Annotated in this window: 49 protein-coding genes and 1 tRNA gene (2 of these 50 cut by a window edge); 28 read left to right on the top strand and 22 right to left on the bottom strand. The window is 59.7% G+C overall.

What is annotated here, in order from left to right; genetic code table 11:
• From DQN55_RS13305 to DQN55_RS13295, 3 genes are all read left to right on the top strand, one after another.
• Nucleotides 1-375 carry the 3' portion of an SDR family NAD(P)-dependent oxidoreductase gene (locus tag DQN55_RS13305; RefSeq protein ID WP_048382034.1) on the top strand. Its footprint begins 399 nt before the window's first position, so only the last 375 of its 774 coding nucleotides appear in the window; its start codon lies beyond the left edge, outside the window; the stop codon is at nucleotides 373-375.
• A 59-nt stretch (nucleotides 376-434) separates the two neighbouring features.
• Nucleotides 435-1724, top strand: coding sequence for an MFS transporter (locus DQN55_RS13300; RefSeq protein ID WP_048382236.1), 1290 nt, complete (start codon nucleotides 435-437; stop codon nucleotides 1722-1724).
• Nucleotides 1725-1822: 98 nt separating this feature from the next.
• Nucleotides 1823-2563 (top strand): FadR/GntR family transcriptional regulator, encoded by a 741-nt coding sequence (locus DQN55_RS13295; RefSeq protein ID WP_048382035.1) that lies wholly within the window; start codon nucleotides 1823-1825, stop codon nucleotides 2561-2563.
• Nucleotides 2564-2602: 39 nt separating this feature from the next.
• Here DQN55_RS13295 and DQN55_RS13290 read toward each other — a convergent pair whose 3' ends face one another.
• Nucleotides 2603-3424, bottom strand: coding sequence for an NAD-dependent epimerase/dehydratase family protein (locus DQN55_RS13290; RefSeq protein WP_048382036.1), 822 nt, complete (start codon nucleotides 3422-3424; stop codon nucleotides 2603-2605).
• 93 nt (nucleotides 3425-3517) lie between these two features.
• Nucleotides 3518-4243 (bottom strand): oligogalacturonate-specific porin KdgM family protein, encoded by a 726-nt coding sequence (locus tag DQN55_RS13285; protein WP_048382037.1) that lies wholly within the window; start codon nucleotides 4241-4243, stop codon nucleotides 3518-3520.
• Between the two features lie 358 nt (nucleotides 4244-4601).
• Here DQN55_RS13285 and DQN55_RS13280 point away from each other — a divergent pair, with 358 nt between their 5' ends.
• The 8 genes from DQN55_RS13280 to DQN55_RS13245 all read left to right on the top strand — a co-directional run bounded on the left by DQN55_RS13280 (nucleotide 4602) and on the right by DQN55_RS13245 (nucleotide 14675).
• Nucleotides 4602-5756 carry a mandelate racemase family protein gene (locus DQN55_RS13280; protein ID WP_048382038.1) on the top strand — a complete coding sequence of 385 codons (1155 nt, stop codon included), beginning with the start codon at nucleotides 4602-4604 and terminating at the stop codon, nucleotides 5754-5756.
• A gap of 71 nt (nucleotides 5757-5827) precedes the next feature.
• The gene (locus DQN55_RS13275; protein ID WP_048382039.1) at nucleotides 5828-7438 is read left to right on the top strand and encodes an ABC transporter substrate-binding protein; all 1611 of its coding nucleotides are present in this window, start codon (nucleotides 5828-5830) and stop codon (nucleotides 7436-7438) included.
• 64 nt (nucleotides 7439-7502) lie between these two features.
• The gene (locus DQN55_RS13270) at nucleotides 7503-8540 is read left to right on the top strand and encodes an ABC transporter permease (RefSeq protein WP_048382040.1); all 1038 of its coding nucleotides are present in this window, start codon (nucleotides 7503-7505) and stop codon (nucleotides 8538-8540) included.
• 44 nt (nucleotides 8541-8584) lie between these two features.
• Nucleotides 8585-10195, top strand: coding sequence for an ABC transporter substrate-binding protein (locus DQN55_RS13265; protein WP_048382041.1), 1611 nt, complete (start codon nucleotides 8585-8587; stop codon nucleotides 10193-10195).
• Between the two features lie 61 nt (nucleotides 10196-10256).
• Nucleotides 10257-11174, top strand: coding sequence for an ABC transporter permease (locus DQN55_RS13260; RefSeq protein ID WP_048382237.1), 918 nt, complete (start codon nucleotides 10257-10259; stop codon nucleotides 11172-11174).
• Between the two features lie 11 nt (nucleotides 11175-11185).
• Entirely contained in the window at nucleotides 11186-12025 is an 840-nt protein-coding gene (locus tag DQN55_RS13255; RefSeq protein ID WP_048382042.1) for an ABC transporter ATP-binding protein, read from the top strand.
• Between the two features lie 11 nt (nucleotides 12026-12036).
• Nucleotides 12037-12807 (top strand): ABC transporter ATP-binding protein, encoded by a 771-nt coding sequence (locus DQN55_RS13250; protein ID WP_048382043.1) that lies wholly within the window; start codon nucleotides 12037-12039, stop codon nucleotides 12805-12807.
• Nucleotides 12808-12872: 65 nt separating this feature from the next.
• Nucleotides 12873-14675 carry a glycosyl hydrolase family 28 protein gene (locus DQN55_RS13245; RefSeq protein ID WP_048382044.1) on the top strand — a complete coding sequence of 601 codons (1803 nt, stop codon included), beginning with the start codon at nucleotides 12873-12875 and terminating at the stop codon, nucleotides 14673-14675.
• A gap of 47 nt (nucleotides 14676-14722) precedes the next feature.
• Here the strand turns inward: DQN55_RS13245 and DQN55_RS13240 are convergent, their stop codons facing one another.
• Nucleotides 14723-16438, bottom strand: coding sequence for an amidase (locus DQN55_RS13240; protein ID WP_048382045.1), 1716 nt, complete (start codon nucleotides 16436-16438; stop codon nucleotides 14723-14725).
• A 488-nt stretch (nucleotides 16439-16926) separates the two neighbouring features.
• On the opposite strand from DQN55_RS13240, the gene DQN55_RS13235 reads away from it, so the two are divergent.
• Nucleotides 16927-17232 (top strand): NIPSNAP family protein, encoded by a 306-nt coding sequence (locus DQN55_RS13235; protein WP_048382046.1) that lies wholly within the window; start codon nucleotides 16927-16929, stop codon nucleotides 17230-17232.
• Between the two features lie 432 nt (nucleotides 17233-17664).
• Here the strand turns inward: DQN55_RS13235 and DQN55_RS13230 are convergent, their stop codons facing one another.
• Genes DQN55_RS13230 through DQN55_RS13220 form a run of 3 tightly spaced genes read right to left on the bottom strand, consistent with a single transcriptional unit; the run spans nucleotide 17665 to nucleotide 22044 of the window.
• Entirely contained in the window at nucleotides 17665-19248 is a 1584-nt protein-coding gene (locus DQN55_RS13230; RefSeq protein ID WP_048382047.1) for an aldehyde dehydrogenase (NADP(+)), read from the bottom strand.
• 54 nt (nucleotides 19249-19302) lie between these two features.
• The gene (gudD, locus tag DQN55_RS13225; protein WP_048382048.1) at nucleotides 19303-20652 is read right to left on the bottom strand and encodes a glucarate dehydratase; all 1350 of its coding nucleotides are present in this window, start codon (nucleotides 20650-20652) and stop codon (nucleotides 19303-19305) included.
• A 39-nt stretch (nucleotides 20653-20691) separates the two neighbouring features.
• Nucleotides 20692-22044: an MFS transporter gene (locus DQN55_RS13220; RefSeq protein ID WP_048382049.1), complete on the bottom strand. Its 1353-nt coding sequence runs from the start codon at nucleotides 22042-22044 to the stop codon at nucleotides 20692-20694.
• A 514-nt stretch (nucleotides 22045-22558) separates the two neighbouring features.
• Here DQN55_RS13220 and DQN55_RS13215 point away from each other — a divergent pair.
• The 3 genes from DQN55_RS13215 (at nucleotide 22559) to DQN55_RS13205 (ending at nucleotide 26111) form a co-directional block, all read left to right on the top strand.
• Nucleotides 22559-23269 carry a FadR/GntR family transcriptional regulator gene (locus DQN55_RS13215; protein ID WP_048382050.1) on the top strand — a complete coding sequence of 237 codons (711 nt, stop codon included), beginning with the start codon at nucleotides 22559-22561 and terminating at the stop codon, nucleotides 23267-23269.
• Between the two features lie 96 nt (nucleotides 23270-23365).
• Nucleotides 23366-23719 carry a hypothetical protein gene (locus tag DQN55_RS13210; protein WP_048382238.1) on the top strand — a complete coding sequence of 118 codons (354 nt, stop codon included), beginning with the start codon at nucleotides 23366-23368 and terminating at the stop codon, nucleotides 23717-23719.
• A 28-nt stretch (nucleotides 23720-23747) separates the two neighbouring features.
• Nucleotides 23748-26111, top strand: coding sequence for a DNA polymerase II (locus DQN55_RS13205; protein WP_074703016.1), 2364 nt, complete (start codon nucleotides 23748-23750; stop codon nucleotides 26109-26111).
• Here the strand turns inward: DQN55_RS13205 and DQN55_RS13200 are convergent.
• A complete protein-coding gene (locus DQN55_RS13200; protein ID WP_048382052.1) occupies nucleotides 26108-26386 on the bottom strand; it encodes a hypothetical protein in 279 nt (92 codons plus the stop codon). The genes DQN55_RS13205 and DQN55_RS13200 overlap by 4 nt on opposite strands.
• A 174-nt stretch (nucleotides 26387-26560) precedes the next feature.
• On the opposite strand from DQN55_RS13200, the gene crcB (DQN55_RS13195) reads away from it, so the two are divergent.
• Both crcB (DQN55_RS13195) and crcB (DQN55_RS13190) read left to right on the top strand, forming a co-directional pair.
• A complete protein-coding gene (gene crcB / locus DQN55_RS13195) occupies nucleotides 26561-26941 on the top strand; it encodes a fluoride efflux transporter CrcB (RefSeq protein WP_048382053.1) in 381 nt (126 codons plus the stop codon).
• 14 nt (nucleotides 26942-26955) lie between these two features.
• The gene (gene crcB / locus DQN55_RS13190) at nucleotides 26956-27360 is read left to right on the top strand and encodes a fluoride efflux transporter CrcB (protein ID WP_048382054.1); all 405 of its coding nucleotides are present in this window, start codon (nucleotides 26956-26958) and stop codon (nucleotides 27358-27360) included.
• A gap of 62 nt (nucleotides 27361-27422) precedes the next feature.
• On the opposite strand, the gene kch is transcribed toward crcB (DQN55_RS13190), so the two are convergent.
• The 10 genes from kch to DQN55_RS13140 form a co-directional block, all read right to left on the bottom strand.
• Complete coding sequence (gene kch / locus DQN55_RS13185) at nucleotides 27423-28598, bottom strand: voltage-gated potassium channel protein (RefSeq protein ID WP_048382055.1); 1176 nt, start codon at nucleotides 28596-28598, stop codon at nucleotides 27423-27425.
• 133 nt (nucleotides 28599-28731) lie between these two features.
• Entirely contained in the window at nucleotides 28732-29712 is a 981-nt protein-coding gene (gene yut, locus DQN55_RS13180) for an urea transporter (protein ID WP_048382056.1), read from the bottom strand.
• Nucleotides 29713-29875: 163 nt separating this feature from the next.
• The gene (locus DQN55_RS13175; protein ID WP_048382057.1) at nucleotides 29876-30841 is read right to left on the bottom strand and encodes an urease accessory protein UreD; all 966 of its coding nucleotides are present in this window, start codon (nucleotides 30839-30841) and stop codon (nucleotides 29876-29878) included.
• Complete coding sequence (ureG, locus tag DQN55_RS13170; protein WP_048382058.1) at nucleotides 30838-31491, bottom strand: urease accessory protein UreG; 654 nt, start codon at nucleotides 31489-31491, stop codon at nucleotides 30838-30840. The genes DQN55_RS13175 and ureG overlap by 4 nt, the downstream gene beginning before the upstream one ends.
• Nucleotides 31492-31557: 66 nt before the next feature.
• Entirely contained in the window at nucleotides 31558-32244 is a 687-nt protein-coding gene (locus DQN55_RS13165; protein ID WP_048382059.1) for an urease accessory protein UreF, read from the bottom strand.
• 22 nt (nucleotides 32245-32266) lie between these two features.
• Nucleotides 32267-32953 (bottom strand): urease accessory protein UreE, encoded by a 687-nt coding sequence (ureE, locus tag DQN55_RS13160; protein ID WP_048382060.1) that lies wholly within the window; start codon nucleotides 32951-32953, stop codon nucleotides 32267-32269.
• An 82-nt stretch (nucleotides 32954-33035) separates the two neighbouring features.
• On the bottom strand, nucleotides 33036-34754 hold the full coding sequence (locus DQN55_RS13155; protein ID WP_048382061.1) for an urease subunit alpha: 1719 nt from the start codon (nucleotides 34752-34754) through the stop codon (nucleotides 33036-33038).
• Nucleotides 34755-34828: 74 nt separating this feature from the next.
• On the bottom strand, nucleotides 34829-35341 hold the full coding sequence (locus tag DQN55_RS22730) for an urease subunit beta (RefSeq protein WP_048382062.1): 513 nt from the start codon (nucleotides 35339-35341) through the stop codon (nucleotides 34829-34831).
• Nucleotides 35342-35394: 53 nt separating this feature from the next.
• The gene (locus DQN55_RS13145; RefSeq protein WP_048382063.1) at nucleotides 35395-35697 is read right to left on the bottom strand and encodes an urease subunit gamma; all 303 of its coding nucleotides are present in this window, start codon (nucleotides 35695-35697) and stop codon (nucleotides 35395-35397) included.
• A gap of 801 nt (nucleotides 35698-36498) precedes the next feature.
• Complete coding sequence (locus tag DQN55_RS13140; RefSeq protein WP_231995585.1) at nucleotides 36499-37614, bottom strand: FUSC family protein; 1116 nt, start codon at nucleotides 37612-37614, stop codon at nucleotides 36499-36501.
• A gap of 295 nt (nucleotides 37615-37909) precedes the next feature.
• On the opposite strand from DQN55_RS13140, the gene DQN55_RS13135 reads away from it, so the two are divergent.
• From DQN55_RS13135 to DQN55_RS13100, 8 genes are all read left to right on the top strand, one after another.
• Nucleotides 37910-38818, top strand: a complete 909-nt coding sequence (locus DQN55_RS13135; RefSeq protein ID WP_048382064.1) for a LysR family transcriptional regulator — start codon at nucleotides 37910-37912, stop codon at nucleotides 38816-38818.
• 160 nt (nucleotides 38819-38978) lie between these two features.
• Nucleotides 38979-40517, top strand: coding sequence for an MFS transporter (locus DQN55_RS13130; protein WP_048382240.1), 1539 nt, complete (start codon nucleotides 38979-38981; stop codon nucleotides 40515-40517).
• 76 nt (nucleotides 40518-40593) lie between these two features.
• Nucleotides 40594-41601, top strand: coding sequence for an HlyD family secretion protein (locus DQN55_RS13125; protein WP_048382241.1), 1008 nt, complete (start codon nucleotides 40594-40596; stop codon nucleotides 41599-41601).
• Nucleotides 41598-43052, top strand: a complete 1455-nt coding sequence (locus DQN55_RS13120) for an efflux transporter outer membrane subunit (protein ID WP_048382065.1) — start codon at nucleotides 41598-41600, stop codon at nucleotides 43050-43052. Before DQN55_RS13125 ends, DQN55_RS13120 begins: the two co-directional genes overlap by 4 nt.
• A 58-nt stretch (nucleotides 43053-43110) precedes the next feature.
• On the top strand, nucleotides 43111-44430 hold the full coding sequence (locus DQN55_RS13115; protein WP_048382066.1) for an MFS transporter: 1320 nt from the start codon (nucleotides 43111-43113) through the stop codon (nucleotides 44428-44430).
• 82 nt (nucleotides 44431-44512) lie between these two features.
• On the top strand, nucleotides 44513-45007 hold the full coding sequence (locus DQN55_RS13110; protein ID WP_048382067.1) for a sigma-70 family RNA polymerase sigma factor: 495 nt from the start codon (nucleotides 44513-44515) through the stop codon (nucleotides 45005-45007).
• 73 nt (nucleotides 45008-45080) lie between these two features.
• A complete protein-coding gene (locus DQN55_RS13105) occupies nucleotides 45081-46058 on the top strand; it encodes a FecR family protein (RefSeq protein ID WP_048382068.1) in 978 nt (325 codons plus the stop codon).
• A 156-nt stretch (nucleotides 46059-46214) separates the two neighbouring features.
• A complete protein-coding gene (locus DQN55_RS13100; protein ID WP_048382242.1) occupies nucleotides 46215-48632 on the top strand; it encodes a TonB-dependent siderophore receptor in 2418 nt (805 codons plus the stop codon).
• 3 nt (nucleotides 48633-48635) lie between these two features.
• Here DQN55_RS13100 and DQN55_RS13095 read toward each other — a convergent pair whose 3' ends face one another.
• On the bottom strand, nucleotides 48636-49787 hold the full coding sequence (locus DQN55_RS13095) for an MFS transporter (protein WP_048382243.1): 1152 nt from the start codon (nucleotides 49785-49787) through the stop codon (nucleotides 48636-48638).
• Between the two features lie 143 nt (nucleotides 49788-49930).
• Here DQN55_RS13095 and DQN55_RS13090 point away from each other — a divergent pair, with 143 nt between their 5' ends.
• On the top strand, nucleotides 49931-50356 hold the full coding sequence (locus DQN55_RS13090) for a RidA family protein (RefSeq protein WP_048382069.1): 426 nt from the start codon (nucleotides 49931-49933) through the stop codon (nucleotides 50354-50356).
• Nucleotides 50357-50545: 189 nt separating this feature from the next.
• On the opposite strand, the gene uvrB is transcribed toward DQN55_RS13090, so the two are convergent.
• Nucleotides 50546-52561 carry an excinuclease ABC subunit UvrB gene (gene uvrB, locus DQN55_RS13085; RefSeq protein WP_048382070.1) on the bottom strand — a complete coding sequence of 672 codons (2016 nt, stop codon included), beginning with the start codon at nucleotides 52559-52561 and terminating at the stop codon, nucleotides 50546-50548.
• Nucleotides 52562-52892: 331 nt separating this feature from the next.
• Between uvrB and DQN55_RS13080 the strand changes: the two genes are divergently transcribed.
• Complete coding sequence (locus DQN55_RS13080) at nucleotides 52893-54089, top strand: amino acid aminotransferase (protein ID WP_048382071.1); 1197 nt, start codon at nucleotides 52893-52895, stop codon at nucleotides 54087-54089.
• A 65-nt stretch (nucleotides 54090-54154) separates the two neighbouring features.
• Nucleotides 54155-54230, top strand: a tRNA-Asn gene (locus tag DQN55_RS13075).
• A gap of 365 nt (nucleotides 54231-54595) precedes the next feature.
• Here the strand turns inward: DQN55_RS13075 and DQN55_RS13070 are convergent.
• From DQN55_RS13070 to DQN55_RS13060, 3 genes are all read right to left on the bottom strand, one after another.
• On the bottom strand, nucleotides 54596-55933 hold the full coding sequence (locus DQN55_RS13070) for an MFS transporter (protein WP_048382072.1): 1338 nt from the start codon (nucleotides 55931-55933) through the stop codon (nucleotides 54596-54598).
• 161 nt (nucleotides 55934-56094) lie between these two features.
• On the bottom strand, nucleotides 56095-57027 hold the full coding sequence (locus DQN55_RS13065; RefSeq protein ID WP_048382073.1) for a sugar ABC transporter substrate-binding protein: 933 nt from the start codon (nucleotides 57025-57027) through the stop codon (nucleotides 56095-56097).
• Between the two features lie 140 nt (nucleotides 57028-57167).
• Nucleotides 57168-57671 carry the 3' portion of a TIM barrel protein gene (locus DQN55_RS13060; RefSeq protein WP_048382074.1) on the bottom strand. The gene runs 285 nt beyond the window's last position, so only the last 504 of its 789 coding nucleotides appear in the window; the start codon falls outside the window, past its right edge; its stop codon occupies nucleotides 57168-57170.

The raw sequence follows: 57671 nt of genomic DNA, 5'->3' as shown, positions 1-57671 counted from the left end.
CACATGATCGCTCGTGGTCGCGGCAAGATCATCAATATCTGCTCCGTCCAGAGCGAACTGGCGCGTCCGACCATCGCGCCCTACGCGGCGTCCAAAGGCGCGGTCAAGATGCTCACAAAAGGCATGTGCGCCGAATGGGCGCGTCACGGCATCCAGGCCAATGGCCTGGCCCCCGGTTACTTTGCGACCGAGATGAATCGCGCCCTGGTGGATGACCAGGGGTTTTCCGAATGGCTGTGCAAGCGCACCCCGGCGGGCCGTTGGGGGCGAGTCGAGGAGCTGTGCGGCGCCGCGGTGTTCCTGGCTTCGTCTGCATCCGACTTTGTCAACGGTCAAACGCTGTTCGTGGATGGAGGATTGACCAGCGTGGTTTGAGTCGTTACCTAAAAAAACAATAACAGGGGATTCCCATGAGCACTCTCAAAGAACACACCATGGCGCTGGATGCCCTGGACGGTCAACGCACAACGGCGCAGGCAACCTCAAGGGGCTTTGCGCCCAGACGCTGGTGGTACCTGATACCGCTGATTTTCATTACCTACAGTCTCGCGTACCTGGACCGCGCCAACTATGGCTTCGCCAGCGCGGCGGGGATCGAGCAGGACCTGGGCATCACCAAGAGCACCTCGTCGCTGATCGGCGCGTTGTTTTTCCTGGGTTACTTTTTCTTCCAGGTGCCGGGCGCGATCTACGCGCAGAAGTACAGCGTGCGCAAACTGGTGTTCTGGAGCCTGATTTTGTGGGGCTTTTGCGCCATGGCCACGGGACTGGTGACCAATATCCCGATGCTGATGGTGATTCGGGTGTCACTGGGCATCGTCGAGGCGGCCGTAATGCCCGCGATGCTGATCTTCATCAGTAACTGGTTCACGCGCAAAGAGCGTTCGCGGGCCAACACCTTTCTGGTGCTGGGCAACCCGGTCACCGTGCTGTGGATGTCAGTCGTGTCGGGCTACTTGATTCACGCCTGGGGTTGGCGCGAGATGTTCATCATCGAAGGCGCACCGGCGGTGATCTGGGCGTTTGTCTGGTGGCGGATGGCGAGGGACAAGCCCGAGCAGGTCGATTGGCTGACCCGACAGGAGAAAGACCAACTGGCCGCCACCCTGGCCGATGAACAGAAAGGCATGAAGACCGTCCGCAACTACCGCCAGGCGTTCACCAGCCCGGTGGTGATCCAGCTCTGCTGTGTGCACGCGCTGTGGAGCATCGGTGTCTACGGCTTCATCATGTGGCTGCCGAGTATCATCAAGCAGGCCGCGGCAGCCGATATCGTGACGGTCGGATGGTTGAGCGCGGTGCCTTATGTGGCTGCTGTCGCGGCCATGCTGGTTGTGTCCTGGGCTTCGGACAAAACCCAGCAGCGCAAACATTTCGTCTGGCCGCTGCTGGTGTTGGGCGCTCTGGCATTCTTTTGTTCGTACCTGCTCGGGTCTTCGCACTTCTGGTTATCGTTTGCCCTGCTGACCCTGGCGGGCGGTGCGCTTTACGCACCATACGGACCGTTTTTCGCCCTGATTCCGGAGATCCTCCCGGCCAACGTGTTTGGCGGCGCGATAGGCCTGATCAACGCCTGCGGGGCTTTGGGGGCTTTTCTCGGTTCGTGGATCGTGGGTTACTTGATTGGCCTGACCGGTAACCCCGGAGCGGCGTATATCTTCATGACCGTCGGCGTGCTGTCTTCGGCACTGCTCATGGCATGGGTCAAGGTGGGGCGTGGATAAGACACTGAAGTGATGCGCATCCTGCGGATGAGTATGTTGTCGTACAACTGCTTGGGCTATGATGGGCGTTCATTCGTAAACCCAACGCAAGGCCCTTGATGGACAACCCGAACGTCCAACCCGGTGCTCGCCGAAAGCACCGCAGTCTGGCTGAAGAGCTGGTCACCGAGCTGTCCCGGCGTATTCGTGACGGTGAGTTGGCCAGTGCCGAAAAGTTGCCCACCGAGTCTCAAGTCATGAAGGAGCATGGTGTGAGTCGCACCGTGGTCCGCGAGGCGATTTCCCGCCTGCAGGCGGCGGGGCTGGTGGAAACCCGTCACGGCATCGGCACTTTTGTGCGAGATATTCCAAGTGCAAGCGGTTTCAATATCGACCCCGCCAGCATTGTCACCCTGCATGACGCGCTGGCAGTTCTTGAGCTGCGTATCAGTCTGGAGGTCGAAGCCGCCGGTCTGGCCTGCGCGCGGCGTACCGATCAACAACTGCAATTGATGCGTGACTCGCTGGATGCCCTCAATTCCAGAGCGGTGAGTGTGGACTATGCGGTGTCGGCCGATTTCCAGTTTCACCAGCAGATTGCACTGGCGACGGGTAACCGTTATTTCACCGACATCATGCTGCACCTCGGACTCAGCATTATCCCGCGTACTCGGGTGCATTCCGCGCGGCACATGCCGAACGCGGAACCCTATCTCGAACGCCTGACCCGTGAGCACGAAGACATTTACCAGGCGATTGCGCGGCGCGATGCCGACGCCGCACGGGCAGCCATGCGCCTGCACCTTTCCAATAGCCGTGAACGGATGCGCAGGGCATACGAGACGACGGCCAAGAGCTGAGCCGGGCAGGGCGCTGCGCTGCCGTGAGTGACCGGCACGTCAGTCGCCAAACGGCCCGGCAGCGGTAAAAGCGCCTCCTTGATACAGGCTGTCGGGGTCGCTCATGGCCGGTTGAGGCTGGCATTCGACCTGTGGGCGAAAGACTTCGGAGCTGTCTGCGGGTTCAAAACCCAAGTGCGCGGCGTGCCGGTTGTCCCACCATGCATCGCGGTTGTCCGACATGCCGTAAATCACCGTATGGCCGACATCAGGCGCCAGCAATGCACGTGTCACCAAATGATCCAGGTCGCCATAACTCAGCCAGGTCGAAAGCATCCGTCGATTGCGCGGTTCGGGAAACGAGGAGCCGATTCGCAGGCTTACGGTTTCGATGCCGTAACGGTGAAAGTAAAAGGTCGCCATGTCCTCACCGTAGGCTTTGGACAACGCGTAATAGCCGTCCGGCCGGCGCGGGGTGTGGGCGTCGAGCGGGGTGTCCTGCGAATAGAACCCGGTGACGTGGTTGGAGCTGGCAAAGACGATCCGCTTGATGCCGTGGAGGCGCGCCGCCTCATAAATATGGAAGGTGCCGCGAATATTGGCGTCGAGAATGTCCTCGAAGGCCCTTTCGACTGAAATGCCCCCCAGGTGCACGATGGTGTCGACGTCCTTCACCAGGGCTGCCACCCCGGCCTTGTCGGCGAGGTTGCAGGTGATGACTTCATCATGTGCGCCGCGACTCGGCGCCATCGGGCTGATGTCCGAGGCTCGGACAATGGCAGCGTGGGCCTGCAGGGTTTCTCGCAGTATCTGGCCCAAACCGCCGGCGGCGCCTGTCAGCAGAATGCGGTGGAAAGGTTTGGGTAAGGGGGAGGTAGTCATGATCAGGTATTCCATTGGACGGTGGTGAGTGCCGGTAACGGGAGTGACGCGGCCTGGCTGCCGATGCGCGACAGCCAGAGCGCTCTTTTTGACTTACATGAAGTTGTACTGAACCCCCAGACGCCAGCGGGCCTGACGATCGTCGCTAGTGGCGTTGACCTTGATGTCGCCGATTTCCATGAACGGTGCCCATTGTTTGGACAGCTTGTATTTGACGGCCAGGTTCTGTTCGTAATCGCTCTTCTTGTTGTCATAGCGGATGTAGTCGGTCTTGAAATAAATGTACTGGTATTCCAGGGCCCACTTGCTGGCCGGGGTATAGCCGAGCCAGCCCTCCAGCCGGTGAGTGGTCTGGTTATCCTTGGCGCGATCGGGGATATCTGCGTTGACCTGGTCACGATCAAGCTTTCTGGCGTCATGGCGATAACGCACGGCGGTGTAGAAGGTGTCGTTGATTTTGTAGGCGTACTTCAAGCCCAGCTTGTAAGTCGTCGCGTCCTTGGAGCTGTCGATCTGCAAGGCCGGTGTTAGCGTCGATTGCGGGCTGAGCTTGTAGTTGTAATTGACGGTCAGCTCGTGGCCGTTATTAACGATGTTGTCGTACGCCACATCTTCTCGATCCCCGGCCGTGCGGTATTTCAGTTCCCCCTCAAATCCCAGGCCGCTGTCCATGCGGTAGCTGAGCTTGATCCGATCAGCATGAATACTGTCGTCCTCAGTGAACTGATGGCGGTAGTTGATGCTGGCGGAATCGGCATTGACGCAGAACGGCAGACACAGGGTCGCAACAGTTACGAGCGTACGTAATGGATTGTTCATACGGCCTTCTTTTATTGTTTTTTTGGAGTGCGTGTGAGGGGCAATCGGCAATCGGTTGTTACGGGAAGACGTCATTTTTGCGCGCAGATATACGTTATCGTACGACATTGGGGGTGTCTACGGGTTATAAGGCAATTTGTTACATCTTGAAACATTTGAGCGGTTTTTTGACTGGGTTGTCTCTTTAGTTGTTGTCTTTAAAAGCCCAGTAAACATTGGGTTTAAAAGTGTTTTTGGATAGATTTCGGGTTTTATTCAGATGTTTTAAGACGTCTTTTCAAATGTTGTACGATGACTTATGATCATTTCAACAGGCGACAGACCTGCCACACATCCAATAAGAAGGCTTAAGACGTCCATGAGAATTACTGCAGTCAACGTCCAGGTGTTTTCCTACCCGACCCGCCGCGCAGTAGACAGTGCCGGCCATGCCCATCCCGGCGATGTTGCCCAGGCCCAAATGGCGCTGTTGCGCATCCAGACCGAGGATGGCAATGAGGGATATGCCTTTGGCGCGCCTGAGTTGATCCGGCCCTATGTGCTCGACGGTTTTGTGCGCAAGGTACTGGTCGGGCAAAACGCCTTCGATCGCGAAAAAATCTGGCACGAACTGGCGCACTGGCAACGTGGTAGCGCCAGTCAATTGACTGATCGCGCGCTGGCGCTGGTGGAGCAGGCGTTGTGGGATTGGGCGGGGCGCAAGCTGGGCGTGCCGGTGCACAAGCTCATCGGCGGTTTCCGCGACAAGGTGCCGGCGTACGGGTCCACGATGTGTGGCGATGAACTGCCGGGTGGATTGGCAACCCCTGAAGATTACGGGCGTTTTGCCGAGACCCTGGTCAAGCGTGGCTACAAGGCAATCAAGCTGCACACCTGGATGCCGCCGGTGTCGTTTGCGCCCAGCCCGCGTATAGATATCAAGGCCTGCGCCGCCGTGCGAGAAGCGGTCGGCCCGGACATCGCCCTGATGCTCGATGGTTATCACTGGTACAGCCGTACCGACGCGCTATATATCGGCCGCGAACTGCAAAAGCTCGACTTTGCCTGGTTTGAAGAACCGATGATGGAAGACTCCGCCGAGTCTTATGCCTGGCTGGCAGGGCAACTGGAAATCCCGGTGCTGGGCCCGGAAACCCTGGCCGGTAAACACTTGAGCCGCGCCAGTTGGGTGAAGCACGACGTCTGCGATATTTTGCGTGCCGGTGTAGCGGGTGTCGGGGGGATTGCACCTTGCCTGAAGGTGGCGCACATGGCCGAATCCTTTGGCATGGATTGCGAAATTCACGGTAACGGGGCCGCCAACCTGGCGGTGGTCGGCGCGATCAAGAACTGTACCTGGTATGAGCGCGGGCTGTTGCACCCGTACCTGGATTACGACGAAGTGCCGGCCTATCTCAAGCGACTGGTTGATCCAATGGACAGCGATGGTTTTGTACACCTGTCGGATCTGCCAGGCCTGGGCGAAGAGATCGATTTCGATTTCATCGAGACCCATACCCTCACCCGCTTTTGATCCGTACACGGGCTGCCCGGTCATGACGGGCAGCCCGAGAGCCGTATAACTATAAGAAAGGCACTCTGACTATGAGCATTCTCCCTTCGCTGCTGGCGCGGGCACTGGTGGCTACCCTGGCGATCGGCGCCGTGCCGGCCGCAGTCGCCAAGACCCCTGGCGATCAATTGATTGTTGGCATGAGCATGATCAATCTACTGTCCCTGGACCCGGCTGCCGCCACCGGGCTGGACGTATCGGAGATCAACGCCAATCTCTACGACATGCTGCTGGTGCAGGATGTCGCCCGGCCGGATCAGTTGCTACCGGCCCTGGCCGAGCGCTGGCAGGTGAGCGATGACCGCAAGACCCTGACGTTCAACTTGCGTAACGATGTGAAATTCCAGTCGGGCAACCCGCTGAGCGCCGAAGACGTGGCCTGGTCACTGCAGCGTGTGCTCAAGCTTAATCTGGCGCTGGCCTCGACCTGGAAGGCCTACGGATTCAACGCCGACAACGTCGAGCGCTACATGCGCGCCACCGATGCCAGCACATTTGTCCTTGAACTGCCGCGGCCTACCGATCCGTTGCTGGTGCTCAATACCCTGGCGACGTCCCCCAGTGCTTTTATCCTGGACCGCAAAAAGGTCCTGGAGCATCAGAAGAACAACGACATGGGGGCTGCCTGGCTGGTGACGCATGCTGCGGGTAGTGGCGCCTTTATGCTCAATGACTGGCGCGCCAACGACGTCATCCTGATGAACCGTTTCGACGGGTACTGGGGTGGCCCGGCCAAGCTCAAGCGCATCGTCATGCGCAACATGACGGAATCGCAGTCCCTGCGGCTGATGATCGAACGCGGAGATCTGGACATCGCCAAGGGCATGTCGGCCCCGGATATCCAGGCCCTGCAAAGCAATGACAAGGTACGTACCCAGACCCTGCAGCGCGGCACCTTGTACTACGTAGCCCTCAGCGTGAAACAACCCGCGTTTGCCGATGCGCGGGTGCGCAAGGCCGTACGCTCGCTGATTGACTATCAGGGCATCAACCAGACGGTGATGCCGCACTATGGCCTGATTAATCAGCGTCCACTGCCTCTGGGCCTGTCGGCACGTCTGCCGGACCCGGGCTACCGCCTGAACGTCGAAGAAGCCAAAAAGCTGTTGGCTGAAGCCGGTTACCCCAATGGTTTCAAAACCAGCATCCGGGTGCTGACCGAGCCGCCGTTTATCAATATCGCCTCCAATCTGCAATCGACCCTGGCCCAGGCCGGCATCGAAGCCAGCATTATTACCGGCACCGGCAATCAGATTTACGGCGCCATGCGTGAGCGCAACTTCGACATCATCGTCGGCCGGGGCGGCGGCGGTGCCGAACGTCATCCTCATTCCAGTCTGCGCACCCTGGTGTACAACCCGGACAATCGTGACGAAGCCAAACTGAGCAATTTCCAGGGCTGGCGTACGTCGTTTTACAGCCCTGAACTGAACCAGTTGATCGAACGCGCCGAGGTCGAGCCGGATGCCAGCAAGCAACTGGCCCAGTACCGGCAGATCCAGGAACAGCTGGATCAACAGGTCAGCGCGATCCTGCCCGTGTCGCAGATGACCGACACCGTGCTGGTGTACGGCGACGTGACCGACTTCCAGGGCCATCCGGCCGCTACCACCCGTTATAAAGACGTCTACAAGAAGCGCTGAAAGTCGTGCGGGGCCTGGCCTCGCGCATTTGATCACGCGGTGACCGATTTATCAGGAGCTCTCTATGTTTGTATCCACTGCCTCCGTGATGGGGGCTCGTGCTTCCAATACTGCCCGGCGTGCCGGCACGGTCCTGGTGACCTTGCTCGGCCTGTTGGCGCTGACCTTTGTCATTGGCCGGGTCATGCCCCTTGACCCCGTACTGGCGGTGGTCGGGCCCGACGCCGACAGTTCAACCTACGATCAGGTGTACCGCTCCATGGGGCTGGACAAGCCGATCTGGACCCAGTTCGGTCTGTACCTCAATGACCTGTTGCACGGGGATTTCGGCAATGCGCTGCTGACCGGGCACCCGGTGCTGGATGACATCCGCCGGGTGTTTCCAGCGACCATCGAGCTGGCGACCCTGGCCATTCTGTTCGGCGTGCTCATCGGCTTGCCACTGGGCGTGTGTGCCGCCAGTAACCAGGGCCGCCTCGGCGACCACGTGGCCCGGGTGATTACCCTGTTCGGTTATTCCACACCAATTTTCTGGCTGGGCATGATGGGGCTTCTGGTGTTTTACGCCTGGCTCGGCTGGGCCGGTGGAGCAGGGCGCATTGACCTCGCCTACGACGGCATGGTGCCGGACGTCACCGGCCTGCTGCTGATCGACTCGATCCTGGCCCGTGACCAGGATGCCTTTTTCAGTGCCTTGCGCCATATCGTGCTGCCGGCTCTGATCCTGGGCCTCAACTCGGTGGCCTACATCAGCCGCATGACGCGCAGCTTCATGCTCGAACAGCTGTCCCAGGAATACATCATTACCGCCCGGGTCAAGGGCCTGTCCCGGCGCCAGGTGGTCTGGGGGCACGCCTTTCGCAACATTCTCGTGCAACTGCTGACGGTGGTGGCCCTGGCGTACGGCTCGCTGCTTGAAGGCGCGGTACTGATCGAAACGGTATTCGCCTGGCCCGGCTTTGGTCAGTACCTGACCAGCAGCCTGATGCTCGGCGACATGAATGCCGTCATGGGCTGTGTGCTGGTGATTGGCCTGATCTTCGTTGCGCTCAATCTGATCAGTGACGCCCTGTACAAGGTCTTCGACCCGCGTACCCGCTAAACGCTGTTGCAGCCTCCCACAACTATAAGAACAAGGAATTTTCAATGAAGTCTGCGTACTCGACGTTGTCCTTTGCCGTGCTGCTTGCCACGCTCGCCCTGGGGCCGATGGCAGTGGTCCAGGCCAAGACCCCGGCCGATCAGCTTATTGTCGGCATGAGCATGGTTAACCTGTTCTCCATTGACCCGGCCAATGCGCCCGGTCTGGATGCCTCGGGGGTCAATGCCAACCTCTATGACACGCTGATCAAGCGCGACCAGGGCAATCCGGAAAAGCATTTGCCACAACTGGCAGAACGCTGGGAAATCAGCGAGGACGGCAAACAGATCACTTTCCATCTGCGCCAGGACGTCACTTTTCACTCCGGTAACCGGTTGACGGCCGACGATGTGGCCTGGTCGCTGTACCGGGTGATGAAACTCAATTTCGGGCTGGCCACCACCTGGAAAGCCTATGGCTTCAATGTCGACAATATCCAGTCGCTGATTCGTGCCAGCGATGAGCACACGCTGGTGATCGATCTGCCGCAGGTCATGGATCCGCTGCTGCTGGTGGATTCCCTGGCGATCTCGCCCAGCGCGGTGGTGGTGGACCGCAAAACAGCCCTGGCACACGAAAAGGACGGTGATCTGGGGGCCGGCTGGCTTGTCACCCATGAAGCTGGCAGCGGCCCGTTTGTGCTGACCAAGTGGAGCGCCAATGACTCGCTGCTACTGACCCGTTTCGACGGTTACTGGGGCGGCCCGGCCAAGCTCAAGCGTGTGGTCGTACGGCACATGACCGAGTCCCAGTCGTTGCGCCTGATGCTGGAACGTGGCGACCTGGACATGGCCTACGGCATGGCGGCCCCGGACATCCGTGCAATCGACGGCTCGCCGGACGTGCAGGTGCAGTCGCTGCCACGGGGCACGATGTACTACGTGGCGATGAGCATGAAACAACCCGAATTCGCCCAGCCCAAGGTTCGTGAAGCCATACGCAACCTGATCGACTACAAAGGGCTTGATCAGCAGGTGATGCCCTATTACGGCACCCTCAACCAGCAACCGATGCAGTTGAACCTGCAAGCGCGGTTGCCGGACCCGGGCTACCACCTGGATCCAGCCAGGGCCCGGCAACTGCTGACCGAGGCCGGTTATCCGGAGGGCTTTAGCACCACCATTCGCACCTTGTCCGAACCACCGTTCATTGACATTGCGGCGCGCTTGCAATCAACCCTGGCCGAGGGCGGCATCAAGGCCTCGATCGTCACCGGCACCGGTAATCAGGTGTATGGCGCCATGCGTGCACGCAACTTCGAGATCATCGTTGCACGAGGCGCCGAGCGCTACCCGCATCCGTATTTCAGCTTGCGCACGTTTGCCTATAACCCCGACAACAGCGATGACGCCGGCCTGCCGAACTTTCAGGGCTGGCGTGCTTCGTTCTTCAGCCCGCCCATCAACAGCCTGATCGAGCAGGCCGGGGTTGAGCGTGACTCGACCCGGCGGGTGAGTCTGTATCACCAGGCCCAGACCCTGTACGACCAGCAGGTCGGGCCGATCATGATGATTTCGCAGATGACCGACACCGTGGTCAGCGCCGCTGACGTCAAGGGCTTTACCGGCGATGACGCCGAAGCCACGCGTTATCTGGGTGTCTACAAGCAACGCTGAGTGCCGTCGGGCGCGCCTGAGGGCCGCCCGGTGATTTTGATATCAATCCGAGAACATGCCGATGATTACCAACATGTCTTCTGTCGAGTCCACGGCCAAACGGCCGCTGGAGCGCACGCCGGGCTCCAGCTTCGATGCTTTTTGCAAGAGCAGCCTGCGGGTGCTGCATCACCTGTTGCGCAATCCCATGACCCTGGCCGGTTTGCTGGTGGCACTGCTGTTGATTGTGGTCGCCGCGTTCGCCCCGTGGATTGCTACCCATGATCCGGTGGCGCAAAACCTGGCCAACGCCTTGCAGGCGCCAGGTGCCGCTCACTGGTTCGGAACCGATGAATACGGGCGGGATATTTTCAGCCGTCTGGTCTATGGCTCGCGCATTACGCTGTACATCATCACGCTGGTCACCGTGATCGTCGGCCCCATCGGGTTGTTTATCGGCACGGTGTCGGGCTACTACGGCGGTATCGTCGACACGGTCTTCATGCGTGTGACCGATATCTTCATTTCGTTTCCCAGCCTGGTGCTGGCGCTGGCTTTTATCGCGGCTTTGGGCCCGGGGCTTGAGCATGCGGTGGTCGCCATTGCCTTGACCTCCTGGCCCCCCATTGCCCGATTGGCGCGGGCGGAAACCCTGTCCTTGCGCAACGCCGATTTTGTGGTCGCGGTGGAGCTCCAGGGCGCCTCGTCGTCGCGGATCATCCTGCGCCACATCGTGCCCATGTGCCTGTCATCGGTGATCATCCGCCTGACCATGAACATGGCCGGAATCATCCTCACCGCTGCGGCACTGGGCTTTCTCGGCCTCGGTGCCCAGGCGCCGTCGCCGGAGTGGGGCGCCATGATTTCCACCGGTCGGCGCTACATGCTCGAGTGCTGGTGGCTGGTAGCTGTACCGGGGGCCGCAATCATGCTGGTGAGCCTGGCGTTCAACCTGTTGGGCGATGGCCTGCGGGACATCCTCGATCCGCGTAGCGAGTAACTGGAGGCTTCATGTCTGCGATCAAATTAAACGTTGAAGGCCTGAACGTACGCTTCGTCAGCGGCCAGAAAGAGACTCACGCCGTGCGCGATGTGTCCTTCAGTCTGGGTCGGGAAAAGCTGGCCATTGTCGGTGAGTCCGGTTCGGGCAAGTCCACCGTCGGGCGCAGTCTCCTCAAGTTGCATCCCGCCAGTGCCAAAATTACCGCCAGGGCCCTGCAGTTCGCCGGTGTTGATCTGCTCTCGGCCAGCGAAAAGGCCATGCAGAAGATTCGCGGTCAGCGCATTTCCATGATCATGCAAGACCCCAAATACTCGTTGAATCCGGTGGTCAGGGTCGGCGACCAGATTGCCGAAGCCTACCTGGCGCACCACAAGGCCAGTCGTGCCGAGGCCCGCGAGCGGGTGCTGGAAATGCTGGAAAAAGTGCATATCCGCGATCCGCAACGGGTTTATAACCTTTACCCCCATGAAGTGTCCGGCGGCATGGGGCAGCGCATCATGATTGCGATGATGGTCATCACCCGGCCGGAAGTGATCATCGCCGATGAGCCGACTTCCGCCCTCGATGTGTCCGTGCGCCAACAAGTGCTCAACGTGCTTGAAACCCTGGTCGAAGAGCAGGAAATGGGGCTGATCTTTGTCAGTCACGACCTCAATCTGGTGCGCAATTACTGTGACCGGGTACTGGTGATGTATGCCGGTCGGGTGGTTGAGTCCCTTGCCGCCTGCGACTTGCAGCACGCCGAACATCCCTATACCCGTGGCCTGCTGGCTGCGCTGCCGAGCATGGACAATCGCCGAGTGCGCCTGCCGGTGCTGCAGCGTGACCCACTCTGGCTGACCCACTGAGGAACCTGATCATGTCCATGATTCAAGCCCGTTCGCTGAACCTGAGTTTCGGTGCAGGCGAAACCCTCAATCACGTGCTGCATGATGTCAACCTGAGCGTTGCCGATGGTGAGTCCTTTGGCCTGGTGGGGGAGTCCGGATCCGGCAAAACCACCGTGCTGCGCTGCCTGGCGGGGCAATACCGGCAATGGAGCGGTGAGCTGAGCATTGCCGGCGTTCCGTTGCAGCACAAGCTGTCCAGGGAGCACTTTCGCAAGGTGCAAATGGTGTTTCAGGACCCTTACGGCTCCTTGCACCCCCGTCACACCATCGACACCGCCCTGCGCGAGCCGCTGATCATTCACGGGGTCAGGGACAAGGACGACCGGATCAACGAAATCCTGATCAAGGTCGGCTTGAATGACAGCTTTCGTTACCGCTACCCGCACCAGCTGTCCGGTGGCCAGCGGCAGCGGGTGGCCATCGCCCGGGCCCTGATTCTTGAGCCGCGGGTCTTGCTGCTGGATGAGCCGACGTCGGCGCTGGATGTGTCGGTGCAGGCCGAGATTCTTAACCTGCTCACTGACCTGCGCGAGCGCGAGAAGCTGACGTACCTGATGGTGACCCACGACCTGGGCGTGGTGACGCACCTGTGTGACCGGGTGGCGGTGATGCAACAAGGCAAGATCGTTGAGCTGCTGGACAGCCGCTGCCTGAGCCAGGATCTGGCCGTGCACGACTATACGCGGATGCTGGTGCAGGCCAGTCGTGATTTCAGCCAGACATCTGTGGCGGCCGTGTAGCTGCGGTGTCACCCGTGCCCTCCGGCAGAGGAGGGCTTCAGACAGGCACGTACAAGGAAAACAACATGCCGTATCAAACGTGCGCAGCAATGGCCTCGCGCTCGGTTCTGGCGCTACTGGCGCTTGGCGCAAGTGTGCCGGCGTGGGCCGTGCAGGCGCCGACGAAGGTGCAAGTGCCAACGCTGGCCTTTGATGATCAGTCGATCATTCTGGTCTGGGAAAAGCCCGCCGACCACAGCGCCATCAAGGACTATCGGGTATACGCCAACGGCGTCCTGCTGGGCAGCAGCAACGCCAATAACGACCGGGTTTCGCCGGCAAAGCCGTACATCGACCGCTTCTACGAGCAAGACCGGGACAACTTTCACCATCGAATCGGCATTCACAGTTACACCGCTCAAGGCCTCAAACCTGACACCCAGTACCGGTTCACGGTGCGCTCGGTGGCGGCTGATGGCCTGGAGTCCGTCGACAGTCCGGTGGTCATCCAGCGTACAACACCGGTGCCGGTGGTGTTTGATGTGAAAAAGTACGGCGCACGGGGCGACGGCAAGCACCTCGATACACAGGCCATTCAACGGGCCATCGATGCCTGCACACCCGGCTGCAAGGTGCTGCTGCCCGAGGGCCGGTACAAGAGCGGGGCGCTTTATCTCAAGAGCAACATGACCCTGGAAATCACCGCCGGTGCGACCTTGCTCGGCTCGGAGCGGGCCGAAGATTATCCCTTGGCCGGGTATATCCAGTATCCGTATTCCAGCACCGTGCGCCCGGCTTCCCTGATCAATGCCTTGCCCCGGGATCCTCACCGGCACCAAGGGTTTGAAAACATCCGCATCGTTGGCCAGGGAACCCTCGACGGCAATGGCTGGAAGCGCAAGGCCGATACGCTGGACGAGCTTGGACAGCCGTTGCCGTTCTACCTGCCCAGCGATAACACGCGCTTCATGGAGGACGGCATTCTGGCCAGGGCCCAAGTGGAGCAGGCCATCGCCCGAGGCATGAACACCAAGGATGCCTATGGGCAAATGCGCTCTTCGCTGATCACCCTGCGCAATGTGAAGAATGTTTTCTATGGTGGCTTCACCGTCTTGAACCCCGCGTTCCACGGGATCATGAACCTTGAGACCGAAAACGTGGTGCTGGCCAATACCACGCATAAGACCTACGACGCCAACAACGGTGATGGCATCGAGTTTGCCAACAGCAAGGGGGCGATGGTGTTCAATAACTTTTTTGATACCGGCGATGATTGCGTCAATTTTGCCGCCGGCACCGGCGCCGAAGCGGTTCATCAAAAGCCCCAGGAGGACGCCTGGATCTTCAACAACTTCTTCCGCAAGGGGCATGGCATGGTGGTTGCGGGCAGCCATACCGGGGCCTGGATTCAAAATATCCTGGCCGAGGACAACGTGTCGGATGGAACCGATGCCGGGCTGCGCATGAAGAGCACGAACTTCATGGATGGTGGTGCACGCCAGGTGATCTTTCGCGACTCAGCCATGCGCAACACGGTCAAACAGGCATTCGTGTTTACCCTTGATTACAACGATCCCAACGCCAAGCTCGATTATCGGCGCTCGACGGTACCCGGGCAGTTCCGTGATATCCGGGTGAGCGATGTGACGGTCGAGAATGCCCGCGGGGCGGCGCTCGAGGTCAAGGGCGACAGCAAAAGCAACGCTTATCATGCCGGGCTGGTATTCGAACGGGTGCGTTTCAAAGGCCCTGCAACGGCCCGCATCGATGGTTTGAAAGACTCGCACTTCAATCAGGTGGTGTTCAGCGAAAACGCCGGCGCCAATCCCTGGCATGTCATCGACAGCCCGGGACTGACGTTCGAGGAGGTGACGCCGCAGCCGCTGTAGACCTGCAGTTGCAATGGCGGCAACGCAGATCTACAGGTCATCTCTGCTTAGTGCCCGGCTGTCGACAAAGGCGGTGTGCGAGGCGGGATGACCCGTTTCGAGCCGGTGGCTTCGAAGGCCGAGCCGAAGCGCAGCAGGTTCGAGTCGTCGTAGGCGCGCCCGGCAAAGGTCAGGCCCACGGGCATGCCGATATCGGCCATGACGCCCATGGGGACGGTCACGGTCGGCACCCCCAGGTGACGAATCGCCAGGTTGCCGTTGGCCACCCAAACGCCGTTGCTCCAGGCAATGTCGGCAGACGCCGGATTGACATCGGCATCCGCCGGCCCCACATCGGCCACCGTCGGGAACAGCACCGCATCCAGCCCGAGTCGATCCATCCACTCTTCAAGGTCGATGCGTCGTGTCTGCTCCAACCCCCGCAGTCCGTCCGGCAGCGTGTCGATCTCGTTCCACGGGGTGATGCCGCGCTCGGCCATGCGCACATATTCGTCCATGCCGGCAGCCAGTTCATCTTCACGGTTAGGCAGGGTGCCCGGATCGTGAGGGAAAATCAGCGGGCCATCGACGTCGGCCAGGCGGTTCAGTTTCGGGTCGCCGTTGGCTTGCAGAAAGTCATCGAATGCCCAGGCCGACAGGTCCCACAACTCATGGTGCAGGAACGCTTTGGACACCAAACCGCGGGTAAACACGGTCGGTGCGCCGGGGCGATCGCCCTCGCAGTTGGAGACCAGCGGGAAGTCCACTTCGATCACTTCAGCGCCCCGGGCTTCGAGGGCTTTGCGCGCGTCTTGCCACAGCGCGATCACCGAGGCGCGGGTGATGATCCGCTGCCCGGTCGGGCCACCGATGCCCGGTGCTTCTGCGGTACCGGCCTCGGGGTCGGCATTGATGTACATGCGCGGCACGCCGAAACGCTTGCCCACCAGCGTATCGGCGGTGGCCGCCAGTTCCGGATAGGACGCGGGACGTACCGAAGCCACGGTCGGAATTGGCACCCAAGGCTGCATCCGCCACAGATCGCCGCGGGTGTCAGGGTCGTGCGCCACCACCACGTCGAGCACTTCAAGCAGGTCGGCCATGGTTCGGGCAAACGGCACCACAACATCCATGGTCGGGGTCAACGGCCAGTTGCCACGCACCGAAATCACCCCGCGTGACGGCGTGTAGGCGCACAGGCCATTGTTGGACGCCGGGCCGCGTCCGCTGGACCAGGTTTCTTCGGCCAGGCCGAAGGCTGCAAAACTGGCCGCCGTTGCGGTGCCGGCACCGTTGGATGAGCCGGATGCGAACGGGGCGGTGAGGTAGTCGGCGTTGTACGGGCTCTCGGCACGGCCGTAAACCCCGCGCTGCATGCCGCCGTTGGCCATTGGCGGCATATTGGTCTTGCCCAGACAGATGGCCCCCGCCGCGCGCAAGCGTTCGATGGTGAAGGCATCGCGATACGCAATCAGGTCTTTGAAGGCCGGGCTGCCGGAGGCGGCAGTGAGGCCCTTGACCAGGTAGCTGTCCTTGGCGGTGTAGGGGATGCCGTCCAGCGGGCCCAGCGTCTGCCCCGTGCTGCGTCGGGCATCGGCCGCGGCGGCCTCTTCGAGGGCGACAGGGTTAGGCACGATCACCGCATTGAGGGCGGTGGCCGTCTGCGGGCCGTCGTAAGCATCGATCCTGGCGAGGTAGGCCTGAACCAATTCAACCGAGGTTGTCTGGCCAGATTCGAGCGCAGCCCGTAGTTGGGCAATGGAAACCTCAGTGACTTCGATCATGCACTTACCGCTGATTGATGGTGGGGGGCCGCAGAGCTTATCGAAGATACGGCCTGCTCAGCCACCCCATGTGTCATCCAGAGACGCTAATGTTCACCACAGTTTCCAGGTGTAATCGACATTCACCCGCAGTTCGTTGTCGTCCATAGCGTACTTGCCAGCTGCGTTCTTTGGGATTGAGGAACTCGGCGTATGGTAGTACCTGAGGGTCAGTTGGGCGAGCCGACCGACCTCTTCTGGTAATCGGTGGAATCACGCAGGAGCCTCGTCAACGGCTACGGGGATCCTGTAGCCGCTGCCGAAGGCTGCGCCGGGTTTGAAGGCCCTTCAGGTCTTGTCGCAGCCTGCGGTAGCTACACCATAGGTGACCCGTAACGTCCGGCGGCGCAGCAGTCGTAAACGGACGTAGCCGTTACCGTCAGCCTGTATTGACCTTTTCCAGGGCTCAGGAATAGTCTCGATTTCCTTTGAATCCATGGAATGATGAAATGATCACCTGCCACCTTCGCTACATCATTGACCCTTACAAGCTGGCTGAATTTGAAGTGTATGGCCGTCTCTGGATCCCGCTCGTGGAGAAGTTCGGCGGTCAGCACCATGGCTATTTCCTGCCTTCGGAAGGGGCGAACAATATTGCCCTGGCGATGTTTTCGTTTCCCAGCCTGGCGACCTACGAACACTATCGCGAACAGTCCCGGGCAGATGCCGAATGCGTGGCTGCCTTTCAATATGCCGTAGACACCCGCTGCATCCTGAGTTACGAGCGGACGTTCTTCCGGCCGGTGTTCGAGTAACGGGTTTTCGTTGCTTTCCAGGCGGGCTTTGCGTGCACGCATGAATCGGCGTCAAGCGCCATTCATCCAGGGGCTGAACTCGCCAGTCAATGGCCTTTTGCAATTATCAAAAAGACCAAAACCAATAAAAAAGTGTGGATATGTAATGACTTAAGTCAGTATAAAATTGAAATGAATGGTGCAAAATATCTTGTTACCAGTTGTGACCATGGGTTAATATCGCCCTGCGTTCACCTACCACGGTTTATGCATTTTTAAGCCCCAAGTTTCCATCAGCTACTTGGGCTTTTTTTTGCCCGAAATTTGACATTGGATCCAATATTTTCAGCGGGCACAAAAAAGGCAGCGGATCGCTGCCTGATGCCGGTCAGTCACGTCAGCGGCTGTGCAGGAGCGAGCATGCCCACTCCTGCAGTTGCAGCCGCCTGGGTGTTAGCCGATCGAAGCTGAATTCCACTCGCCATTGACCAGTCGTTGCACGTTCAGCGGGTTGCTGTTTTGCAGGGCTTGCGGCAGCAGTTCATCCGGGTAGTTCTGGTAGCACACCGGACGCAGGAACCGATCGATGGCCAGCGAGCCGACCGATGTGCCGCGTGCATCCGAGGTGGCCGGGTAGGGGCCGCCGTGAACCATGGCATCGCAGACTTCGACGCCGGTCGGGTAGCCATTGACCAGAATCCGGCCGACCTTTTGCTCAAGGATCGGCACCAGCCACTGGTAGCTCTTGAGGTCATCCGCTTCGCCAATCAGGGTGGCCGTCAGTTGCCCGCGCAGTGCCAGCAGAGCGGCTTTGAGCTGAGCATCATCCTCGACTTCGATAATGATCGTGGTCGGGCCAAACACTTCTTCCTGCAGCAGCGGGTCGCGTTTGAGTAGCAGGCTGACATCGGCTTTGAACAACTGCGGCTGGGCTTGCGCTCCCGATTGGGCATGCCCCGCAAGGTGAGTGATGCCGGCATGGTCGAGCAGGTGCGCGACCCCTTTGGCGTAGTTGCGCAAGCCGCCTGCATTGAGCAGTGTGTGCGCAGCCTGCTCGGCCATGTGCTGGCGCAGTTGCTCGATAAATCCGCTGAAGCCGGGTGAGCGCAGGCCGATCACCAGTCCCGGGTTGGTGCAGAACTGGCCGCCACCCAGCGTGACCGATGCCGCCAGATCCTTGGCCACGGTGGTGCCGCGAGCGGCGAGGGCTTGTGGCAAAACGATCACCGGGTTGATGCTCGACATCTCGGCGAACACCGGGATCGGCTGCTCGCGTTCGGCCGCCATTTTGCTCAGGGCGTTGCCGCCATGCAGCGAGCCGGTAAACCCCACCGCCTGGATGGCCGGGTGCTTGATCAGCCGCTCACCGACCCCGGCGCCGAAAATCATGTTGAACACGCCCTTGGGCATGCCGGTCTTTTCAGCGGCACGGATGATGGCGCAGCCCACCTGGTCGGCGGTCGCCATATGCCCGCTGTGGGCTTTGAAGACTACCGGGCAGCCAGCCGCAAGGGCCGAGGCGGTATCGCCACCGGCGGTGGAAAAGGCCAGTGGGAAGTTGCTGGCCCCGAACACGGCGACCGGGCCGACGCCGATCCGGTACTGACGCAGGTCGACCCGCGGCAGCGGTTTGCGCTCCGGCAAGGCCAGGTCGATCCGCGCCCCCAAAAAGTCGCCGCGTCGCAGTACTTTGGCGAACAGGCGCATCTGGCCGCTGGTGCGACCGCGCTCACCTTGAATGCGCGCGGCCGGCAACGCGGTTTCGCGGCAGACAAGGGCCACGAAGTCGTCACCCAGTTGATCGATTTCATCAGCAATGGCTTCGAGGAATTCGGCACGACGCTCGGGCTTGAGTTGGCGGAACTCGGCAAAGGCCTCATCGGCGGCATTGGCTGCGTTGTCCACTTCTTCGGGTGTCGCTTGGTAAAAGCGCGCAGGCAAAGCCTCGCCCGTGCTGGCATCAAGGCTTTCAAGGGTGATGGTGCCCGCGGCGCTACGGCGACCGCCGATAAAGTTGTGGCCTGTTACAGTCGACATCGATTCAATCCTCGCTTTAGACGCTGTTGGATCCGGTACCGGGCGCAAGGACACTCAGCGCACCAGACACGGTTTTTTGTTGTCGTACTTCCAGCCAGGGATAAGGTACTGCATGGCGACGCTGTCGTCCCGCGCACCGAGCCCCATCCCTTTATAAAGTTCATGGGCCTTGGCCACTGCATCCATGTCGATGTCCACGCCCAAGCCCGGTTTGGCCGGCACATTAATGTGACCGTCGACAATCTGCAGGGATTCACGTGTCAGGCGCTGGCCGTCCTGCCAGATCCAGTGCGTATCAATGGCGGTGATGTCACCCGGTGCCGCCGCCGCAACCTGGGTGAACATCGCCAGGGATATATCAAAGTGGTTGTTGGAGTGCGAGCCCCAGGTCAGGCCCCATTCGTGGCACATCTGCGCCACGCGTACCGAGCCTTGCATGGTCCAGAAGTGTGGGTCGGCGAGGGGAATGTCGACCGATTGCAGCTGAATCGCGTGGCCCATTTCACGCCAGTCGGTGGCGATCATGTTGGTGGCGGTCGGCAGGCCGGTAGCGCGCCGGAACTCAGCCATGACTTCACGGCCCGAGTAACCGTTTTCAGCGCCGCACGGGTCCTCGGCGTACGCTAGCACTTTGTGCTGGTCGCGGCACAGGGCGATGGCTTCCTTGAGTGACCAGGCGCCATTCGGGTCAAGCGTAATACGCGCATTCGGGAAACGTTCGGCCAGGGCGGTCACGGCTTCGATTTCTTCGGCGCCGCGCAGTACGCCGCCCTTGAGCTTGAAGTCATTGAAACCATATTTGGCCTGCGCGGCTTCGGCCAGGCGAACCACAGCTTCGGGTGTCATTGCCTGCTCGTGACGGAGGCGGAACCAGTCATCGGCCTGCGCTTCATGGCGGTAGGCCAGGTCGGTCTGCTGACTGTCGCCAATGTAAAACAGATAGCCCAGCATCTTCACCGCGTCGCGCTGCTGGCCTTCGCCGAGCAGGGCCGCGACCGGCACCTCGAGGAACTGCCCGAGCAAGTCGAGGAGGGCGGCTTCCATTGCGGTGACCGCATGGATGGTAATGCGCAGGTCAAAGGTTTGCAGACCGCGGCCTGCCGAGTCGCGGGCGGCAAAGGTGGTGCGCATCGCATTGAGGATGCGCTGATAGTTGCCGATGGGTTGCCCGACCACCAGGCTGCGGGCGTCTTCGAGGGTTTCGCGGATGCGTTCACCGCCGGGTACTTCGCCGACCCCGATATTGCCGCTGCTGTCCTTGAGGATAACGATGTTGCGGGTGAAGAAAGGGCCGTGTGCGCCGCTGAGGTTGAGCAGCATGCTGTCATGGCCGGCCACCGGAATGACCTGGAGGCTGGTGACGATCGGGGCTTTTGCAGTGTGGTGTTGGTGTTCGGCGTTCATGGTGTGTTCCTTGAAAAGAGTCAGGGGCTGGCTGATCGATTAAACAGGTGTCGAGGCGGGTTGCAGTGCGCCAGGAACCGCAGCGCTAGGCTTGGGTCTGGTTTTGGCAAAGAACACGATGATTGCCGCGATGATGGAGGTCCCGGCCAGGCCATAGAGCCCACCCTGGATCGATCCGGTGGTTTGTTCCAGAAAGCCGAAGGTGGTGGGTGCTACGAAGCCGCCGAGGTTGCCGACAGAGTTGATCAGCGCGATCACCGCCGCTGCGATGCGCGCATCCAGATAGGCCTGCGGTATTGGCCAGAACAGCGCCGAAGCCGATTTAAAACCGATGGCCGCAAAGCAAATGGCAATAAAGGCGAAGATCGGCCCGCCGGTGGTCGACAGGAACATGCCCAGGGCTGCAATCAGCAGGGCGCTGGCAATCCAGGCCTGCTGGAACTTGAACTTGCTGGCCAGCGAAGCAAAGACGTACATGGCGACAATCGAGATCAGCCACGGAATCGAGTTGAAAAAGCCCACCTGAATATCACTCAGGTCACCCATCTTCTTGATGATGCTCGGCAGCCAGAATGTCGCGGCATAAATGGTCAGCTGGATACAGAAATAAATCGCGCAGAACAGCATGATCTGACGGTCCTTGAGCAGGGTGCCCAGGCTTGGCTTGACCGTATTGAGGGCATCACGCTCGCGCTGCTCGCGGTCGATTTCGTTGACCAGTGCATCTTGTTCCGCACGGCTGAGCCATTTTGCGTCATGGGGTTTGGAGTCCAGCCAGAACCACACGAAGAAGCACAGCAGCACCGAAGCCATGCCTTCAATGATGTACATCCACTGCCAGCCATGCAGGCCCAGGCCGGTGATCTGCAGCAATAGGCCCGACAGCGGGCCGGAGATCAGGGAGGCCAGGGCCGAACCGCTGAGGAAGATTGCAATCGCTTTGCCGCGCTCGGCGCCCGGCAGCCAGCGGGTGAAGTAATAGATCACCCCGGGGAAGAAGCCGGCCTCGGCTACACCCAGTAAAAAACGCAGGATGTAGAAGTGGGTTTCGTTCTGGATAAAGGCCATCAGCGTAGCGGTGATGCCCCAGGTGAACATGATCCGGGTCAGCCAGATCCGTGCCCCGACTTTTTGCAGCAGCATGTTGGACGGCACTTCAAACAGCGCATAACCGATGAAAAACAGGCCGGCGCCCAGTCCGTAGGCAGCGGCACCAATCCCCAGGTCGTGCTCCATGTGGGTACGGACAAAGCCGATGTTGACGCGGTCGATGTAGTTGACGATAAACATGATGACGAAGAGCGGCAGGATGTGCGCCTTCACTTTTTTGATTGCGCGCGCCAGGACAAGGTCGTTGTCGGGCGCAGCAGACACGTGGCTGGAAGTGTTCACAGTTCAAAACCCCACTGATTATTGTTATGCGGGTGTGATGTGCCGGTGGCCGGGCCTCCGGCGTGACGGGTCGCTAGTGCGAGCCGTGAGGCGGCTGTGCAAAGTGCCTGAGTGAGGGGCAGGGCAAGGGGCGTTTGTGTGTTTGAGAGGTCATGGTCTGGACAGCCTGCGTCGCGAATTATTATTGGGAATAGCGTTGTGGTGTCGATGATGTTGACAGACATCATACGAGTTGGCTTTTCACCTCGCAATGCCCGCCAGCCAACGAAAAAGCTATAAAAAGTCTATTTTTAATGTGATTTAGCGGGTTTTAAGGCGATTTAGAGCGGCTGTATAGCGTTGTTGGCGGTGGACTCAAGATTGAAGCATCGCAAGGCTGAATCAGGGAGAATGACTTTTTAAACGTATAACGGCAACTTGTCAGACATGTATGATGGGTGTGCCAGCGCATCAGTGCTAAGGCTGGTTGCCAGCCTGATGCTAGTATTGGCCGCCTTACTGGAAGGGATCCCCCATGCAAGACACCCACCGCGCACCGATTCGCAAGCGCATGCCTGGACTGGCCCATGACATCGTGGCCGACCTGACCCAGCAAATCCTGCTGGGGCAAATTGCACCCGGCGATAAACTGCCCTCCGAATCGACGATCGTGCGCAACTACGGTGTCAGCCGAACGGTGGTGCGTGAGGCGATCTCCAAACTGCAGGCCTCCGGGCTCGTCGAAACCCGACACGGGGTGGGCACCTTTGCGCTGGAGCGCAGTGAACGCAATGGCATCCACCTGAGCAGTGACACCGCAGCCAGCGTGCGCGGGATCATTGAGCTGCGCATGGGCCTTGAAACCCAGGCCGCCGCCCTGGCAGCCAAGCGCCGCACCGAAACGCAACTGTTGCAAATGCGCCAGGCACTGGATGACTACCAGCACTCGCTGGCCCATAACGACAGCAGTGTTGAAGCCGACCTGCAATTCCACCGCTTGATTGCCCAGGCCACCGGCAACGCGTACTTCACGGACATCATTTCCCAGCTCGGGCGTTCAGCCATCCCCCGTACCCGGATCAATGACGACGAGCGCGGCGATGCCGATTTACTGAAGCTGGGGCAAATGGCAATCCTCGAACATGAAGCGATCCTGAAGGCGATTCGCCGCCAGGATCCCGACGCCGCCCGCGCCGCCATGCTGCTGCACTTGAGCAACAGCCTGGAACGCATGGCCGTGGAGTGATGGCCCGCCTGTGCATTCGGTTGTGCCTGTGGGCACCGGTCGACGAATCGAGGCAGGCCGCATGTTATGGTGCTCCCCTTTTTTGAGGGCTATCCGATGCGAATGCTGATTGGCGCTGTGAGCCTGGCCATGCTGGCCGGTTGTGTATCCCCTGCGATGAATGAAGCCCGCAGCAAAAGCCCGACCCGTGTCCTGGCGTCACAAAAGCCGACCGCGCTGGTGGCCGAGTGCGTGCAGTTCTCGTGGCAGGACGAAGCGGTGTTCGGTGTTGACGCCAGCGGCTATATAAACACCGACAAAACCGGGGCGATGACCGTCTACACCCGTGGCGGTGAATCCTTCGCCGACCTGGTGCCTCAAGGCGCGGGTACCGCTGTGAGTTATTACGCAGCCAAGCCTGACGACAGCGTGGCCCTGCGCCGTTTAGCCATGCTGGCGACGTGTCTGTAACCCGGCAACGGTCTTTGAGGCGGCTGTGGTGGACCTGAGACAGGGGTTTGTCCTGACCCGGCATTGGCGTGATACGCCGTCGGGCATTGAAGTCGAGTTCTGGCTGGCCACGGATACCGGGCCGCAGCGTGTGCGCCTGCCTTATCAGACCTGTGTCGGGTTTATCCCGGCCGCGCAGCGCGAGCAGGCCCGGGCGTTGTTGCACGATGAGCGTCATGTCGAGTTCCGTGATCTGGCGCTGCAGGACTTTCAGTCACGCCCGGTTATCGGCCTGTATTGCCGCCAGCAGGCGCAACTGATGGACATTGCCCAGCGTCTGCGGCGGGCCGGGGTCGATGTGTATGAGGCGGACATACGCCCGCCGGAACGCTACTTGATGGAGCGCTTCATCACCGCCCCGGTGAGTTTCGGCGGTCGTGTCGAGGTTGACGGTTCGCTGTCCGGCACGCGGATGAAAGCCCATCCCGATTACCGCCCGCGTCTGAAACTGCTGTCGCTGGACATCGAAACCAGTGCCCAGGGCGATCTGTATTGCATCGGCCTTGAAGGTTGCGGCCAGCGCCAGGTGTACATGTTGGGCAAGCCCTCCGAGGCTGACGCGCCTGTCGATTTCAACCTTGAGTATTGCGCCACGCGTGCCGAGTTGTTGCAACGCCTCAATCAGTGGCTGGCGCAGCATGACCCGGACGCGATCATCGGTTGGAACGTTATTCAGTTTGACCTGCGGGTGCTGCACGAACATGCGCGCCGACTGGGCATTCCGCTGTTGCTGGGGCGGGGCGGCAGCGAGATGCAATGGCGCGAGCACGGCACCCGCAAAAACCATTTTTTCGCCAGCGCGGAAGGCCGTCTGATCATCGATGGCATCGAGGCTCTGCGCTCGGCCACGTGGTCGTTCCCTTCCTTCAGTCTGGAAAACGTCGCCCAGACTTTGCTTGGCGAAGGCAAGGACATCAGCACGCCTTACCAGCGCATGGATGAAATCAACCGCATGTTTGCCGAGGACAAGCCGTCACTGGCGCGCTACAACCTGAAGGACTGCGAACTGGTGACGCGGATTTTCGAGAAAACCGAGCTGCTGACCTTCCTTCTGGAGCGCGCTTCGGTCACGGGGCTGGAGGCGGACCGCAGTGGCGGCTCGGTGGCGGCTTTTTATCACCTGTACATGCCGTTGATGCACCGCCAGGGCTTTGTCGCCCCCAACCTCGGTGAGAAGCCGCCTCAGGCCAGCCCGGGAGGCTTTGTCATGGAGTCGCAGCCGGGTCTGTACGAATCGGTGCTGGTGCTCGATTACAAAAGTCTTTATCCCTCGATCATTCGTACGTTTCTGATCGACCCGCTGGGGCTGGTCGAGGGGCTGCGGGAACCGGGCGATGAGGCCTCGGTCCCGGGCTTTCGCGGGGCACGCTTTTCGCGGACCCGGCATTGCCTGCCCGCCATCGTCGAGCGTGTGGCCAACGGGCGCGAGATCGCCAAGCGCGAACACAATGCGCCGCTGTCGCAAGCGCTGAAGATCATCATGAATGCTTTTTACGGGGTACTGGGTTCCAGCGGCTGTCGTTTCTTTGATACACGGCTGGCCTCGTCCATCACCCTGCGGGGCCATGAAATCATGCTCAAGACCCGGGCGCTGATCGAAGCCCGGGGTTACAGCGTGATCTACGGCGACACCGACTCCACCTTCGTCTGGCTGCGCAGCGAACACAGCGAAGCTGACGCAGCACGTATCGGCCGCGAACTGGTGGAGCACGTCAATCAATGGTGGCAGGTCCATGTGCGGGACGAGTACGGGCTCACCAGCGCGCTTGAGCTCCAGTTTGAAACTCATTACAGCCGGTTTTTGATGCCGACCATTCGCGGTGCCGAAGAGGGCAGCAAAAAGCGCTATGCCGGACTGGTAACGGGCGCTGACGGACGCAGCGAGATGGTCTACAAAGGCCTGGAAACCGTACGCAGCGACTGGTCGCCCCTGGCCCAGCAATTTCAGCAAGCGCTTTACCTGCGCATCTTCAATCGCCAGCCCTATCAGGACTTCGTCCGCGACTTTGTGCGCAGCACCCTGGCGGGCGAGCACGATGAGCTGCTCATCTACCGCAAGCGCCTGCGTCGTCCGCTGAGTGACTACGAGCGCAATGTGCCGCCCCACGTGCGTGCGGCGCGACTGGCCGACGACTACAACGACCGTCACGGTCGGCCTCGCCAATACCAGAATGGCGGCACGATCCGTTACGTAATCACCGTGGCCGGCCCGCAGCCGCTGGAAAACCTGTCAGCGGCGGTGGACTACGAACATTACCTGACGCGTCAGCTACAACCGGTAGCGGACGCCATTCTGGTGTTCGTCGACGATGACTTCAGCGCCCTGGTGGGCGGGCAGATGGGGCTGTTTTAAACGTCGCTGGCGGGCGTAGCGGCCTTGGAACGGGCGCGATCCTTGGCCGCCTTGGCCTCGGCGGCGAGGGATTCCAGACAAAACTGCTCAGCGTAAGACATCAGGATTTCGGTGGTGTCGCCCTTGATCGTGCGGGAGCCGGCCAGGATGTAGCGCATGCGTTTTTCCGTCACGCCGATGCGCAGGGCAATCCAGGCGGGCGTCTGGCCGATGCGGTCGACCAGTTTGTTCGCGTATTCGGTGGAGTGGTTGTAGCGTTCAGCGTTGGGAAACATAGGGGTTCCATGAAGGGGAATCAGAGCAGGGCGGCAGGGTACTCCTTTTTGGCGGGGGCGCCTGTTTTTAAACGTATTGGCTGATCAGAGGCGGTCTGAGCCGGCCGGACGCCGCATCCGGGTTTTATCGTCTAGAGTTCCCCCCACTAACCAACAGGCACGAGAGGGATTTTCATGACTGCGCTGGATGTTTTCTGGGTCGGGCTGGGCGGCGGTCTGGGGTCGTTGTTGCGATGGTGGATCGGACTGCGGGTCGGTGAACTGTACAAAGGCAAATTCCCGCTGGGTACGTTTTTGATCAACGTCAGCGGTGCCTTTGTCATCGGTTATTTGAGCATTCTATTCACCGTGGATTGGCGCGACCGCTACGGCGATGTGATGAACGCGGCCGTGCTGACCGGCATTCTCGGGGGGTACACGACGTTCAGCAGCATGCAACTGGATGCCGCCAAACTGGCCAATGCGAGGGATCGGGCACTGGCCGCTGGCTATCTGGTTATTTCGGTCGTGGTGGGCTTGGCCGCCGCCGCATTCGGCGCCTGGCTGGCGCGCTGACAAGGAGCAGGATCATGCTGAACATGATTATTTTGATTTTCGTCGGCGGAGCGTTTGGCGCCATGTGCCGGGAATTCGTGATGTTGTCGGTGCCGCGTCTGGCCGATGGTTTTCCAATGGATATTTTTGTCGCCAATATCGTGGCTGCATTCCTGCTGGGTGTGGCGACTTCGCTGTTCAAGAGCAACCGGATCAACCAGTACGTCCATGTGATGGTCGGCACCGGGATCATGGGGGGGCTTTCAACGTTCTCCAGCTTTGTCTTTGGTGCGGTCGAAATGATGGGTGAGCCAGGTGCATTGCTGGTCTCTATCGGTTATCTGGTGGCCAGCCTGGTGGTCGGTTTTGCAGCGGTTGAACTCGGCCTGTTCGCAGGTGCCAGGGGCACACCTCAACCGGCAGCCGATACGCCGCGATAACCGTTTCAAGGCCGACAAAAAAGCCCTCGCAGTCGAGGGCTTTTTTGGGGGTGTGAGAAAACTCAGCCCAGTGAGGTCCGCTTGCCGAAGAACATCTCGGTGATCAGGTCGTTATTGATCGTATCGCCCTGCAGGGTGCGAACCAGCAACTCGCTGCCCAGCAGCGGCAGCGAGAGCACCATGGTCGGGTTGACGCGTTTGACCTTGGGCATGTTCCGGGATTCGTTGACCAGAGCGATGATCTGAGTCTCTTCGCCGGCGACTTCTTTGGCGGCGAGGATGGTAAATACGTTTTCGGCATCGTTGTCGCACAGGGTCACAATGTATTTGGCGTCTGCGGCTCCGGCCAGATGCAGGGTTGAAGCCGACGACGGATCGCCTTCAATGATGTCTGCCTTCTCTGGCAGGTCGTGCTGACTGCCGGGAGGGCATACAACGGTCACATGTTCGCCGCGCTCGGACAGCCCTTTGTAGACGTTCTGTGCCAGTGAGCCAATGCCGACGAGGATGTAATGATTTTTACGGGCCATGTGGGTAATCCTGCCTTTAACGATGCGTTGGATGTTGTTGCTGATCAGCGGGCCGGCAATGGACGCCACCGAGATCGCGAAGATGGTGATGCCCAGAATGATCACTGTCAGGGTGAAGAACCGGGCATCGGTGGTGTGCGGGACAATGTCGCCAAAGCCCACCGTCGACATGACCACAATGGCGAAATAGAACGCGGTGGGCAGGTCAGTGACCGCCGGTGCGAACTGTTCACCCAGATAGAGCGTGCCAAGGGTGCTGTAGACGATCAGCGAAGCGATGCTGACTACCGCAAAGAAGCTGCCGGTGGCCAGGCTGTAGTGATCGAACTGGCGCCAGTAAAAGATCAGCACGGCAATTGTGACAAGTGAGAAGAAGGTACTGGGGTACGTTTTTTTCAGGATGAAAAAATCAACGCAGACGGTTGCCAGCAGCAGCAGTAACGCGAAGAACCAGCTGATGCGTGACTTGATCAGCAGTCCCAGCGACATCAGGATCAGCACGAAGCCAACCACAAAGCCAGGAATCTCCAACAGGGCTAAAAAGCTCAGGGCCTCCTTCCAGGTATCAAAGGAGCCGGAAGCTGCATTGGCGTGAGCAACCCCGCGCTGCAACACCGGCATGAACAATAGGAACCCATTGATGGCCACCAGCAGGGCGACCCCATAGGCAAAGGATATTTTGGTTTTTACGTCCTGTAATAAAGTCATAGTGCCTACGACGCGTCTGTTAAAGGGTGGATGGAGTGTAGGTCCGTTTCGGCGGGCTGACGTTGACCGCTCAATGCAGTGTCTGTATTCATCACGTATTGGCCTCGAGGTCCCTGCAGCAAGTATGAAGGAGTCATTGTCGGTGTACCGGCATCACCTCTTTGTTCGGCACCAGGAACAGCCACGAGGCCAGAACAAAAGGCATGGTCAATGTCGGGATACCGACAGGGGCCAGCAGGGTATTCAAAGCGCCCTGGACGAACACCGTGAAAATGACCCCGATTACCGTGTAGATCAGTACCCGCCAACTGGGCTGGTTGAACGTCGAGCCCAGGGCAATGGCGGTCAGGACGGCGCTGAACGCGTACATGCCATTGTCGATGCTGGTCTGCTCGGCTCCCAGCACCGAGGCCGTCAGCACTGCCAGCAAGGCGCCGCACACGGCAAACACCGCAGCCCACAGCGACTCGACCGCCAGGCCCACCAGCAGGAGCAAGCTGGCGATCAGACTGCTGAGCAGAAACACTTCGGATATGCCGTTGAGCACTCCGGCAAAGAAATGTGAGGCAGAAGCCGCCGCACTTGAGGCTTGAAGCAGTTCGTGGGGCAAGTCCGGAGTGGGCAGGGCGTTGGCATGCAGTTCGGTAAAAGCATAGCTGGACAGCAAGACCGTCCAGGTCACCAGTACGAACGGTGCGGTGAGGGCCGCGACTTTCCAGGTCTTGAGAACATCGGCGATGCACAGGGTCACGATCACCGACACCACGCCCCCCATGATGATGCACAGCCACAGAATCGGCGAGACATCGAGGAAGGTCGGTAATGCGGCCCCCACCAGGCAGCCGTTATAGCCATACAGCCCGGCCTTCCAGGATGTGCGGTCCTTGACGTTCAAGCCCGCGAACGTGGCTGCGACGGTACCCAGCACACTGCCGTAGGCCACGGCGGGGTTGTTTTCGCCATACGCGCCGACGAAGATCGCAATGAAGAAGAGCAACCCGGTCAGCGGATTGTTCTGGAACATGACCTGAGCGCAACCGCGTAGCGTGACGTCAATAAATTCAAGCACGACGTTGCCATCCGCCACTTTTGACCATCTGGATGCAGTTTCCATATCGACTCTCCCAATCTGAAGCAGCTGACGAGCAATGCGAGGCTGCGTCCAGCTGCGAAGCCGTCATAAAACCATTCCCCCGGAATACTGCGTTTACCGGATTTGAGAGGACCTTGCCCCTGTCCGCAGCCTGGCTCCTTGGACAGCTGCTACAGGGTGAGGTTTAGCGCCAGAGGAACTGGGGTGGTAGCGACACGCCAAGAATTTCCTCGCGGGCGACTTTCCAGAACTCGCGGATTTGCGCCTTCACTTCGCCACTGTCATTGCCCAGTACCTTGAAAATCAGGCCACAGTTGTTGGGTAAGCGCGTCACGCCACTGGCCAGCCCCGCGTTCATGTCGAAGATCGCCGGAATACGCTCGACAATGCGGTCGTGATGTTCTTTGGGGGTGAGCAACACCACGTTGCCGAATACGTCGAAGGTTTGCATGACGCCGATGGCATCGAGGCTCTCGCGCTTGGGCTCCAGAATGTACTTTTCAACAAACAGCTCCTTGCCTTCGAGGTTTTCGGCCGCGACCCGGGAGGAGTAGACATCAAAGCCAAAGCGTTCATCGACATGGTGGTACTTGCGGCCCGACATCAGGATCTCGCAATAAATCGCCGTCGCTGTCGGGTGGATCCTGATCTGGGTATCCGTGATGAAGCGCGCGTTACGGTGCGGGATCAGCGGGTCGGGCATGAACTCAAGGTAGCCGCCTTCCTCGACCCGAAAACACTGGATTTGCGAGGCATAGTTGGCATTCATCGAATGCACTTTGGTCGCTGACTGGGTAGTGACATGCCCGCAGGCACCCACCCCCACGTTGACGTCAGTAGCCAGGCGGTCACCCTGCAGTACACAGCCCGAGGTGGAAATCATGGTCACGCAGGGCAGCTCGGGCATTTCCTCATCCCAGTACAAGGCCCGCTGTACCAGAGACGGTACACGCCGCTCCATATCGGCCAGTACGCTGCGATTGCCGCGTCTTTCAAAACCCAGGCGCAAATACCCGCTTTTGCCGACGGCACCGCTGTCCATTTGCGGCGGCTCGTCCTGATAGCTCGCAAGCTCCGGCGCATCATTGCCTAATGAGTGAGCGCGAAGCCGTGAAGGGGTGTTCACGATGTTCAGGCTCTGCGATGTCATGCAGTCACCTCGCTTTTGGCCGATGGTTTTTGCGCGAACAGAAACATGTGTTCGATCATGTCCACCAGTTCTTCAATGCCCTGGCCGGTCTTGCAGTTCGTGAGGATGTACGGGCGGTTGCCGCGCACCACTTTGGTGTCGCTTTCCATGACATCCAGGCTGGCCCCCACGTACGGGGCCAGGTCGATCTTGTTGATGATCAGAATGTCGGCCTGCACCAGGCCCGGACCGTTTTTGCGCGGGATTTTTTCGCCTTCGGCGACGTCGATCACATAGATATAGAAGTCGGCCAGCGCCGGACTGAAGGTCAGTGTCAGGTTATCGCCGCCGCTTTCAATCATGATCAGATCGCTGTCCGGAAATTTCTCTTCCATTTCCTCGACCGCCGCAATGTTCATGCTCGGGTCTTCACGCACGGCAGTGTGCGGGCAGGCACCGGTTTCAACCCCGAGAATCTTGTCTTCGTCGAGAATGCCCTTGAGGGTGCGCTTGACCTGTTTGGCATCTTCGGTGGTCACGATGTCGTTGGTGATGATCAAGGGCTTGTAGCCGCGATTGATCAGAATCGGCGTGATGACTTCAATGATCGCGGTTTTGCCTGAACCGACCGGGCCGCCAATACCAATGCGAGTAATCTTTTTCACAATCATGTTCCTTAACAAAAAACCAGATGAAGCGCGCGGCATCGACAACAGGTCAACGCCGCTGCCAGGGAATCAGTTCATAAACAGCCGCACGTGGGCTTTGACGTGTACCGCTGCCAGCACATCGACGATCGGCACATAGGACGACATCTGGTCGATCTCGCCGATTTCAGCGATGTCGCAGAAGGCTTCGATGTCGTGATTGAGCTCGAACAGAATGTGCTGGGTATCGAGGTGAGTGACGCGCATCAGGCGCATGGCGGCGCTGAGAATGGTCATGGCCACACCGTATTGGTGCATCACCACCACTTCACGCGCGCCAATGCCCTGGGTCGACATCACCACGGCCTGGGTGACGGGGTAGGTACCCGCCGCATGCCCGGCCTTGATTTGCTCCAGCCACCAGCGCACCAATGGTTTTTCGACGACATGGATCGACATTTCGGCCAGCTTTTTGCCCATGCGCGTGGCCATCAACCGGCTTTCTTCATTGAGCTTACGGTTATTCACCGCCCAGTCGGCGCGCAGAATCCCTTCCCGGTCATCGGCCATCGCAGCCCGGTGGGCGGCGACGACACCCATGCCGTCACAGCTGGCGGCTTGTTTCAGGGCCGTCAGGACAAACCCCTTGAGGCTCGCGACATCGTGCACGATGCCTTTCTGAATGGCGGATTCAACGCCGTTCGAGAACGAAAAAGCACCGACTGGCAATACGGAATCACCAAACTGCATGATGCGAATGAGATCTGATGCGTTCATCGTTGGCGCCTTCTTGCCGGACTTAATGCTTGGGATCGTGAGTGTGGTGCGTATGGCCATGATCGTGGCTGTGACTGTGGCTGATACCGTCGCCATGACTGTGCAGGCCCTGGATCTTCAGTGCGGCGGCGGCCTGTTTGTCCTGGGGGCTGGCCACGTGAACGTGGGTGTCGGTTTCTTCGGCACCGCCGAACAGTAAGCGGGCCTCGGAAGTGGTGAGGTTTGGCAGGACTTCAGCCCCGCTGATAAAGGCATAAGGCAAGTGCTGGAAACCGTGGGTACGCATCACCGAATCCATCATTTTGGTTTCGACCGTGAGCGGGATGTACACCTCATTGTTTTTAGTCACGGCTTTCCAGTGCTGGTTGCCCAAGGCATGCCCCAGTTCGAAGCTGGTTTTGATCAGGACATCCAGCGGCTGCTTTTTCAGCTCCTTGAGGTCGATCACCATCACGTCCCGCAGATTCAGCTGCACCACCACCGCCGTGTGGGTGACCGGATCCCAGCGCAAGACATCGCCATCGGACAGCACGACGTTGCGTTCCAGCGAGATCCCGAGATCGAGTCCGCCAGCACTGGTGCGCCGGCAACGGCTTTTTTGCGCCTCGCGCTGGTCGAGTACCAGCAGGTCGACGTTGGCGCCTTCGAGCCTCTGTTTCCATACCGCGTCTTTCTTGGCATTGCCCAGAATGTGTTCAATCAAAATCACGTCGCAAGCTCCTTCCGTGAATCATGTGCGAGAACAGGTCTGCCGGGGCACAGGCCAGCCCCGGCAGTGTTCCGACCAGGCTTTAGCCAAAGAAGTAACGCTGGTTCATCGCGGCGGTGTCGATCGGTTTGCAGGTGGCATGCACACCGTCGACCTTCACCGCGAAGGTTTCGGGGTCGACTTCGAGATGGGGCGTCTGGTCGTTGCGCACCAGGTCTTTTTTGGAGACGGTACGGCAACCGCGGACCGCCATGACCTGACGTTCCAGCCCGGCTTTTTCTTTCACGCCGTCTTCCAGTGCGGCTTGCGAAACGAAGGTCACACAGGTGTCTTGCAGGGTTTTGCCCATCGCCCCGAACATCGGACGGTAGAACACCGGCTGCGGAGTTGGCAGCGAGGCGTTCGGATCCCCCATGGCGGCCCAGTTGATCATGCCGCCCTTGATCACCATCTTCGGCTTGGCGCCGAAGAAGCGTGGGTCCCACAGCACCAGGTCGGCCATTTTGCCGACTTCGACCGAGCCCAGCACATGGCTGATCCCCTGGGCCAGAGCCGGGTTGATGGTGATCTTGGCCACATAACGCAGCACACGGAAGTTGTCGTTGTCGGCGCTGTCTTCCGGCAGTTTGCCGCGCGAGGCTTTCATTGCGTGGGCGGTCTGCATCACGCGCAGCCAGTTTTCACCGACCCGGCCCATGGCCTGAGAGTCACTGGAAAACATGGAAATCACCCCCATGTCCTGCAGCACGTTTTCGGCGGCGATGGTTTCCGGGCGTACCCGGCTTTCGGCAAACGACACGTCGGCCGGGACGTTGGGGTTGAGGTTGTGACAGACCATGATCATGTCGAACAACTCGGCCTGACTGTTGATGCCGTAGGGCAGGGTCGGGTTGGTCGAACTCGGCAGCACGTTGTTCTGGCTCGCCACCTTGATGATGTCGGGGGCGTGACCGCCGCCGGCGCCTTCGGTGTGGAAGGTGTGAATGGTGCGACCTTCAAAGGCATCAATGGTGTCTTCGACATACCCGCATTCGTTCAGGCTGTCGGTGTGCACCGAGACCTGAACGTCCATTTCATCGGCGGTGCGTAGAGAGTGACGCAACGCGTTGGAGGTTGCGCCCCAGTCTTCATGCACCTTCAGTCCGGCCACACCGGCGATGATTTGTTCGGCCAGCGGGTCGCGCCCGAATGAGTTGCCCTTGCCGAGCATGCCGACGTTGATCGGCAGGCCTTCCAGCGAACGCAACATCTGACGGATGTTCCATGGGCCGGCAGTTACGGTGGTGCCGTTGGTGCCGTCGGTCGGGCCTATGCCGCCGCCAAAGAAGGTGGTCACGCCGTTGGACAACGCGTGATACGCCTGTTGTGGCGAGATCAGGTGAATGTGCGTGTCAATCCCGGCAGCGGTCAGAATCAGGTGCTCGCCGGAGATGGCGTCGGTGCTCACGCCCACTACCAGCCCCGGGGTCACGCCGCTCATGATGCCGGGGTTGCCGCTTTTACCGATCCCGGCAATCTTGCCGTCACGGATGCCCACGTCGGCTTTGATCACGCCCTGGATCGGGTCGATGATGGTCACGTTAGTGATCACCAGATCCAGCACGCCATTGTCACGGGTCAAGGTGTTGTCGGACCCCATGCCGTCGCGCAGGGATTTACCGCCGCCGTAAACAGATTCTTCGCCGTAACCGCGCAGGTCCTTTTCAATTTCGACAAACAGGTTGGTGTCACCCAGGCGGATTTTGTCGCCCGTGGTCGGGCCAAACAGCCCTGCATATTCTTTGCGTGAAATGGTTGGCATCGGTGGCTCCTTTTCTAATGCCGCGCGGGCGTCAATGGCTCAACGGCACAAATGCAAAATATGGGAATGCGTAGTTACTTGGCTTTGACGGGCTTGGAGAACTTGAAGCCGTGATCGATTGCGCGCTGAATGGCTTGCAATTTTTCCGGGCGTTCATGGTTGCTGGTGAGCTTGTCAGGTGCCCAGCCATCCACCAGGTTGTTGAAGCCGTACAGGGTCTGTTTGCCGCCGTACGGAATCAGCGAGACTTCAATTTCGTCACCGGGTTCAAAGCGGATGGCGGTGGTGGCGGTAATGTTCAGGCGCTTGCCAAAAGCGGCGGCACGGTCGAACTCGAGCGCACGGTTGACTTCAAAAAAGTGAAAGTGCGAGCCGATTTGAATCGGACGGTCGCCGGTGTTGCGCACTTTGACTTTGGTCACCGGACGATCTTCGTTAAACACAATCGGCGAGCTGGCGTACACACAGCCGCCCAAGGGGACGTTCTCTTCATCGCCTTTTTGTACGCCACCGGGGTTTTTGGCGTGGGGGATCTTGTGATCCGGATGCGTGTCCTGGTGAGGGCTCGTGATTTTCTTGGTGCTCATGACTGATTCCTCCAACGGATCTGTTTGGCGTTTACCGGCGTCACTGCTCGCCGTTACTTGATAGGGTCATGGACCGTAACCAGGCGGCTGCCATCGGTGAAAATCGCTTCAACCTGAACATTGGGAATCAGGTCACTGACGCCGTCCATGACATCGTCTTTGGTTAACACTTTGCTGGCTTCATTCATCACATCTTCAACTGACTTGCCGTCTCGTGCGCCTTCCAGTGCGGTCACGGTGATGATCGAAACGGCTTCGGGATAGTTCAACTTCAAGCCGCGCGCCTTACGTCGGAATGCCACGTCCGATAAGGTGTAAATCATCAGTTTTTCGACTTCTCTCGGGGTGAGCTGCATAAGCCCTCCTATCTACAGTGCGGTAAAAATCAAAGTGCCGAAGTGCCGTGAAAATGGATAAGTTCAGGAAAAAATGACCTCACTGCGCACGCGCCAACATCCCCCGCAGATTGAGTGCAGGCGAACGCTTTAAAGGCGGGGGTGTTGTGTGTGCATACACAGGCATGTCCGCCTGATGTGACGAACACACGCAATGAGCGAGGGGAGGCCACGCGTTTGCCTGAGGTGCATTCGAATACGCGCTGAGTACACCGAGCAGGGCCAGTCCGACCCTTGCAAGGTAAGCGTCGCTTCGACGTGCGTGTGTGTTCAGGTGTCATGAGACTCACCGTTTAAATCCATTAAGACGGGCGCGATCAGAGCCTAGACCATAAATTTCAGCAGGCCAGAGGAAGGTGAAAGATGTTTAAGGAGGACGTTGACAAGGCGTCTGTAGCCAGCAGTTGAGGAGTATTTGAAATACCATATTAAAAACAGGGACTTGTTCAGGGCAGGCGGGTGGTCGAGGGTATTTTTGAAGGTTTTTCTTGACTGTTTAATCAGCTTTTTGAGTGAGAAAATCTTCCTTTATTAGTGAGCTATATCATCAAAATATGTCTGAGCTTTCTGAGTCGCTGATGGTTAGACGGGATAAAAAGGCGATGTGAAGGGCTGAACCCTCAGGCGTTGCCGGGTACTGCCAGCCATTCAAGCGAAAACGAGAATGCATGTGTGTGTTGGATAAACGCAGCGTTTTGGAGCATCGCCAGCAAATCCGCTCCAGCGGGTTCCGATGCCTTGTCCTTGACTGACCGACGGGCGTCAGACATTACCGGGCACTTTTTTGAACAGGTGTTTATGCCCATGCTGGTAAAGCGCTGCATGCAGCTGATCATTCAGCTCGGTGAGTTGCCTGAGCATTTCCAGGCTTAGCCAGACATACGCATAAAACGGTGTTTCGATGAGTTTGCCGTCAATGCTTTTCAGTACCAGTTCGTTCAGGTCGCGGCTCTTTTGCCGCAATTCGGAGCTGATCTGATTATCTGCAATGCCCATGCATAACTTGTTTTGCAACGACTCCAAGGCTTGGGGGATCAAGCGGTGAAGGTCATGCAAGGCCGGTTCACTTTCAATCAACAGATGGCTCTCACGGGACGTCCAGTACGCCTCGATCATTAGGTTCATGGTGGCCAGCAAATTACGGTGCAGGGTTTGCAGCGATTCGAACACTTCCGGCTTCAGATGACTTTCATTGCTGGCGGGGGCAATGAAGCTACGCAACTTGACCACCGCATCCAGTTCATTCTTCAGTTGATCTTCGAGGTCTGGCCGTTTGAGGGTCTGCGGCGAAAAGTAAGCGGTGTAAAGGCTGTCGAGCTTCTCCAGACTTTGACTGAACTTGATCCGCAGATCGGTATAGGCCCGTTGCGGGTAGATGCTGGTGAAGACCATTGCCAGCAACGAACCGGCCAGCACATAAATGCTGCGGGTGATGGCCGATTCCATGTCATTGGGTGGTGCACAACTGACAACCGCCAGTGTTGCGCCGATCAGCAGGGCCATATAGGGGCGTTTACCCAGGGTCAGATAACCGGCGATAAACATCAGCACGGCAGACCACAGCAGCATGAGCGGGAACGAGTAGATTTCGAGGTACAGGCCAATCAGGCCCGACAGAGCACCGATGATTGTGCCACCGGTACGTTGCACGGCCCGTGAAGAGACATTGCCCCAATAAGGTTGCGGCCCCATCACGATCAGCATGGTGATCAGCGCATAAGATGCACCGTCGAGTTTGAAATAACGGATGAGGATAAACGTGATCAGAAACGCCAGGCTGATGCGTGTGGCGTGGATCCAGCGGGAATATCGGCACGACAGATATTCCAGGTTCGAGATTTTGCTGCCCAGTTGCATAAAGTCCCCAATCTCTGTCATGGATTGGGCTGCCAGCGTAGTTCAGGATGGGCGGGGTCACCACCGGGAAGGGCTCTATGGTGGGGCGAGCAGAAGCCGCAGGCATAAAAAAGGCCATTACCATCATGGGGATCCGGTAATGGCCAAAATTCTCAACCAAAGAGAGCGTCAGGCATCAACCTGACGGGCGGCAATGTATCAACGGCAAACTTAGTTAGCTAGCTAAGAGTGCGCGAAACTGTTTTACCTGTTGCGCAATAATGGTGCAGGCCAAGTCGGCTAGGCACGCCATCCGTTACCCGTTAACCTTTCGCCCATGCAAATACCTGACTTGAATCTGCTGATTGCCTTGAATGTCTTGCTCGAAGAGGGCTCGGTGGTGGGCGCTGCCAGGCGCATGAACCTGAGCGCTCCGGCCATGAGCCGTACCTTGACCCGAATTCGTGAAGCCCTGAATGACCCGATCCTGGTACGTTCGGGCCGGGGGCTGGTGCCGACACCCAGGGCGCTGGAGTTGCGTGAGCAGGTCCGGGGCGTCGTTGAGTTGGCGCACGGGGTGTTCACCCAAAGTCAGGACAGTGACCTGCGCCAGTTGGAGCGCACGTTCAGCATTCGCGCCAACGATGTGTTCTTTGGCGTTTATGGCGGTGCCTTGCGCGAGAAAATGGCTCAGGAAATGCCCAAGGCTGCGCTGCGGGTAGTGCCGGAAGGTTTTACCGATGACGAGGCGCTGAGCGAAGGGCGCATAGACCTGGCGATCTGTGCCACGAATACATTCGGTGCCGATATCAAGGTACAAAAACTGTTTACCTGCCCCTTTGTGGGGTTGGCGCGCGAAGGCCATCCGATTTTCGACCGGGCCATCACCGCGCAACATTTTGTCGAGTACGACCATATCAGCGTGTCGCGCCGCGGCCGTGCCCGTGGGCCGATCGATACCGTGCTGGCGGAGCAGGGGCTTGTACGGCACGTGTCATTCACTACGCCAACGTTTTACTCGGCGATCTTTGCCCTGGCAGGCGCCAATCTGATTTTGCCGCTGATGCCGCAGATTTTGCTCAAAACCCTTGAACCCCTGGGGTTGAAGTTACGGGCATTTGAATTGCCGATTGCCTTGCAACCGGTCGAAATCTCCCAGGCCTGGCACCCGCGCCTGGATAACGATCATGCCCACCGCTGGCTGCGGCGCACCCTCAAAACCTTCTGCGATAACGCAGTGTCCTGAATCCTGCTGTGGATTGCGTTTCGTGCAATCCACAGTTAGCTATTTATCAATTTTTATAGCAATTCAGACTGTTTAAACTTTCTGTCATCGATTGAATGACGGAGTGAGGCATGTCTTGGGGTTTTAGCAGTGCAGGTAAATGGGCGTCGGGGGGCTGGGTGTGACGTCATTGACGGCAGGCTCGCCGGGTATTCTCACGCCTGCGCCCGCCCCGACAACGGCCAGCACGGCATTTGGCCTGCGGATTTTTACCGGTCTGGTGGGGGTATTGCTGGCGGTGCTGGTCTCGGGGTTCAACGAGAACGTGACCAAGGTTGCCATGCCGGATATTCGCGGGGCCATGGGCATTGGCTACGACGACAGCACCTGGCTGCTGGCGGTGTATTCAGCCACTTCCATCAGCGCCATGGCATTTGCGCCCTGGTGCGGGGCGACCTTTTCCTTGCGTCGTTTCACCCTGTGCGCAATGGGGGCTTTTTTACTGCTGGGGGCGCTGTGTCCGTTTGCGCCTAACGTCAATGTGCTGATGTTGCTGCGAACCTTGCAAGGCTTCGCGGGAGGCGCATTACCGCCCATGCTGATGTCGGTAGCGTTGCGCTTTTTACCCCCCGGGATTCGTCTCTACGGGTTGGGCGGTTACGCACTGACGGCCACCTTCGGTCCTAGTTTTGGTACGCCGCTGTCAGCCTGGTGGGTGGAGTACGCGGGGTGGCAATGGGCGTTCTGGCAAGTGATTCCTTTGGGGCTGCTGGCCATGCTCTGTGTCGCCTGGGGCTTGCCCCTGGATCCTTTGCGCCTGGAACGTTTCAAGCAATTTGACTGGCGCGGTCTGCTGCTCGGCCTGCCGGGTCTGATCATGCTGGTGCTGGGGCTGGAGCTGGGTCAGCGGCTGAACTGGTTCGAGTCGGGGATGATTCGGATTTTCATCGTCGGCGGGGTGTCCCTGCTGGTGCTGTTCTTTATTAATGAGTGGTCGCATCCGCTGCCGTTCTTCAAATTGCAATTGCTGAAAATCCGCAACCTTGCACACGCCTTGCTGACTTTGGGCGGCGTGCTGTTCGTGTTGCTGGCAGTGATCAAGATTCCGTCCAGTTACCTGGCGCAGGTACAGGGCTATCGTCCCCTGGAGACCGCTCCGGTCATGCTGGTCGTGGCGCTGCCGCAATTGATCGCGCTGCCCTTGGTGGTTGCGCTGTGCAACCTGCGCCGGGTTGATTGCCGTTGGGTATTGGCCATCGGCCTTGGGCTGCTGGCCCTGGCCTGTGGCATTGGCTCTCAGGTGACATCGTTGTGGAGCCGCGAGAACTTTTACGGGCTGCAGGCGATTCAGATCATTGCCCAGCCCATGGCGGTCATCCCGCTGCTGATGCTGGCCACGGGCGGGCTGAATCCGGCCGATGGCCCCTTTGCATCGGCCTGGTTCAACACCGTCAAAGGTTTTTCGGCGATGGCGGCGGGGTGCGTATTACAAGTGCTGACGCTGAATCGCGAGCACTTCCATTCAACGATGCTGGTTGATCGCCTGGGCAATTCGCCGCTGGTCAGTGAGGGCGCTGACCTGGCGCACCGGATCCATCAACAGGCGGTGGTGCTGACGTCTTCAGACCTCTACCTGTACATGGCAGGCCTCGCACTTTTATTGATTGTATTAATCCCCTTCGGCCCGACGCGGATCTACCCGCCGCGGGCTGCAAGCTGAACATCTGCTGGAGCATAGAATGAGTACGACACACGGGCGCAAGCCTTGGTTAATGGCGGCTGCAGGCCTGGTGGCGATGGTGGTGCTTTACGGTCTGTGGCGACTGGTATTTGCCACGGGCACGGTGCAGAGCACCAATGATGCGTTTGTCAGTGCTGACTACACCCTGGTCGCCCCTAAAGTCGCCGGTTTTATCGATGATGTATTGGTGCAAGACAACCAGTACGTCAAGGCCGGCCAGCTATTGGCCCGGATCGATCCGCAGGATTATCAGACCGAAGTGCGGGCCGCACAGGCCAGCGTGGCCACGGCGCAGGCGCAATTGACCAATGCCGTGGCGATGCTGGAGCGCCAACGCTCGCTGATCGAGCAGGCCAAGGCCACCGTCGATGCCGACCTGGCGCAGGTTGAGTTTGCCGAGCATGAGTTGCAGCGTTATCGGCACCTGGCCGGGCAAGGGGCGGGTACGCTGCAGAATTTGCAGCAAGCGAAAAACCGTTCGCAAACTGCCCGTGCGCATTTGGCGCAGCACAAGGCTGCGCTGGAAGCGGCTCGTCAGCAGACCCAAGTACTGGCAGCGCAAAGCACTGCCGCCGAGGCCTCGGTACAACATGCCCAGGCCCTGCAGGCGCGGGCCGAACTGGAGTTGTCGTACACACAACTGGTGGCGCCTTTTGACGGTGTGATCGGGCGGCGCAGCGTGCGTCTCGGTGCCTACGTCAAGCCGGGCGACAGTGTGCTGGCGGTCGTGCCGCTGGCAGAAGCTTATGTGGTGGCCAACTTTCTGGAACACCAACTGACGCACATGCGTGCGGGGCAACGGGTCACGATCAAGGTCGACAGCTTCCCCGGCGAAACGCTGGAGGGCAGCATCGACAGTATTGCGCCGGCCACCGGCGTCACGTTCTCGGCAATAGCACCGGATAACGCCACGGGCAACTTCACCAAAGTGGTGCAGCGGATTCCGGTGAAGATCGTGCTCGATCCTGGGCAGGAGCAGGCCCGGAACCTGCGGGTCGGGATGTCGGTTAATGCCTCGATTGACACCGCTTCGCTCCACGACGAACAGGTCAGCGCTCGATGAAACGCACTCTCCTGGCCTGCGCTGTGGCCTGTTACAGCGCGTTGAACCTGAGCGGTTGTGTCCTGGGCCCGGACTTTCAGACCCCGGCTACGCCACTGGCGGAACACTGGGCGCCCACTGCCAGTGCCGAGGGCCACAGCCAAGGCGTGGAGTCGAGGGTTGACCCGCGTTGGTGGGACAGTTTTGGCGATCAGCAATTGTCGGCCTTGGTGCGTGAGGCACAGGCGCGCAACTTTGATGTGCAACTGGCCGCCAGCCGGCTGGAGCAGAGCCAGGCGCTCCGGCGCCAGATTGCCGCAGATACGCTGCCTGCCGTGGATGCTTCGGCAGACTACAGCCGTAGCCGGAATACTCAGCGCGGCTTGAATGACCCTTCGGGACGCAGCGGCAAGCAGGCGTTCAGCCTGTGGAATGGTGGCCTGGGGATCAGTTGGGAAGCTGACCTTTGGGGCCGGGTCAAACGTTCGGTCGAAGCCGCCGATGCCTCGGTGCGGATGGCCGAAGAAGACCGTCACGGCGTGCAATTGCTGGTGATCGTGCAGACGGCGCAACATTACATTCGGCTGCGGGGTACTCAGCAGGCGTTGCGGGTGGTGCAACAGAACCTGCAGATTGCCCGGCGCAGCCTGGAGCTGACGCAATTGCAGGTCAAAGAAGGCGTGGCCACTGACCTTGAAGTCTCGGAAGCCGCAGCCCAAGTGTCCGAAATCGAAGCGCGCATGGCACCGCTGCAGCAGCAAAGCGCGCAACTGATCAATGCCTTGAGTCTACTGCTGGCCCGGGAACCGCGTGCCTTGCAGCAACAGTTGCAGGCCGCGGCTGCGGTGCCTGCCTTCGGCGCGGATGTGCCGGTCGGCCTGCCCAGCGAGTTGGCGCAACGTCGTCCTGATATTCGCCGGGCCGAGGCCCGGCTGCATGCGGCCACGGCTTCGATCGGTGTGGCCCGGGCGGATTTTTACCCGCGTATTACGCTGTCCGGCAACTTCGGGTTCCAGGCCATGCAGTTGTCTGATCTGGGCAGTTGGGGCTCGCGCAACTTTGCTTTTGGCCCCGGGCTCAGTGTGCCGCTGTTCGAGGGCGGGCGCTTGCAGGGCGCGTTGCAGTTGCAGGAAGGTCGTCAGCAAGAGGCGGGCATCACCTACCAGAAAACCGTATTGCGCGCCTGGCACGAAGTGGATGACGCCCTGGTGGCGTACCAGGCAGGTCAGCGCCGTCGGGACAGCCTGCAGCAGGCCGTGGAGCACAGCCAGCGCGCCTTGGGCAGTGCTCAGCAGCAGTATGCGCAGGGCACGGTGGACTTTCTCAACGTGCTCACCGTGCAAAATGCGCTGCTGGCCAACGAAGCGGCGCTGGTGGAGAGCACCGCCAACGTGTCGTTGTCGCTGGTGGACTTGTACGGCGCATTGGGTGGGGGCTGGGAAGCCTGGTCCGAGGCCGCCGTGCCTCTGTAGCCGTCGTGAAACATCCGGATTTGTTATGCTCGCGCCCTTGATCGCATTGAGCCTATTTATGTCTGTCGATACTCAAGCCAATACCGTGCGTTTTTCGCGCGCTGACTACCGAACCCTGGGTTTGGCGGCATTGGGCGGGGCGCTTGAAATCTATGATTTCATCATCTTCGTATTCTTTGCCCTGACCCTGAGCCAGCTGTTTTTTCCGCCGGACATGCCGGAATGGCTGCGGTTGCTGCAAAGTTTCGGGATCTTTGTGACCGGGTATCTGGCGCGTCCGCTGGGCGGGATCCTGATGGCGCACTTTGCCGATCATCTGGGCCGCAAACGGGTGTTCAGCCTGAGCATCCTGATGATGGCGCTGCCTTGCCTGCTGATCGGGATCATGCCGACGTATGCCGACATCGGCTATTTCGCGCCGCTGATCCTGTTGGCCCTGCGCATTCTTCAAGGGGCTGCGGTGGGCGGCGAAGTGCCGAGCGCCTGGGTATTTGTTGCCGAGCATGCACCGGCCGGCCGTCGAGGTTATGCGCTTGGGTTTTTACAGGCCGGGCTGACCTTTGGTTATTTGATCGGCGCCTTGACCGCGACCTTGCTCGCCCAACTGTTCACCCCCGAAGAAATCCTGGATTACGCCTGGCGCTATCCGTTTTTGCTGGGCGGTGTATTTGGAGTGATTGGCGTCTGGCTGCGCCGCTGGCTGAATGAGACACCAGTATTTCTGGCCTTGCGCGAGCACAAGGACGGCATGGCGCCGTTCCCGTTGCGTACGGTGCTGCGCGATCACCGCGGTTCCTTGTTGCCGGCGGCCTTGCTGACATGTGTGCTGACCAGCGCCGTGGTGGTGTTTGTGGTGATCACGCCGACGGTGATGCAGCAGCACTTTGACATGAGCGCCAGTCATACCTTCGCTTTGAGCAGCCTGGGGATCGTATTTTTGAATCTCGGTTGTGTCCTGGCCGGGTTGATCGTTGACCGTATTGGCGTCTGGCGCAGCATCGTGCTCTACAGCCTGTTACTGCCCCTGGGCATCGGCTTGCTCTACGCCAGCCTGGTGGGGCAATGGGGGCTGCCGGGTCTGGCCTACGCGTTTGCCGGCTTGACCTGCGGGATTGTCGGTGTGGTGCCGTCGGTGATGGTGGGCCTGTTTCCGGCCCCGATCCGCGTCTCGGGGATTTCGTTCACCTACAACATTGCGTATGCGTTGTGGGCCAGTACCACGCCGCTGCTGTTGATCGCGCTGATGCCATGGAGTCCGTGGGTGTGCGTGGCGTTCTGCGCGATGATGGGGCTGGTGGGGCTGTTGACCGCTCGCAGGTTTGGCTTCGCCCGGGGGCATCAAGTGGAGCGGCGTTTGCTGGCCGAGGCCGAGCGTTAGAACGAGCTCTTTGTCAGGGCGGTGATTGCGGGCATTAATAGGAAGCATTACTATTCGCGCCCCGCCTTCATAGCCCATTGCGATGACTCATAAAGTGCCCCGCAAAACGGGCTTTTTTGAACATTACGAAGAGTTGATCGGTACCTGGACCCGTCGCCTGCGCAATCGTCAGCAGGCGCAGGACCTGGCCCATGACACCTTTGTCCGCGTGCTCGAATCCGATTCGGATGCTGTCGTACAGCCTCGTGCGTATTTGCACCAGACTGCACGCAATATCGCCGTGGACGGTTTTCGCCGTGAAGAGCTGCGCGACGCCAAAGAACTGGCCGCTGTTGCCCCCTGTTCTTCCGAAACCGGTGACCCGGAGCAGTACATGCGCGCGTTCCAGCTGGCCGAGTCGGTCGAGCGGGCCTTGCAGGAACTCCCGCTCAACTGCCGCAAGGTGTTCGTCTGGCAAAAAATCGAAGGGCTGACCCAGGCCGAGATCGCCGACCGCCTGGGGCTGTCCAGGAACATGGTGGAAAAGTATATGATCCGCACCCTGCGCCATCTGCGTGAACGCGTGGAGGCGCCGTAATGACATCGGGTCGCGAATTACAATTGCAGGCGCAGGGCGTGGTTTGCGCGCCTGTGCCGCTAAGGATTGCATGATGGAGACGCGTGACTGTACAGGTGACAGCGCGAGCGTTCGCGATGCTGCCGCGAGCTGGTTCGCGCGGCAACAGGCGCAGACCCTGAGTGCGGCGGAGCAGGCCGAACTGGCCGCCTGGCGCTTGCAACATGCGGCGCATGAGGCGGAATACCAATGGCTGGTCAACCTGTGGTCGGCCACCGAGCTGTTGCCCAAGGCGCGTTTGCAGGCGCTGTGCGAGTCGCCGGCGGTGCCGGTCAAGCACCGTTCGCTACTGCGCTATGCAGTGGCGGCGAGCGTGCTGGCCGTGGCCGCCGGCGCAGGCCTGTGGATGCAGGCGCCGTCCTCAGCGGGTTACCGGGGCGAATTCAGCACGGTGCTCGGCGAGCGTCGTGAAATCACTCTGCCGGATGGCTCATCCATCGAACTCAATGGGCGCAGCCGCGTGCGTGTCCACTTTGAACACCAGCAGCGCAAGGTCGACCTTGAACAGGGCGAAGCGATGTTCAGTGTCGCCGTTGATCGCGATCGACCGTTCGTGGTGCAGGCCGGTGCGGGTCAGGTGACGGTGACCGGCACCCGCTTTGATGTGCGTCGCGACGGCGACGAGGCGCAGGTGGCCGTAGAGTCCGGGCATGTTCGGGTCCAGGGGGCCAGCGCGCCCGAGGCGGTCAACCTGACTGCTGGCCTGGGAACCCTGGTCGATGCCCGGGGGCGGGTGGCGGCGGCCCGGCCGGTGGATACACAGGCGCTGACGGCCTGGCGCAAGGGCCAGTTGGTGTTCAACGACGCCACCCTCGGCGAAGTGGCCGCAGAAGTGTCGCGCTATCGTGAGCAGCCTCTGCACGTAAGCAGCCCGGCATTGGCCCGGTTGCGTGTTTCCAGCGTGTTCAAGACCGATGACACCGACGCCTTGCTCAAGGCGTTGCCGCGGATCCTGCCGGTCGCCATTCAGACCCGTGCCGATGGCAGCCAGGAAATCATCGCCAGAAAATAATGCCCTGACCGATTCAGGTTTTTTTCGAGTTCTTCGTCTTCTTGAACAACTGCAACTGGTTTGCATTAACAGTCGTACTTCGGTGCGATCAACAGGGCAAGACTCGACGTGAAAAATAACAATCCTTTTGAGGCGGCTTCTTCGCTCGCCACTGCTTTGAGCACCCCGGTCTCCGTTGCACGTACGCGCTGGTTGCCGCTGGCCCTGGCGCTGGCGGTCAGTAGCGCGACACCGTGGGCGTTTGCCATCGAGCCGGCGTCGAGTGCTATTCATATTCAGGCCCAGCCCCTGGGTGCAGCCTTGAGCCAACTGGCCCAGCAAACCTCATTGCAGGTGTTTTTCAGTCCGCAGCTGGTGGCCGGCAAGCTGGCACCGGCGGTGGAAGGTCAATTGTCACCCGAGCAAGCCTTGAGCCGACTGTTGCAGGGCAGTGGCCTGAGTTACGAACTGGACGGTGATGCTGTCACTCTGCGCGCTGCGCCGGTGGCGGGTACCGCTGCCGCAGCGGGCCCGCTGGAGCTGGGGCCGGTGGATGTCAAAGTCGTGGGCGACTGGCTGGGCGATGCCAATCAGTCGGTGGTCCAGAATCACCCTGGCGCACGCACCGTGGTACGGCGCGAAGCGATGGTCGAGCAAGGCGCGATGAACGTCAGCGATGTGCTCAAGCGTATTCCCGGCGTGCAGGTACAGGCCCCCAACGGTACGGGGGGCAGTGATATTTCATTGAACGTGGGCGTGCGCGGATTGACCTCGCGCCTGTCGCCACGCTCCACGGTGCTGATCGACGGTGTCCCGGCGGCCTTTGCACCTTACGGCCAGCCGCAATTGGCGATGGCGCCGATTTCCTCGGGCAACCTCGACAGCATCGACGTGGTGCGAGGTGCCGGCTCGGTGCGCTACGGGCCGCAAAACGTGGGTGGCGTGATCAACTTCGTGACCCGTGCCATCCCTGAAACCTTCCAGGGTGAAGTCGGTACGACGCTGCAAACCTCCGAAGGTGGCGGCTGGAAGCACATGGAATCCGCCTTCTTGGGGGGCACGGCCGATAACGGTATCGGTGCCGCTTTGCTGTACTCCGGGGTGAAGGGCGACGGTTACCGCACTCGCAACAATGACAACGACATTGATGACGTGTTGCTCAAGACGCACTGGGCACCGACCGATCAGGATGATTTCAGCCTCAACTTCCATTACTACGACGCCACCGCTGACATGCCCGGCGGTTTGACCCAGGCGCAGTTCGATGCGGACCCGTACCAGTCGGTGCGTGACTGGGACAACTTCAGCGGGCGGCGCAAGGACGTCTCCTTCAAGTACCTGCGCCAAATTGATGATCAAACCCAGTTCGAAGTCCTGACCTATTACACCGACAGCTTCCGTGGCAGCAATATCGCCGCGCGCAATTTGCAAACCGTGACGGCCTATCCGCGTAACTACCACACCTTCGGCATCGAGCCGCGGGTGTCGCATGTCTTCACCCTGGGCCCGGTGACGCAAGAAGTCGGTGTGGGTTATCGCTATCTGAAAGAGGCGATGCATGAACAGGCAAGCATGCTTGAACTGGTCGATAACACCCCTGTGTCCGGGCCAAAGGGGGACGGGCATGTGTACCAGGATCGCACGGGCGGTACCGAAGCCAGCGCGATCTATATCGATGACAAGATCGATGTGGGCAACTGGACCGTGACCCCGGGCATTCGTTTTGAACGTATCAGCACCCACTGGCACGACCGTCCGGTGCTCGACGCCAAGGGGGTTCCGGTCGAGGAAAAGAAGCGCAGCATCGACAGCAATGAAGCGCTGCCGGCCCTGAGCGTGATGTATCACCTTTCGGATGCATGGAAGCTGTTCGCCAACTATGAAACCTCCTTTGGCAGCCTGCAGTACTTCCAGCTGGGGCAGGGCGGTACGGGGGATCAGACGGCGGCAGGCCTGAAGCCGGAGAAAGCCAAGACTTACGAAATCGGCACCCGTTACGACAATGGCACCTGGGGCGGTGAAGTAACGGTGTTCTACATCGACTTTGCCGACGAGTTGCAATACATCAGCAACGATGTGGGCTGGACCAACCTGGGCGCCACCAAGCACCAGGGCGTGGAAACCTCGGTGCACTACGACATGTCGGGGCTGGACGCGCGGCTCGACGGCTTGTCGGTGAATGCCGGGTTCACCTATACCAAGGCGACATCCGAGGGTGACATCTCCGGGTTCAAAGGGCGTGACCTGCCGTTGTATTCGCGCCAGGTGCTCAACCTCGGGGCGCGTTATGCGGTTAACCGCTGGACCTACAACCTCGACATGTTTGCCCAGTCCAAACAACACGCGCCGGGTACCGGTGGCACCTACATCACCGATCCGACGGCCGATGGTCAATACGGTGACATTCCGGGCTATGCCACCTGGAGCACCCGCGTCGGCTACGACTTCGGCCCGCAAGCGTCGAATCTCAAGCTGGGTGCGGGGATCAAAAACCTGTTCAACCAGGAGTATTACACCCGCTCCAGCGACAACAACTCAGGCATTTACCTGGGTGAGCCGCGGACGTTCTTTGTCCAGGCCAGTGTCGGCTTTTAACGGCTAGACCTGAATCCTCCGCCCGCTGATGGCCACGCCCAGCAGCAGGGCGGTGATCAGTAAAAAGGCCAGGCTCAGGCTGCTGGCATGGGCGATAAAACCGATGGCCGCCGGGCCTGCCAGAATCCCCGCATAGCCCAGGGTGGTGATGGCCGGCACGGCGATGCTTTCGGGCATCACCGTTTGCTTGCCAACGGCGGTATACAGCACCGGCACAATATTTGAGCAACCGACGCCGACCAGCGCATAGCCCAGCAGGGAAAGCTCCCAGTTCGGGGCCAGGGTGGCCAGCGCCATGCCAAAGGCGGCGAACAAACCTCCCAGAACAATTACCCGCCTCGCGCCCAGACGCCTGACGATGGTATCGCCCAGCAATCGGCCGACCGTCATGGTCAGTGCGAATGCGGCATAGCCCAAGCCCGCATAGGCTTCACCCAAGCTTTTTTCGGTGGTCAGGAACACAGCGCTCCAGTCGAGCATGGCGCCTTCGGCGAGGAACACGATAAAGCACAGCACCCCGATAAACAGCACTACCCCATGGGGCACGGCAAAGGCCGGGCCGCTGCTTTCGCTGCCATAGGGCAACAGATGCGGTGCCGCTTTGGCCAGCGCGGCCAGTATCAGCACAACCACGGCTGCAATCGCCCACAGCGGCGACAGGCCCAGGGCGAGCAGGGCGCTGACCCCGGCTGCTCCGGCAATCCCGCCGACGCTGAACAAGCCATGAAAGCCCGACATCATGTGACGCCCGCTGGCGCGCTCGACGATCACGGCTTGCAGATTGACCGTTGAATCCACCGCGCCGAGCCCCGCACCAAACATAAACAGGGTCGCGATCAACAGCGGCAACGTGCTGGCCGTCGCCAACAGCGGCAGGCTCAGGCAAATCAGAATCGTCCCGACCACCAGCACACGACGGCAACCAAAGCGTGTCGCCAACAGGCCGGAGATGGGCATCGCCAGGATCGACCCCGCCCCCAGACACAGCAGCAACAGACCCAGGGTGGCCTCATCGAGCCCGGCACGGGCCTTGGCATACGGCACCAGCGGTGCCCAGGCAGCCAAACCGAACCCGGCAATAAAAAAAGCTATGCGGGTCGACATTTGCTCGAGACGCCCCGGTACAAAAGGGGCGTGGGTGTTGATGGCGGTCATGGTCATCCTTGTCGATCGGGTCTGTGACGCAGCGCAACATCCTTACATATTTGCGCACTGCGTCGCGAGGGCGCTGGCACAGGGGATGGCGAGAATGGTTGAATGGCGCGCTTGTGCCTTCACTGCCCACCGGAGAGATTTTTATGGACAAGAACCTTCATCCCGCCGTGCAATTGCTCAACCCGCCCGGGCTGTACGACCCTTCAGCCAATGGCTACTCCCACGTCGCGCGATTGGCCCCCAATGTTCGCCTTGTGTACACCGCGGGCCAGGGCGCAGAGAACGTCGACAGCGAACTGTCGCCGGATTTTGCCGAACAGGTGCGCCAGGCTTTTGCCAACCTGCAGATCGCCCTGGCCGCGGCCGATGCACAGCTCAAGGACGTGGCCAAACTGACCGTGCTGATTGTCGATCATAGCCAGCAACGCTTGCAGATTCTGGGCGCGGAAATAGACCGGCTCTGGGGGGCGGCCGCCAAACCGGCCTGCACCCTGATCCCCGTGCCGCGCCTGGCCCTGGATGGGATGTTGTTTGAAGTCGAAGCTGTCGCAGCAGTGGGCTGCCCTTAGCCGTTAATGCGACGCCCTGTAGCCGCTGCCGCAGGCTGCGAAAAGGGCCGAAGGCCCTTCAAGAGCGGGATCGCAAGGGTGTCCTCAATTCCGTGGCGACATCACCCTACGCATGCTTCGCAGCTGGATTACAGAGTGCGTGTAGCAGTTGACGAGTGGAACGAGGCTACGTCGCTCTACCGCTGCACGTCACACCTGCAACAGGCGCTCGCGGAGTTTGCCGATTTCGTCGCGCATCTGCGCCGCCGCCTCGAACTCCAGGTCGCGGGCGAGGGCGTACATTTTTTCTTCCAGTTGGCGAATGCGCTTGCTGATTTCGCTGGGGGACCGCAGTTCGTTTTCGTACTTGGCGTTTTCTTCGGCCGCCTTGGCCATGCCTTTGCGTTTCTTGCTGCGTGACCCCGGGACCACCGCACCTTCCATGATGTCGGCAACGTCCTTGAACACGCCTTTGGGGGTGATGCCGTTGGCCAGGTTGAAGGCGATCTGTTTTTCCCGGCGACGTTCGGTTTCGCCAATGGCGCGCTCCATCGAACCGGTGATACGGTCGGCGTAAAGAATGGCCCGGCCATTCAGATTACGGGCCGCACGGCCAATGGTCTGGATCAACGAACGCTCGGAACGCAGGAAGCCTTCTTTGTCTGCGTCAAGAATGGCCACCAGCGACACTTCCGGCATGTCCAGGCCTTCTCGCAGCAGGTTGATGCCCACCAGCACGTCAAACACCCCAAGGCGCAGGTCGCGAATGATTTCGACCCGCTCCACGGTATCAATGTCGGAGTGCAGGTAGCGTACCCGTACGCCATGATCGGCCAGGTAGTCAGTCAGGTCTTCGGACATGCGTTTGGTCAGCGTGGTGACCAGCACCCGCTCTTCCAGTGCCACCCGCTTGGATATCTCGGACAGCAAATCGTCCACTTGAGTCAGGGCCGGGCGAATTTCGATTTGCGGGTCGACCAGGCCGGTCGGGCGCACCACTTGCTCAACAATCCGGCCGGCATGCTCGGCTTCGTAATTGCCGGGGGTGGCCGAGACAAAAATGGTTTGCGGGCTGATGCGTTCCCATTCATCAAAGCGCATCGGCCGGTTGTCCAAGGCCGACGGCAAGCGGAAACCGTATTCCACCAGGGTTTCCTTGCGCGACCGGTCGCCTTTATACATGGCACCGACTTGCGGCACGCTGACGTGGGACTCGTCGATCACCAGCAGCGCATCGGCCGGCAGGTAATCGAACAGGGTCGGTGGCGGCGCACCGGATTCGCGGCCCGACAGATAGCGCGAGTAGTTTTCGATGCCGTTGCAGTAACCCAGCTCCATGATCATTTCCAGGTCGAAGCGGGTACGTTGCTCCAGGCGCTGGGCTTCGACCAGCTTGTCATGGGTGCGCAGGTAGTCGAGACGCTCCTTGAGCTCTTCCTTGATGCCTTCGACCGCATCCAGCAGGGTTTCACGTGGCGTTACGTAGTGGCTTTTAGGGTAGAAGGTGAAACGCGGCATCTTGCGTATGACTTCGCCGGTCAGCGGGTCAAAGGCGCTGATGCTCTCGACTTCATCGTCGAACAGTTCGATGCGGATGGCTTCAAGATCCGATTCGGCCGGGTAGATGTCGATCACGTCGCCCCGTACGCGGAACGTGGCGCGGGCAAAATCCATATCGTTGCGGGTGTATTGCAGGTCGGCCAGGCGGCGCAGCAGTTCGCGCTGGTCAAGCCTGTCGCCGCGATCGACGTGCAGCACCATCTTCAAATAGGTTTCCGGGCTGCCCAGGCCGTAAATACAGGACACCGTGGTGACGATGATCGCGTCCTTGCGCTCCAGCAGGGCCTTGGTCGCGGACAGGCGCATCTGCTCGATGTGGTCGTTGATCGAGGCGTCCTTCTCGATAAAGGTGTCGGAGGAGGGCACATAGGCTTCGGGCTGATAGTAGTCGTAGTACGAGACGAAGTACTCCACCGCATTGTTCGGGAAGAACGCCTTGAACTCACCGTATAACTGCGCGGCCAGGGTTTTGTTCGGCGCCAGGACCAGTGTCGGGCGATTCACGTGGGCGATGACATTGGCGATGCTGAATGTTTTACCCGAGCCCGTTACGCCGAGCAGGGTCTGGTGCGACAGTCCGGCTTCGATGCCTTCGATCATCTGGCGAATGGCTTCGGGTTGATCACCCGCGGGTTTAAAGCGGGTAACAAGCTGAAAGTCGGACATAACGGACCTCTGGGTTCGCGTCTGAAGGCGTGGGCCGTTCAAAGGCGAGAAAGACGGGATACGGCGCTGGCTGCAGAAAAAACAGGATACGGCTAAATATGGAGGTCATGTCCGAGTGTTTCAAGGCGCGAGTCGACAACGTTATTCAGGCCAGGATTGCAATTAGACCAGTGGCCCGTAAATAAACTGAAATAGTTGCTCAAAACTGAGAATAGCCTGTCGCCCCAATTCATTAACGGCTTTATACTTGCTCCCCGTTTGTGCACCGCTCTAGTGCAATCGGCTGGAGCGTTGTCACCCCCTCCATACTCCATTCAGAGCCGCCGTAATAATGAGCCTGTTCTCCGCTGTCGAAATGGCACCACGCGATCCTATCCTGGGCCTCAACGAAGCATTTAACGCCGATACTCGTACCAGCAAAGTGAATCTGGGGGTTGGTGTTTATTGCAACGAGGAGGGACGAATTCCACTCTTGCGTGCCGTTGTCGAAGCCGAAACGATCCGGGTTGCTCAACACGCTTCGCGCGGCTATCTGCCGATCGATGGCATTGCAGCCTACGACCAAGCTGTTCAAAAACTGCTGTTCGGGGCCGAATCGTCCCTGCTGGCCGCTGGCCGGGTGATTACCACCCAGGCCGTGGGCGGTACTGGCGCGCTGAAGATCGGTGCGGACTTCCTCAAGCAACTGCAGCCTGACGCTGTTGTTGCCATCAGCGATCCAAGCTGGGAAAACCACCGCGCACTGTTCGAAACCGCCGGTTTCCCGGTGCAGAACTACCGTTACTACGACGCTGCCAGCCATGACGTAAACCGTGCCGGCATGCTCGAAGACCTCAACGCCTTGCCTGCTGGCTCGATCGTTGTGCTGCACGCCTGCTGCCACAACCCGACGGGTGTCGACCTGACTCCGGCTGATTGGCAGAACGTGCTGAACGTGGTCAAGGACAAACAACTGATCCCGTTCCTCGACATGGCCTACCAGGGCTTTGGCGATGGCATTGATGAAGACGCCGCCGCCGTGCGCCTGTTCGCCGAATCGGGCCTGAGCTTCTTTGTTTCCAGCTCGTTCTCCAAGTCATTCTCGCTGTACGGCGAGCGTGTCGGTGCACTGTCGATCATTACCGAGTCCAGGGAAGAGAGCGCCCGCGTTCTGTCCCAGGTCAAGCGCGTGATCCGCACCAACTACTCCAACCCGCCGACTCACGGTGCAAGCATTGTCGCTGCGGTGCTCAACAGCCCTGAATTGCGTGCCATGTGGGAAGCCGAGCTGGCTGAAATGCGCTTGCGCATTCGCGGTATGCGCCTGCAGATGGTTGAGCTGCTGGCGAAAAAAGCCCCGGCCCAGGATTTCAGCTTTGTTGCACGTCAGCGTGGCATGTTCTCGTACTCGGGCCTGACCGTTGAACAAGTGGCGCGCCTGCGCACCGAGTTCGGCATTTACGCATTGGATACCGGCCGAATCTGCGTGGCTTCATTGAATCAGCGCAACATTGATGTGGTTACCGATGCGATTGTTCAGGTGATCTGAATAATCCCGAAGAGAAGTCATTAGGGTGTTGACTTCTCTTTGGATATCAGTAAGATAGACGCCATTCCGCGATAGCTCAGTTGGTAGAGCAAATGACTGTTAATCATTGGGTCCCTGGTTCGAGTCCAGGTCGTGGAGCCAGATAAAGTTTCAGAGAAGGCTTGAAAGTCTCTGAAACATCCGAAAAACCCGCCTTATGGCGGGTTTTTTCGTTTTGGCGTTCCGTACATCCCCTGGCACTGATGAACATCGACGGCAACACAGGTTTGACCTCTATGCCGGGTAGTTCGACCCCCTCAAAGGCGTTCTCCCTTGGGTCGCAAAGAATGACTTCGAAGCCCAGCGTGCGGGCGAATTCGGCGCACGCCACTGATATCGATGACATGCCGGCGATGATCAGGCGTGCAGCCGGGCCGATGCGCGGATGCACGGCTTCACTCAGTTCCCGCTCCGGTTTCAGACCGAACAGCTCGGCCAACACCTTCTGGACGTGCGTTCTCAGTCCATCAGGTTACGCTGACCCCGGCTGCGGTTTTTTCTGGCGTTGGCACTGCGCTCAGGGAAATCCGTGATGTCTCTGGCAACGCCAGGCCACCGGCCAGTGCCAGCAACGCCACCGCGATGAGATAGAACGCCGGCGACAGGTTGCTGCCGGTGGTGGTGATCAGCCACGTGGCCACCAGCGGGGCTGTTCCGCCAAAAATGGTGTAGGCCATGTTGTAGGTGATGGCCGATGCGGTATAGCGCGTGCGGGTCGGGAAGGTTTCCGAGAGCAGGGCAGCTGTCACCACGCCACACAGCACCGCGCCCGAGGCAAGCAGCATGACGCCGACGATGGAGGCTGCGAATCCGCCGGAACTGGCCATCAGAAACGAGGGGTACACGGCGACGATCAATAGTGCACACGCGGTCATGACCGTGGCCCGTCGTCCCACCCGATCCGAGTACAGCCCGGCCAGCGGGCACAGTGCGGCAGCAAAGATCAGGGCGATCAGTGACACCAGCAGCGCTGTGGCACGGCTCAGGCCGCCAGCGACTTGCAGGTAGGTGGCGAAGTAGGTGGTGAACATATAGAACGACAGTGCCGTCAGCGACACAAAAGCCCCCAGGCAGCAGATGGCCGCGCCATGGTTGCGCAGGGTTTCTTTGAGCGGCGAGTGGGCGACGGCGTGTTCCTGGGTCACTGCCTGGAACGCCGGGGTTTCATCCAGTCTGTTGCGCAGATAGAGCCCCACCAGGCCCAGTGGCGCCGCGATCAGGAACGGCAGGCGCCAGCCCCAACTGGCCATGGCTTCGGCCGAGAGGGAGGCTTCGAGTGCGTAGGCCACGACCGCCGCGGCCGCAAAGGCGGAAAAAGTCGATACCGGCAGGAAGCTGCCGTACCAGGCTCGCTTGTCATTGGGCGCGTGTTCCATCAAGTAGGCGCAGGCCCCTGCGTATTCGCCTCCGGCGGAAAACCCTTGGGCGCAACGGATCAGGCTCAGAAGAATCGGTGCCATCACGCCAATCGCGGCATACGTGGGCAGTATGCCGATCAAGGTCGTGGCGCCGGCCATCAGCAGAATGGTCATCGCCAGGGTTCGCTTGCGGCCGATCCTGTCGCCCAGCATGCCAAAAAAGATCCCGCCCAAGGGACGAAACGCAAAGGCCACGGCGAACACGGCAAAGGTTTTGAGCAATGCTGCACCGGCATTGCCGCTGGGGAAAAACTGTTGGGCGATGGTGGTGGCCAGAAAACCATAGACGGCAAAGTCGAACCACTCGACGAAGTTGCCTATGGCCGCGGCGACAATCACTTTTCTCAGCGTTTTGGGGCTGACCTGCTTTGCAACTGCGCTACTCATGGGAACCTCGACGCTCATCCGTAAGCGTCGATTATCGGGGTAGCCACTGCGCCGGTTCGTTTCAAATATGTCATCGGCATAGTCAGCACCGACTTATTGCACGGTATGAACTGAAACGGGCGATCAGACCCATACCACTGGAACGTCGATGCCAGCACCGATCAGCCTTGCTTGAATCGCTGCTCGAACTGCGCAACCTGATCCGGGGTAATCAATTGGAAGGGCACCCAGATTTCGGCTTCGACCGGCTCGCCCTTGATCATTTTCAGCGCCACTTCGATGGCCTGGGTCGATTGGGCCTTGGGGTCCTGAAACACCGAGGCCGCCAACTGGCCACGCTTGATGGCCGCGAGACCGTCAGGCAGGCCATCGATCCCGACGATGGGCACTTCGCCCTTGGTCTTGCCTGATTGCTGCAAGGCCATTGCCGCGCCAATGGCCATTTCATCGTTGTTGGCAATGACCGCATCAAACGCGGTGCCCGCGAGTAGCCAGTTGCTGGTCAGGTCCATGGCTTTGTTGCGCTGCCATTCGGCGCTTTGTTGCTCGATGAGCTTGATTCCAGGGTAGTCCTTGAGCACCTGTTTTACCCCCTCCGTGCGGTCGTAGGTGGCGTTTTGTGCCAGGTCGCCCATGATGACCGCCACATTGCCTTTACCGCCGAGTTTCTCCGCCAGAAAGCGCATCTGTAACTGACCGGCCTCGATATCATTGGACGCCACGGTGACGATGCCCTTGGGCAGGTTGCGCTCGTCAGGATGGCGATTGACGTACACCAGTGGAATGTTCGCAGCGACGGCGGCGCGGGACATGCTGGCGGTGCCCGCTGTGTCGGCAGGCAGGACAATCACGGCGTCGACTTTTTGGCTGAGAAAACCCTGAACCTGATTGAGCTGGCGGACCACGTCTCCCTGAGCGTCTTCAAACTGGATCTGGATGTTTTCTTTCTTTGCGGCGTCTTGCAGGCCGCTGCGCACGTAGGTCATGAAATTATCGTCAACTTTGGCGATGCTGACCCCGATGCGGTAATCCGCGAGGGCAAAGGTACTGGCAAGCAAGAGCAACGGGGCAAAAACAAGGGGGCGGCAGCGCATGAGGGTTTTCCTTTTATTGTTATGAGGGCCGTTGGCGACACCTCTTTTGACATCGCCAGGGAGCCTGGCGTCATCTGCCTTTCTCGCGTCCAGCCCGCTCCCGCGAACGTTGCGCCGGGAACGGGCAGAGGGCAGGGTAATCACTCCAGGGTAAAGGCCTGCCGGAAACGCTCCAGTGCTGCTTCACTGTCGCCCGAGGCCCAGCCTTCGAGGCCCACAACGCCGCTGTAGCCGATGCGGTGCAAGGCTCTGGCAATGGCCGGATAGTGGATTTCACCGGTGCCCGGCTCCATGCGCCCCGGCACATCCGCGACCTGGATTTCACCGATGGCCGGACCAGCCCGCTGGATCAGCTCGATCAGGTTTCCTTCGCCTATCTGTGCATGGTAGAGGTCAAGGTTCAGTTTCAGGTGCGGGCTGCCGACCGCCTCGATCAACGCCAGGGTGTCTTCGGCGCGAGCAAAGGGTGTACCGGGGTGATCGACCTCGGTATTCAGGTTTTCCAGTAAAAACACTTTGCCCGCGGTTTCGCCCAGACGGGCAATTTGCTCCAGGGTCTTGCAGGCAGTCAGCCACATGCGTGGCGTGGTCAGGGTGACCGGCTTGACGGGCAAGCCTTTGTCACCGAGGCCGGTGCCGTGCAG

Origin of the sequence: Pseudomonas taetrolens (assembly GCF_900475285.1) — a bacterium.
GTDB lineage: Bacteria > Pseudomonadota > Gammaproteobacteria > Pseudomonadales > Pseudomonadaceae > Aquipseudomonas > Aquipseudomonas taetrolens.
Note: the sequence above shows the minus strand (reverse complement) of the source record. Positions and strands in the feature narration are given on the sequence as shown.

Excerpts from the sequence above, each read along its gene's own strand:
- DQN55_RS13105 (WP_048382068.1), top strand. The coding sequence starts at position 45,081 with ATGGAGACGCGTGACTGTACAGGTGACAGCGCGAGCGTTCGCGATGCT.
- DQN55_RS13280 (WP_048382038.1), top strand. The coding sequence starts at position 4,602 with ATGAGAATTACTGCAGTCAACGTCCAGGTGTTTTCCTACCCGACCCGC.
- DQN55_RS13265 (WP_048382041.1), top strand. The coding sequence starts at position 8,585 with ATGAAGTCTGCGTACTCGACGTTGTCCTTTGCCGTGCTGCTTGCCACG.
- DQN55_RS13165 (WP_048382059.1), bottom strand. The coding sequence starts at position 32,244 with ATGAACGCATCAGATCTCATTCGCATCATGCAGTTTGGTGATTCCGTA.
- DQN55_RS13295 (WP_048382035.1), top strand. The coding sequence starts at position 1,823 with ATGGACAACCCGAACGTCCAACCCGGTGCTCGCCGAAAGCACCGCAGT.
- DQN55_RS13235 (WP_048382046.1), top strand. The coding sequence starts at position 16,927 with ATGATCACCTGCCACCTTCGCTACATCATTGACCCTTACAAGCTGGCT.
- DQN55_RS13255 (WP_048382042.1), top strand. The coding sequence starts at position 11,186 with ATGTCTGCGATCAAATTAAACGTTGAAGGCCTGAACGTACGCTTCGTC.
- DQN55_RS13245 (WP_048382044.1), top strand. The coding sequence starts at position 12,873 with ATGCCGTATCAAACGTGCGCAGCAATGGCCTCGCGCTCGGTTCTGGCG.
- DQN55_RS13260 (WP_048382237.1), top strand. The coding sequence starts at position 10,257 with ATGATTACCAACATGTCTTCTGTCGAGTCCACGGCCAAACGGCCGCTG.
- DQN55_RS13070 (WP_048382072.1), bottom strand. The coding sequence starts at position 55,933 with ATGAGTAGCGCAGTTGCAAAGCAGGTCAGCCCCAAAACGCTGAGAAAA.
- DQN55_RS13125 (WP_048382241.1), top strand. The coding sequence starts at position 40,594 with ATGGTGGTGCTTTACGGTCTGTGGCGACTGGTATTTGCCACGGGCACG.
- DQN55_RS13065 (WP_048382073.1), bottom strand. The coding sequence starts at position 57,027 with ATGCGCTGCCGCCCCCTTGTTTTTGCCCCGTTGCTCTTGCTTGCCAGT.
- DQN55_RS22730 (WP_048382062.1), bottom strand. The coding sequence starts at position 35,341 with ATGAGCACCAAGAAAATCACGAGCCCTCACCAGGACACGCATCCGGAT.
- DQN55_RS13250 (WP_048382043.1), top strand. The coding sequence starts at position 12,037 with ATGTCCATGATTCAAGCCCGTTCGCTGAACCTGAGTTTCGGTGCAGGC.
- DQN55_RS13275 (WP_048382039.1), top strand. The coding sequence starts at position 5,828 with ATGAGCATTCTCCCTTCGCTGCTGGCGCGGGCACTGGTGGCTACCCTG.
- DQN55_RS13270 (WP_048382040.1), top strand. The coding sequence starts at position 7,503 with ATGTTTGTATCCACTGCCTCCGTGATGGGGGCTCGTGCTTCCAATACT.
- DQN55_RS13175 (WP_048382057.1), bottom strand. The coding sequence starts at position 30,841 with ATGACATCGCAGAGCCTGAACATCGTGAACACCCCTTCACGGCTTCGC.
- DQN55_RS13120 (WP_048382065.1), top strand. The coding sequence starts at position 41,598 with ATGAAACGCACTCTCCTGGCCTGCGCTGTGGCCTGTTACAGCGCGTTG.
- DQN55_RS13210 (WP_048382238.1), top strand. The coding sequence starts at position 23,366 with ATGCGAATGCTGATTGGCGCTGTGAGCCTGGCCATGCTGGCCGGTTGT.
- kch (WP_048382055.1), bottom strand. The coding sequence starts at position 28,598 with ATGACTTTATTACAGGACGTAAAAACCAAAATATCCTTTGCCTATGGG.
- crcB (WP_048382053.1), top strand. The coding sequence starts at position 26,561 with ATGACTGCGCTGGATGTTTTCTGGGTCGGGCTGGGCGGCGGTCTGGGG.
- DQN55_RS13215 (WP_048382050.1), top strand. The coding sequence starts at position 22,559 with ATGCAAGACACCCACCGCGCACCGATTCGCAAGCGCATGCCTGGACTG.
- DQN55_RS13080 (WP_048382071.1), top strand. The coding sequence starts at position 52,893 with ATGAGCCTGTTCTCCGCTGTCGAAATGGCACCACGCGATCCTATCCTG.
- DQN55_RS13115 (WP_048382066.1), top strand. The coding sequence starts at position 43,111 with ATGTCTGTCGATACTCAAGCCAATACCGTGCGTTTTTCGCGCGCTGAC.
- DQN55_RS13240 (WP_048382045.1), bottom strand. The coding sequence starts at position 16,438 with ATGATCGAAGTCACTGAGGTTTCCATTGCCCAACTACGGGCTGCGCTC.
- DQN55_RS13090 (WP_048382069.1), top strand. The coding sequence starts at position 49,931 with ATGGACAAGAACCTTCATCCCGCCGTGCAATTGCTCAACCCGCCCGGG.
- uvrB (WP_048382070.1), bottom strand. The coding sequence starts at position 52,561 with ATGTCCGACTTTCAGCTTGTTACCCGCTTTAAACCCGCGGGTGATCAA.
- DQN55_RS13110 (WP_048382067.1), top strand. The coding sequence starts at position 44,513 with ATGACTCATAAAGTGCCCCGCAAAACGGGCTTTTTTGAACATTACGAA.
- DQN55_RS13200 (WP_048382052.1), bottom strand. The coding sequence starts at position 26,386 with ATGTTTCCCAACGCTGAACGCTACAACCACTCCACCGAATACGCGAAC.
- gudD (WP_048382048.1), bottom strand. The coding sequence starts at position 20,652 with ATGAACGCCGAACACCAACACCACACTGCAAAAGCCCCGATCGTCACC.
- yut (WP_048382056.1), bottom strand. The coding sequence starts at position 29,712 with ATGGAAACTGCATCCAGATGGTCAAAAGTGGCGGATGGCAACGTCGTG.
- DQN55_RS13155 (WP_048382061.1), bottom strand. The coding sequence starts at position 34,754 with ATGCCAACCATTTCACGCAAAGAATATGCAGGGCTGTTTGGCCCGACC.
- DQN55_RS13230 (WP_048382047.1), bottom strand. The coding sequence starts at position 19,248 with ATGTCGACTGTAACAGGCCACAACTTTATCGGCGGTCGCCGTAGCGCC.
- crcB (WP_048382054.1), top strand. The coding sequence starts at position 26,956 with ATGCTGAACATGATTATTTTGATTTTCGTCGGCGGAGCGTTTGGCGCC.
- ureG (WP_048382058.1), bottom strand. The coding sequence starts at position 31,491 with ATGATTGTGAAAAAGATTACTCGCATTGGTATTGGCGGCCCGGTCGGT.
- DQN55_RS13095 (WP_048382243.1), bottom strand. The coding sequence starts at position 49,787 with ATGACCGCCATCAACACCCACGCCCCTTTTGTACCGGGGCGTCTCGAG.
- DQN55_RS13145 (WP_048382063.1), bottom strand. The coding sequence starts at position 35,697 with ATGCAGCTCACCCCGAGAGAAGTCGAAAAACTGATGATTTACACCTTA.
- DQN55_RS13285 (WP_048382037.1), bottom strand. The coding sequence starts at position 4,243 with ATGAACAATCCATTACGTACGCTCGTAACTGTTGCGACCCTGTGTCTG.
- DQN55_RS13300 (WP_048382236.1), top strand. The coding sequence starts at position 435 with ATGGCGCTGGATGCCCTGGACGGTCAACGCACAACGGCGCAGGCAACC.
- DQN55_RS13140 (WP_231995585.1), bottom strand. The coding sequence starts at position 37,614 with ATGACAGAGATTGGGGACTTTATGCAACTGGGCAGCAAAATCTCGAAC.
- DQN55_RS13290 (WP_048382036.1), bottom strand. The coding sequence starts at position 3,424 with ATGACTACCTCCCCCTTACCCAAACCTTTCCACCGCATTCTGCTGACA.
- DQN55_RS13135 (WP_048382064.1), top strand. The coding sequence starts at position 37,910 with ATGCAAATACCTGACTTGAATCTGCTGATTGCCTTGAATGTCTTGCTC.